Below are 57397 nucleotides of genomic sequence, written 5' to 3' on the forward strand. Positions count from 1 at the left end.
GAACTTCGTATCGAAGATCTGCGACAGCCAGACGCCCAGCGCGTCCGGGATGCCTGCGCGGTTCAGCAGGAAGCTGAAGATGCCTGCGTTGGCGATCACGAACATGATCACTGCCGTTGACACCACCGACTTGTGCAGCGTCACCGACAGTTGCTTGAAGCTCAAGCGGCGGTAGATGAACTTGCCGACGACAACCGCGTACATCACCGCCACCACGGACGCTTCCGTCGGCGTGAACACGCCGCCGTAGATGCCGCCCAGGATGATGACCGGCATCAACAGCGCCAGCCAGGCGTTCTTGAACGCGGGCCACAGCGGCAGGCGGCCTTCGCCGTCGCGCTTGCCCAGGTTGTTGCGCTTGGCGTAGAACCACACGTAGAACATCAGCGCCACGCCGATCAGGATGCCCGGCATCACGCCCGCAATGAACAGCTCGCCGGTCGAGGTGTCGGTGGACACGGCGAACAGAATCATCGGGATCGACGGCGGAATGATCACGCCCAGCTCCGCCGCGCTGGCCTGTAATGACGCCGCGAAGGGGGCCGGGTAGCCGTGCCGGATCATGGCTGGAATCAGGATTGCGCCCACCGCGAACGTCGTGGCCACGCTGGAGCCGGCCACGGCGGCGAAGATCATGCAGGTCAGCACGCAGGTGCAGGCCAGCCCGCCCTGGATGCCGCCCACCACGCTCTTGGCGAATTCCACCATGCGTTCGGAAATGCCGCCGGCTTCCATCAGGTTGCCGGCGAGGATGAAGAAGGGGATGGCGACAAGCGGGTACTTGTCCAGTGCGGCGTACAGCTGCTGGGCGACGACCACCCACGGCAGGCCCGCGGTGCCGACGCCCGCCAGGCTGGCCAAACCGATCGACACGGCGACCGGCACAGACAGCCCGAAGAAAATCAGCATCGAGACAATCATTATTTGAGACATGGCGATATCTGCTGCTCAGGTTCGATAAGGGGCGGCTTAGCCTTGCGCGTCGTTGCGCACAGGCACGTCTTCTTCTTCGCCGGCGCACCAGCGGGCCAGCACGGCGATGGCGGCAAGCGTTGCGCCCACGGGAATGGCCAGGTAGATCCAGGAAATGGAAATGTCCAGGCTAGGCACCGTCTGGAAGCGCACGCGATAGGTCATGTTGCCGCCGATCCAGGCCAGAAAGCCCAGGAAGCTGGCGCAGATCAAGCCGATCACCGCTTCAAGCACGCGGCGCTTCGTGCCGCCCAGCAGGTTGCGCAGCAGTTCGACGCTGATCATGGCGCCGTGGCGGAAGGCCAGGGCCACGCCCAGCAGCACCGTCCAGATCAGGAGGGCGCGGGTCAGCACCTCGCTCCAGTCGGCGGGTGAGTGCAGCACGAAGCGGGCAATGACCTGGTAGAAGGCGGCGGCCGCGGCGGCCACCAGCAAAAGTTGGGCAAGGACCGAGACCAGCTTGAACAGGCCGCGGTCGAAAGCGCAGAGCAAACGCATGATGAATCCCGATAGCGAAGGGCGCAAAGGATGGGGACGGCAAGCGGCGGGACCGGAATCCCGCCGCCAAGGGCTACGCGCCCAATAGATGGACTACGCGCCCAATCAATGGGGCGAGCCCCGATTACTTGGTGTCGCGGATCGAGTCGATCAGCTTCTTGTCGAACTTCTTGTAGTACTCGGGGTACGCGGGTTCGACGGCGGCGGCAAATGCAGCGCGGTCCACCTCGGACACTTGCATGCCTTCTTTCTTCAGCTGTTCGACACCGGTCTTCTCGATGTTGTCGACGTAGGCGCGCATGGCTTGGGCGGAGTCCTTGCCGGCCTTGTCGAAGTTGGCCTTGTCGGCAGCCGACAGGCCGTCATAGACGTTGGCCGACATCAGCACCAGCGCCGGGCCGTACACGTGGCCGGTCAAGGACAGGTACTTCTGCATTTGCGACAGCTTGGCCGACGTGATCACCGACAGCGGGTTTTCCTGGCCGTCGATGGTGCCTTGCTGCAAGGCGGTGGCCACTTCCGGCCAGGCCATGGGCGTGGGCAGAATGCCGATCTGGCGGAAAGCCGTGATGTGGATAGGGTTTTCCGTGGTGCGAATCTTCAGGCCCTTGGCGTCCGCCGGGGTCTTGACCGGGCGCACGTTGTTGGTCAGGTGGCGAAAGCCCTGTTCACCCCAGGCCAGGGCGATGATGCCGCGGCTGGGAAACTTGGCCAGCATGTCCTGGCCGATCTTGCTGTCGAGCACCGTGCGCGCGTGTTGCAGGTCGCGCAGCAGGAAGGGGATATCGAAAACCCCAGTCTCGGGAACAAAATTCAGGGTGGCGCCTGTCGAAACGATGGCCAGGTCGATGGTGCCGATCTGCAGGCCTTCGATCACTTCGCGCTCGCCGCCCAGCGCGCTGTTGGCGAATTGCTGTACCTTGTACTTCCCGTTGGTCGATGCCTCGAGCGACTTGGCCAGGGCTTCGGCGCCAGCGCCGTAGTGCGACGAAGCCGACAGGGCGTAGGCCATCTTCAAGGTGTTCTGAGCTGCCGAGGGCAGGGATGTGGCGGCCGCGCAGGCGGCCAGAATCGTGGCCGCAAGCCAGGATTTACGCATTGTCTTCTCCGGTATTTAGGTATCTTTATGGGCGGCGTTGCCTCCCGCCCCGGGATGATATCGGGATTCGGACGCCGTCTATGCCGGTTTTTAACTATGTTGAATGATGGATTTCCCTGATATGTCACAGGCCAAGCGCCCCGGTTTATGGTCCACCCTGCGCCTGGGCGCCAGGATGATGATGCGAGACGCCCGTGCGGGCGAGCTGCGCTTGCTGGTGCTGGCGCTGGTCGTGGCGGTGGCCGCGGTGACGAGCGTGGGCTTTCTGGCCGACCGCGTCAGCCGCGCGCTGGAACGCGACGCGGGCCAGATGTTGGGCGCCGATCTGGTGCTGGACGCCGACGAGCCGGTGCCGGCTCCCTTCCTGGACCAGGCGCGCGAACGCGGCCTGACCTTATCCAGCACCTGGCAGTTTCCGTCCATGGTGGGCGCAGGCGACGGCGCGCAACTGGCCGCGCTGAAGGCCGTTGAACCCGGCTACCCCTTGCGCGGCGCGCTGCGCGTGGCCGATGCCCCCTTCGCGCCCGACGCCGTCACGCGCGACATCCCGCCCGAAGGCGCGGTCTGGGTCGATGCCCAGCTGCTGTCTCTGTTGAACCTGAAAGTGGGCGACACGCTGAATGTGGGCGACGCGCACCTGCGGGTTGACCGCGTGATTACCTATGAGCCGGATCGCGGCATGCAGTTCGTCAACGTGGCGCCGCGCGTGCTGCTGCGCGCGAGCGACCTGCCTGCCACCGGGCTGATCGCACCGGGCAGCCGCATCGGTTACGCCATGCTGGTGGCCGGCCAGCCGGACGCCGTGGCGGGCTACGCCACCTGGCTCAATCAGAACCTGAAGCGCGGGCAGAAGGTCGCCACGCTGGAGTCGGGCCGGCCGGAAGTGCGCCGCACGCTGGACCGCGCGCAACGCTTCCTGTCGCTGGTGGCCTTGCTGGCGGTGCTGATTTCGGCGGTGGCCGTGGCCTTGGCCGCTGGCCGTTACATGACGCGTCACCGCGATGGCATCGCCGTCATGCGTTGCCTGGGCGCGGTGCAATCCCAGGTGTCGCGGATGCTGACCTTGGAATTCACGCTGGTCGGCCTGCTTTCGTCGGTGGTGGGCTGCCTGCTGGGTTATGCCGTGCACCAGGTGCTGGTGATGCTGCTGGGTTCGCTGATCGACACCAGCCTGCCCGCGCCGTCGGCCATTCCTGCCCTGCAGGGCGTGTTGACCGGGCTGTTGCTGCTGCTGGGCTTCGCTTTGCCCGCGCTGGCGCAACTGCGCCATGTGCCGCCGGCCCGGGTGCTGCGGCGTGATGCCGACACGATCAGCGCCCGCAGCGCGTTCGGCTATGCGCTGGGCGCGGCAGGTTTCGCGTTGCTGATCTGGTGGTTCGCGGGAGACGCCAAGCTGGGCGCGGTGGTGGCGGGGGGCTTTCTGGGCGCCTTCGTCGTCTTCGCGCTGGTGGCGTGGCTGTGCATTCTGGGCCTGGCGCGGCTGCGTGGGCTGGCGGCCGGCTTGCCGGCGCTGCGCTTTGCGCTGGCGGGCGTTGTGCGCCGGCGCGCCGCCACCATCACGCAGGTCTGCGCGCTGGCGGTGGGCCTGATGGCGCTGCTGTTGCTGACCATGACGCGCACCGACCTGATCCAGGGCTGGCAGCGCACCATGCCGCCGGATGCGCCCAACCGTTTCCTGATCAACGTGCAGCCCGACCAGCGCCAGGCCGTGACCGATGCGCTGACCCGCGAAGGGCTGGGTCGCATCACGCTGTCGCCCATGGTGCGGGGCCGTCTGATCGCCATCAATGGCAAGCCCGTGGGGCCGGACGACTACGAAGAACCCCGCGCCAAGCGGCTGGTGGACCGTGAGTTCAATTTGTCCTACTCGGACGAGATGCCGTCGTCCAACAAGATCGAGCAGGGCCGGTGGCTCGCGCCCGGGTCGTCCGAGGTGTCGTTGGAGTCTGGCCTGGCCAAGACGCTGGGGCTGAAGCTGGGCGACAAGATGACGTTTGACGTGGCGGGCCAGCAGGTCGAGGCCGCCGTCTCCAGCACCCGGCGCGTGGATTGGGATACGATGCGCGTCAATTTTTTCGCCATCCTGACCCCCGCCGCGTTGGCCGACATGCCCCAAAGCTGGATCACTTCTTTCTACCTGCCGCCCGAAAAAGCGCCGGTGCTGCCCGCGTTGGTGCGCGAATTCCCGAACCTGACCGTGTTCGACGTGGGCGCCATCCTGCAACAATTGCAGTCCGTGCTGAATGAAGTGGGCAAGGCGGTGCAGCTGCTGTTCCTGTTCACGCTGGCAGCAGGCGTGCTGGTGTTGTCGGCGGCGCTGACGGCAACCCGCGACGAGCGCATGCGCGAAGCGGCGGTGCTGCGGGCGCTGGGCGCCACGCGCACGCAGCTGGCGCGTTCCCAACGCATCGAACTCTGGGCGGTGGGCGGCCTGGCGGGCCTGTTGGCCGCGGCCGGCGCCACCGCCATCGCTTGGGTTTTATCAACCCAGGTGTTCGATTTCACCATTACCCTCAGCCTCTGGCCGTGGCTGGCGGGCATCGGCGCGGGTATGCTGGGCGCCTGGGCGGGCGGCGCACTGGCCCTGCGCGGCGTGTTGCGCACGCCGCCGCTCGTCACCCTTCGAGAAACCTGATGACGACCCGCGTCCATACCATTAGCGAACCCGTGGAAAATTCCAGCAGTATTTTTGACCTTCTTGGCGGCGAACCCGGCGTGCGTGCGCTGGTCGACCGTTTCTATGACCTGATGGACATGGAGCCTGACCTGAAAGAACTGCGCGCCGCGCACGGCCCCAGCCTGGACGACGCGCGCGACAAGCTGTTCTGGTTCCTGTGCGGCTACTTTGGCGGCCCCGACCACTACATCGAACGTTTCGGCCACCCCCGGCTGCGCGCGCGGCACTTGCCCTTTTCGATTGGCGAGATCGAGCGCGACCAGTGGGTGACCTGCATCGGCCGCGCCATGGAAGACCAGGGCATCGCCCCGGCGCTGGTGGAACGGCTGCTGGAATCTTTCTACGGCGTGGCCGACTGGATGCGCAACCGTGAAGGCTGAAGGCAAGGCCCACGACTCCCGATCCGGCGCGCAGCGCCAGTCCTGGCCGGGGCCGCTGGCCGGCGCCATGCTGAGCGACGCGCAGCGTCTGGCGCAAGCCGGACCCGAAATCTTCAACCCCGCCCATTACGGCGACCGCGCCCGCCCCGTGGACGCAGGCGGCCGGCAAGCCGCCTGGTTTGTGCAGGGGCCGGGTTGGCAGGGCGTGCTGCGGCGCTACCGGCGCGGCGGAATGATCGCGCGCATCAGCCGCGACGCCTATCTGTGGAACGGCGAGGACCGCACCCGCAGCTTTCGTGAATACCGCCTGTTGGCCGCCATGCGCGCCCAAGGGCTGGCCGTGCCAGCGCCGCTGGCCGCCGCCTACTGGCGCCAGGGGCCGATCTACCGTGCGGCCATCGTGGTCGAACGCATACCCGGCGTGCGCCCGCTGGCTCACGCGCTGGCGGAACCGATTTGGGGCGCGGTGGCCGACGCCATCGTCCGCATGCACCGGGCGGGCGTATGGCATGCGGATCTGAACGCCTTCAATATCCTGATCGGCAGCGATGACCGCGTCTGGCTGATCGATTTCGACCGCGGCACGCAAGGCGCGTTGTCCGAGCGTCAGCGCCAGGGCAATCTGGACCGCCTGCGCCGCTCGCTCGTCAAGGTGGCGGGCGAAGAGGGCGACCGTTTCTGGATGAAAATGCGCGACAGCTACTGGACGGCCTGGGGCGTGGGCGTGCAGCCCTGACAGGCCAGACACGCCAGGGGCCGACATCGGCCCCTAATTGCGTCAATTACCCGGCAAAGTTGGGCAGGTGATCGCTAAAAGGCTTTATCATTTCGCCTTTTGGTAGTCCTGACATACACGGCATACAGCAAGGGGGCTCGTAATGGAACTAAGGGCGGGAATGCGCTGGGCGCTTGGCGCGGTGCTGGTTGCGGCATCGGCTTCGCCGGCGGTCGCTCAGAACAAGGTCGTCAACGTCTACAACTGGGCCGAATACACGGCGCCGGACACAATTCCGGGTTTCGAAAAGGAAACCGGCATCAAGGTCCGCTATGACGTTTACGACAGCAACGACACGCTGCAAGCCAAACTGCTGGCGGGCAAGTCGGGTTACGACGTCGTTGTCCCGTCCACCCATTACGCCTCGCGCCAGATCGAGGCCGGCCTGTTCCAGAAGCTGGACAAGTCCAAGATCCCGAACTGGAAGTACCTGGACCCCGAAGTGATGGCGCTGGTCGCCACCGTCGACCCGGGTAACGAGTACGCCATTCCGTGGGGCTACGGCACCAACGGCCTGGGCTACAACGTCACCAAGGTCAAGCAGATCATGGGCGACAACGTCGACCTGGCCAACTGGGACATGATCTTCAAGCCCGAGAACGCCGCCAAGCTGAAAGAGTGCGGCATCTCGATGCTGGACGAAGCCGCGCAGGTGTTCCCCGCCGTGCTGAAGTACCTGGGCAAAGACCCCAACAGCACTAACGCCGACGACTACAAGGCCGCGCTGGATGTGCTGAAGCAGATCCGCCCGTACATCCGCCAGTTCAGCTCGTCGGGCTATATCGACGAGCTGGCCGTGGGCGACCTGTGCATGGTCTACGGTTTTTCGGGCGACGTGATGATCGCCCGCAAGCGCGCGCAAGAAGCCAAGAAGGCGTATGAAGTGAACTACTTCATCCCGAAGGGCGGCGCGCCCGCGTGGTTCGACCTGATGGTCATTCCGAAGGATGCCCCGCATCCCGAAGAGGCCCTGGCGTTCATCAACTACATTGAAACGCCGAAGGTGCACGCCGCCATCACCAACACCATGTTCTACCCGAACGCCAACAAAGAGGCGCGGCAGTACGTGGTGAAGGACGTGGCCGACAACCCCATGATCTACCCGCCGGCCGAGGTCTCCAAGACCTTGTATGTGATCAAGGCGCTGCCCTTGAACATTCAACGCCTGCAAAACCGGATGTGGTCCGAGCTGAAGTCTGGAAGATAAGTCATCATGAGCGATAGCCGTTACTCGGCGCCGCATACCGTGGACCCGGACGAGTTCGTCCGGGTCTCCGATGTGGTCAAGATTTTTGGCGATGTGGTCGCCGTGCGTTCCGTCAACCTGTCCGTCAAGCGCAACGAGATCTTCGCGCTGCTGGGAAGCTCCGGCAGCGGCAAGTCGACCTTGCTGCGCATGCTGGCGGGCTTCGAGGACGCCACCTCCGGGCAGATTCTGCTTGATGGCGAAGACATCACCAGCGTGCCGCCTTACCGCCGGCCCGTGAACATGATGTTCCAGTCCTACGCGCTGTTCCCGCACATGACGGTCGAAGCCAACGTGGCGTTCGGCCTGAAGCAGGAAGGCGTGGACCGCGCCGAAATCCACGACCGCGTGTTCGAAGCGCTGGACCTCGTCCAGATGGCCGGCTATTCGCGCCGCAAGCCGCATCAGTTGTCGGGCGGCCAGCAGCAGCGCGTGGCGCTGGCGCGCAGTCTCGTCAAGCGGCCCAAGCTGCTGTTGCTGGATGAACCGATGTCCGCGCTGGACAAGCAGATTCGCCAGAAGACGCAGATCGAGCTCGTGAAGATTCTGGAACAAGTCGGCGTGACCTGCATCATGGTCACGCACGATCAGGAAGAAGCGATGACCATGGCGCACCGCCTGGCCGTCATGACCGAAGGGCAGATCGTCCAATGCGGCACGCCGCAGGACGTCTACGCGTTCCCGAATTCGCGCTTCGTGGCCAGCTTCATCGGGTCGACGAATATGTTCACCGGCACCATCGTGGTGGACGAGCCCGATCACGTCGCCATCGAATGCGGCGAATTGACGCGGCCTTTGTTCGTGAACCACGGCGTGAGCGAGCCGCTGGGCATGGAAGTGCACGTCTCCATCCGGCCCGAGCGCCTGGTGGTGTCGCGCGAGCAGCCGCCGGGTGAATACAACTGGGCGCACGGCATGGTCAGCCACATGGCGTGGATGGGCAGCTACGCGCTTTATCAGATTCGCCTGGACTCCGGCAAAACGGTAGAAGCCAGCGTGCCCAGCCTGCTCTTGGCGCAGATGGACGCCCCGGGTATCGACGAAGAAATCTTCGTCAGCTGGGGCGAAGACAGCGCGACGGTGCTGGCGTCATGATCCGCTTTTCGCCCCGCGACTGGTTGCCATCGGGCCGGGCGCTGGCGGTGGTGCCGCCGTTCGCCTGGCTGGTGCTGTTCCTGCTGCTGCCCTTCCTGCTGGTGCTGAAGATCAGCTTTGCCGAAGTCAAATTCGGCATTCCGCCGTATACCTCGCTGGCCGAATTCCAGGACGAGGCCGTGCAGTTCAGCCTGCACTTGCGCGGCTATATCCTGCTGTTCACCGACAGCCTGTATTTCAAGACCTACCTGAGCTCGGTGAAAATCGCCGGCATCACCACGCTGATCTGCGTGCTGATCGGCTACCCCATTGCGTATTACATCGCGCGTTCCTCGCCGCGCGTGCGCAACTTGCTGCTGCTGGGCGTGATCCTGCCGTTCTGGACGTCGCTGCTGCTGCGCGTGTATGCGTGGGTGGGCATCCTGCGTAACGACGGCCTGTTGAACAACCTGCTGCAAAGCCTGGGCATTATTTCCAGCCCGCTGGAAATCTATCGCACCGATGTGGCGGTGTACATCGGCATGGTCTATGCGTATCTGCCGTTCTTCATCCTGCCGCTGTACGCCACGCTGGTGAAGATGGACTTGCGTTTGCTGGAAGCCGCGTATGACCTGGGCGCCAAGCCCTGGCAGGCGTTCTGGCAGATCACCGTGCCGCTGTCGCGCCAGGGCGTGATCGCCGGCGCCATGCTGGTGTTCATTCCGGCCGTGGGCGAATACGTGATTCCGGAAATGCTGGGCGGGGCCAACACACTGATGATGGGCCGCGTCATGTGGAACGAATTCTTCAATAACGCTGACTGGCCCATGGCGTCGGCCGTGACGTGCGTGATGGTGCTGTTGCTGCTCGTGCCGCTGGTGATCTTCCAGTACAACCAGGTCAAGCAGCAGGAACTGGCGAACGGAGGCCGCAAATGAAAGGTCCCAACAAGACCTTGCGCGCCGTGGTGTTGGGGCTGGGGTATTTCTTCCTGTATGTGCCCATCCTGAGCCTGATGGTGTTCTCGTTCAACGAGTCGCCCACCGTGACGTCGTGGGCGGGTTTTTCGTTCCGGTGGTATCACGCGCTGTTCAATGACGATGCGCTGCTGCGCGCGGCCTGGCTGTCGTTTCGCATCGCGGCGATGACGGCGACGGCCGCGGTCATCATCGGCACGTGGGCGGGCTATGTGCTGGGGCGCATGGGGCGCTTCCGCGGCTTTGCGCTGTACGTCGGCATGCTGAGCGCGCCGCTTGTCATCCCCGAAGTGGTGCTGGGCATTTCGCTGCTGCTGATGTTCGTGGAATTGCGCGGCAGCCTGGGCTGGCCCGCCGAGAACGGCGTGTTCACGATCTGGGTCGGCCACGTGACGCTGTGCATGGCGTTTGTGGCGGTCGTCATCCAGACGCGTATCCGCGACCTCGACCGCTCGCTGGAAGAGGCCGCGCTGGATCTGGGCGCCACCCCCATCACCGTGTTCTTCAAGATCACGCTGCCGCTGATTGCGCCCGCCCTGGCGTCGGCCTGGCTGCTGTCTTTCACGCTGTCGCTGGACGACGTCGTTCTGGCGTCGTTCCTGTCCGGTCCCAGTTCCAGCACGCTGCCGATGGAAGTGTTCTCGCGGGTGCGCCTGGGGCTGAAACCCGAGATCAACGCGCTGGCCACCTTGTTCATCCTGGCGGTGGGCACGTGCGTGATCCTGGCCAACCGCCTGCAATGGCGCAAGGAGTCCGAATCCAAATGAAGCAAACCACTCTGTATGGGCTGACCAAGTGCAGCACCTGCGTCAAGGCGCGTGACTGGTTGTCCGAGCATGGCGTGGACCACGCGTTTGTGGATTACCGCGATCATCCCGTGCCGGCCGCCACGCTGAAATCGTGGTCGGAAAAAGTGGGCGGCTGGGAAAAGCTGGTCAACCGCACGTCGATGACCTGGCGCAACCTGCCCGAAGACCGCAAGTCGGCCCAAACCGACGCCGAATGGAGCCAGCTGATTGCGGAATTCCCGGCGCTGGTGCGCCGCCCGGTTACCGTCACCCCCGATGGCGAGGTCACCGTGGGCTTCAGCGAAAAGCGCTACGGCGAACGCTTCGCCTGACGCTGGCCCCCAACGTGATGGCGTCTTCCATCCAGGCATCGCGCGGCGCCGGCAAGGCGTTGCCCGATGCCTTTTTTGACCGTGATGCGGCCACGCTGGCGCGCGATCTGCTGGGCAAGGTCATCCGCCATCGCGTAGACGGGCTGTGGCTGTCGGCGCGCATCATCGAGACCGAAGCCTATTACCTGGAAGAGAAGGGCAGCCACGCGTCGCTGGGCTACACGCACAAGCGTCGCGCGCTGTTCATGGACGGCGGCGTCATCTATATGTATTACGCGCGCGGCGGCGACTCGCTGAATTTCAGCGCCGCCGGGCCGGGCAACGCCGTGCTGATCAAATCGGCCCATCCGTGGACGGACGCGCTCTCCGGCCCTGACGCGCTGGCCCGCATGCAGCAGTTGAACCCGGATGCCCAAGGCCAGCCGCGTCCGCCGTCGCGGCTATGCGCAGGCCAGACGCTGCTGTGCCGCGCGCTGGGCTTGCGGGTGCCGGAATGGGACGCCCGCCGCTTTGATCCGGATGCGCTGTATGTGGAGGATGTGGGCGATTCACCCGATACGCTGATCTGCACGACTCGCTTGGGCATCCCCATGGGGCGCGACGAGCATCTGCATTACCGCTATGTGGACCCGGCCTACGCGACGGTCTGCACGCGTAATCCGTTGCGGCGCGGGCAACGAGCGGGGCATGACTATGTGTGGGTGGACCGGCAGGGCGTGGTGCTGCCAGACGCGCCGTAAGCAGGGCGGCCGAGCCGGGGCGCGTAGTGGGGGTTGCCTGAGTGGGGGGCCTGAGTGGGGGCTGCCTGAGTAGGGGGCTGCCTGAGTCGGGGCTGCCTGAGTCGGGGCTGCCTGAATTCGGGCTGCCCGAGTGGAACCGCCTAAGTCTGATTCTGACCCTGGCCCATCGTCCGGATTCTTTCTTCCAGCGTTCGGCGCATTTTCCGGTACTTGCGGAACATGCGCCAGCGATTCATCCGCTTGCTCCAGGCGTACAGCGGCACCAGCGGCAGCACGCCAAAGCCGTCAATCAGGTACATGCCGGGCTTGCCGTCGGCGTTCTGGCCGCAGGCAATATTGCTGGCCGATACGTCGTGCAGCACAACATGGGCATCGGCCAGGTCGTCGAAAAACTCGTCCAGCTGTTCGAAAAACTTGGCGTCCACAAGGCCCTGCTTGGCCAGATCGGTGACGGTCGGGGCGATGTTGCCGGCGGCATCCGTAATCTTCTCGACCAGCAGGCCCAGCCCCAGCGAGGTTTGCGCCACCCCGACGATGCGCGCCATGGGCACCTGCCAGACGCCTGACGGCCGGGTGGTGGTGGTGACGTATTCCGACAGCTCGTTCAGATACACGCGGTACGCGCTTTCGCGCTGAAACTGCTTGTACCAGCGCTTGAGCGGCCGCGCCTCAAGGTAGACGGCGCGCGCCCGCATGTCCACGACTTTGACCAGCAGGGAGGCGGCGTGAGGGTGCTGAAAAATGTGGCGGTCGCCGCCGATGGCGAGCGGAGCCTCGGCGTCGAGATCCAGTGGGCCGAAAACGGACTGGAACGACACCGACGGCTGACAGGAAGGAAGGTCAGCAGGATTCAATGGGGTCGAGCGATCAGTTCAAAGTAGGGGCAGTTTAATCCCGTTGAGCGCCGGCAACGGCCAGATCCGTGGCAATTTCATGTCGCTTGGTTACAACGGCGGGGGGATGCGTCCTACAATTCCGCCTTTGGAGAGGCCACTTTTGAACGACATTCTGCTTTGGGTTGCCGCCGTCGGCGCGGTATTGGCGTGTTTGGCGGCGTTGTTGGCGTGCCTGCGGCCGCCCGCCAGGGATGCGCGTCTGGACGCGCTGCTTGAGGGTCTGGAACGCACCGAACGCGCCTTGCGCGCCGATATCGCGGAAAGCCAGCGCGGCCTGCGCAGCGAAATTGCGGAGTCCACCCGGGCGGCGCGGGCGGAATCGGCCGAATCCCTGGCGCGTTTCGCCGCGGGTTTCGGCGAGCAATTGCAGGGGCTGATCCAGATCAACGAGCGCCGCCTGATGGAAGTGCGCGCCACCGTCGACCAGCGCTTGCAGTCGCTGCAAACCGAAAACAGCGCCAAGCTTGATGAAATGCGCCGCACCGTGGACGAAAAGCTCCATGCCACGCTTGAGCAGCGCCTGGGCGAGTCCTTCAAACTGGTGTCCGACCGGCTGGAAGCCGTGCACAAGGGGCTGGGCGAAATGCAGGCGCTGGCGGCCGGCGTGGGCGATCTGAAGCGCGTGCTGACCAACGTGAAGTCGCGCGGCACCTGGGGCGAAGTGCAACTGGCCCGCCTGATTGAAGACAACATGACGCCCGACCAATACGCCAGCAACATCAAGCCGGTGCCGGGCAGCGATGCGGTCGTGGAATTCGCCATCCGCTTGCCGGGGCGTGGCGACGGCGGCGAGCCCGTCTGGCTGCCGATCGACGCGAAATTCCCCAAGGAAGAATACGAACGCCTGATGGACGCGCAAGACGCCGCGGATGCCGAAGGCGTCAAGGCGGCGGGCGCGGCGTTGGGCCGGGCGGTGGAATTGCAGGCGCGGCTGATCGCCAGCAAGTATGTCGCGCCGCCGCACACCACCGATTTCGCCATCATGTTCCTGCCCACCGAAAGCCTGTATGCCGAAGTGCTGCGCCGCCCCGGCCTGCTCGACAAGCTGCATGACCTGCGCATCAACGTGGCCGGCCCCAGCAATCTGGCGGCGCTGCTCAATAGCTTGCAGATGGGGTTCCGCACCCTGGCCATCGAGCAGCGGTCGTCGGAAGTCTGGCAGGTGCTGCGCGCGGTCAAGACCGAATTCGGCAAATTCGGCGACGCCCTGGCCAGCGTGAAAAAGACCTTGGACACGGCCAGCAACAAGATCGGCCTGACCGAAGTGCGCACCCGCGCCATGCTGAAGAACCTGAAAAACGTCGAAGCCTTGCCGGAAGCTGATGCCCTGAGGCTATTGGGTGAGGCCGGCACGGCGGACAACGGCAACGACAACGACAACGACCTGGATGAGGACGCCGAGCCGCGCAGCGCCTCGCCCGCAGGCACGAACTGATCCCGTTGTCTTGACGTTGCGCGGCCGCCCCAGGCCGTGCGTGCTTGTTGCCTGCGCAGACTGTCGATATCCTGGCATGTGCGGCATTTCGCCGTCGAACCCTGGAGCATCGTAAGCATGAGCACCGCTGAACGCCATGATTCCTCTTCCCTCGACGCGACGGCGCTGGGCGCCGACATCGCGCTAGGGGTCATCACCGCCCGTGCTGCCATGCAGCAGGCGGTGGACCGGGTAGCGGCGCGCAATCCGTCGATCAACGCGGCCTGCGGCGTCGAAGCCGAAACAGGCCTGCGGCTGGCCCAGGCCCTGGACGACGAACTGGCGGCGCTGTCGCCCGAGCAGCGGCAGGCGCAATTGCAGCACCGCCCATTCCTGGGCGTGCCGACCTTGCTTAAGGATTTGGGCACCGCCGCGCTCGGCCTGCCCAGCGCGATGGGATCGGTGCTGTACGGCCATGTCGCCTGGAACGTCGACGCCGAGATCGTCAAGCGCTATCGCCACGCGGGCCTGATTCCGTTTGGCCGCAGCACCAGCGCCGAACTGGGCTTGAGCCCCACGACGGAATCCCCGGCCTATGGGCCTCCCACCCAAAACCCCTGGAAAGCCGGCCATAGCGCGGGCGGCTCCAGCGGGGGCGCGGGGGCGGCGCTGGCAAGCGGCATGGTGCGGATCGCGCACGGCAGCGACGGCGGCGGCTCCATTCGCATTCCGGCATCGTGCTGCGGGGTGCTGGGCCTGAAGCCGTCGCGCGGGCTGATGCCGCTGGGTCCGCTGAAGGGCGAAGGCTGGGGCGGCTTGGCTACCGAGCACATGATGACAATTTCGGTGCGCGACTGCGCCGCGTCCCTGGATATCAGCGCGGGCGCCGACGTGGGCGCGCCGTATGCGGCCCCGGCGCAGCCTGCAGAATCCTACCGGGCCGTGGTGGCGCGCGTGTCGGCCGATCCGCAAAGCGCCCCGCGCCGCCGTATCGCTTTTATCAACACCACCTATGAAGGCGGGGTCATCCACCCCGAAGTGGCCGCCACCTTGGATGAGGCCGCGCGCTTTTTCGCCGCGCTGGGCCATGAACTGGTGCCGGCCTTGCCGCCGGTGGGGTCGGAAGAGGTGTTGTCGCCGATGCTGCCGCTGATCGCCAGCGCCGCGGCCAATGCCATCGACAGTTTCGTCGCGGCGCGCGGTCGCCGCTTGGCCGCCGACGAATTGCAGCCCACGACGCTGGGCGCGCGCGAGTACGCCCGCGCGATCTCGGGTTCGCAATATGTGGCGTGCGTGGATACCTGCCACGAAATCACGCGCCGCATCGGCCGCTTCCTGCATCGCGACGGCGCGCATGGCTATGACCTGTTCCTGACGCCGGTGCTGGCGCAGCCGCCCGCGCCCATCGGCCGCTACGCCATGGACAACGCCGATTACCTGGCCTACCGTCTGGGCAAGAAGGGCGTGATCGGCTATTCGCCCTTTGCGCCCCTGGCCAACCTGACCGGCATGCCCGCGATTTCCATTCCCTTTGGCATGTCGTCTGACGGCTTGCCGATCGGCATCCAGGTGATGGGCCCGCTGGGCAGCGAAGCGCTGCTGCTGGAGCTGGCCGCGCAGGTCGAGGCCTTGCGGCCCTGGGCGTTGGTGGCGCCCATGGCCAGATAAATAGCCGAATGCTCCAGGGAGCCGCCATGTCTTCGTTTGCGACGCATACCGTGCAGAACCAGGCGCCCGCCCTGGAAGACTATTCCCTGTACGACACGGACCCGGCCTTGCGCGAGGCGGTGCGCCGCGAAGGGGCCGACGGCTGGTCGGGCGATCTGGCCGCGCATGGCGCGTGGCTGGGCCGCGCGCAAACGCTGGCGGCTGGCGCCGAGGCCAACCGTTGCCCGCCCCGTTTGATGAGCTATGACCGCAACGGTCATCGTATCGACCACGTTGAATTCCACCCGGCCTGGAACGTGCTGATGAGCGGCATCGTCGCGCGCGGCTTGCACAGCCGCGCCTGGGCGCAACCGGTGCCGGGCGCGCAAGTGGCGCGGGCCGCGGCGTATCTGATGCAAGGGCAGGTTGAAGCCGGCACGCTGTGCCCCACCACCATGACGTTTGCCGCCGTGCCGCTGCTGCAACGTGAACCGGCGGGCGCCGTGGATTTTGCCGGGCAGTGGCTGCCTGCGTTGTACTCGCGCGAGTTCGACGCCGCCGACGCGCCGCTTGCGGCCAAGCGCAGCGCCCTGATCGGCATGGGGCTGACCGAAAAGCAGGGCGGTTCTGATTTGCGTGCGGTGACCACCCGCGCCACGCCATTGGGCGCGCCGGGCCGCGGCAACGCGTACCAATTGGTGGGACACAAGTGGTTTTTCTCGGTGCCGCAAGCCGATGCGCATCTGGTGCTGGCGCAGACGGACGAAGGGCTCAGTTGCCTGTTCGTGCCGCGCTGGATTCCGGATGGCCCCCGCAACGCCGTGCGCGTGCGCCGCTTGAAAGACAAATTGGGCAATCGCAGCAACGCCAGCGCCGAAGTCGAATTCGAAGACGCCTGGGGCGTCATGGTGGGCGAACCGGGGCGCGGGCTGGCGGTGCTGCTGGAAATGGCCGCCACAACGCGGCTGGATTGCGTGCTGGGCAGCGCCGCGCTGCTGCGGCAGGCGCTGGTGCAATCCATCCATCATGCCCAGCATCGGCACGCGTTCGGCAAGCCGCTGATCGCCCAGCCGCTGATGCGCAATGTGTTGGCGGACCTGGCGTTGGAAAGCGAGGCGGCGATGGTGTTGGCGCTGCGGCTGGCGCGTGCGGTGGATGGGCGCGGAGGCGGACAACAAAGCGGACAAGAACGCGTGCAGGATGGCGCGCTGAACCGCGCGCTGGTGCGTGTGGGCACGCCGGCGGCCAAGCTCTGGATCTGCAAGCGGGCGATCAGCGCGGTCGCCGAATGCATGGAAGTGTGGGGCGGCAACGGCTATGTGGAAGAGGGGCCCATGCCCCGTATTTATCGTGAAACCCCTGTCAATTCCGTTTGGGAAGGGTCGGGCAACGTGATGGCGCTGGATGTGCTGCGCGCCCTGCAACGCGAGCCCGACGCCTTGCCCGCGCTGGAACAGGAATTCGCAGCCGCTGCCGGCCAGCACCGCGCGTTCGACCAGGCGGTGGCGCAATGGCGCGCGATGTTGGCGGATACCAGCCAGGCGGAATTCCAGGCACGGCGCATCGCTTGCGGGTTGGCGCGCCTGTGGCAGGCGGCCTTGTTGATCCAGCACGCGCCCGACGCGGTCGCGCAGGCGTTCGTCGCCAGCCGCCTGCATGCCGATGGCGGCGTTTTTGGTGAACTGGCGGCGGGGGTGGATACGTCTGTCATCCTGTCGCGGGCCTGGCCCGCCGCCGCATGCTAAATTTCCTGGCTTAACCAACCTTCCCGCATTACTCCGCCATGCTCTCCCAGCAAGAACTCAAGCAGCAAGCCGCCGACGCCGCCCTGGAATTCGTTGAAGCCGTCGCCGGCCCGGACGCCATCATCGGCGTGGGCACGGGCTCCACCGCCGACCTGTTCATTGATGGCCTGGCGCGTTTCAAGGGCCGCATTGCCGGCACCGTCGCCAGTTCCGAGCGCAGCGCCGCCCGCCTGGCCGCTCACGGCTTGAAAGTGCTGGACTTGAACGACGTCTCGACGATGCCGATCTATGTCGACGGTGCCGACGAAATCGACGCGAATCTGTACATGATCAAGGGCGGCGGCGGCGCCCTGACGCGCGAGAAAATCGTGGCCTCGGTCGCCGAGCGCTTCATCTGCATCGCCGACGAATCGAAGCTGGTCGACACCCTGGGCAAGTTCCCGCTGCCGCTGGAAGTGATTCCGATGGCGCGCGAATCCGTGGCCCGCGCATTGACCCTGCTGGGCGGCCAGCCGCGCCTGCGTGAAGGTTTTGTCACCGATAACGGCAACATCATCCTGGACGTATCGGGCCTGCTCATCAAAGACCCGCTGGCGTTCGAAGCCCGCGTGAACAATCTGCCAGGCGTCGTCACCTGCGGCCTGTTCGCGTTGGCAGGCGCTGATGTGGCCTTGCTGGCCACCCAGAACGGCATTCGCCGCCTGGATCGCGTGGCGTAATTCCGGGCCTCGCCGCGCCACTTTCCGCCGTTACGCGCTGCCTGCGCATTGCCACCGCCGCTCCGCCTTGCGGGCGGCGGAGGCCCGATTCATAATCCTGTCACACTTGGGTCATAACCTTGCCGGTTGTGCAGGCCCATCTCGTAACTCTCTTATTTCGGGGCAATGCAATGAGATCAACCACGCAGGGAGCCCGGATGACGGAGCATACAAACAAGCAGTTCGACGCCGATCTGGAAAGCGTCCGTTCGCAGTTCTTGCAAATGGGCGGCTTGGTGGAAGCCATGATCCAGGAAGCGATCGACGCGCTGGCCACGGGCGACCTGTCGCTGGTGGATAAAGTCCGTGAGCGGGAAAAGGAAGTCAACCGCCACGAAGTCGAGATCGACGAAAGCATCAGCCGCATCCTGGCCCGCCACCAGCCCACCGCCATCGACCTGCGCATGCTGATGGCCGTGTCGAAGATGCTGACCGACATGGAGCGTTCCGGTGATGAGGCCGAAAAGGTCGCCACCGTTGCCCGCCGCATCCATGAAGCGGAACTGCGCCATATTCCCGTGATCGAACTGCGCCACATGGCCGCCAATGTGCGCACCATGCTGCATCAGGCGCTGGACGCGTTCGCGCGCCTTGACCCGATCCTGGCCGCCGCCGTCGTGCGCAGCGACAAGGAAGTGGACAAGGAATGGAAGGGCGCGCTGCGCCACCTGATCACCTACATGATCGAAGACCCGCGCACCATCTCGCGCGCCATTGACATGATCTTCATTGCGCGCGCGCTGGAACGTATTGGCGACCACGCCAAGAACATGTCCGAACGCGTCATCTACATGGTCAAGGGCGCCGACGTGCGTCACACCGGCGTGAAGAACACCGAGCGCCTGGCGCGCGGTGAAGAAGAGCCGGACGACGAAGACAAATAAGCCCAGCCCAGCCGCCAGCCGGTTTTACAGCGGCAGGGTAGCGCCCAGACACAGGCGAGGATCAGGCACGCCCGGCTTGCCGGCATCGATGCGCCCGGCCAGGCGGCGTCCGAACGCCGGCATGGCGGGTGTGCTGATTTCCAGGTCGTACCAGCCTTCGCGTCCGGCGTATTTGAGCTCCAGCGCGCCGCCGGCCTCCACGTGCGCCATGGCGCGCCAGCCATCGCCCATGTGGGATTCCACTTTGACGGGCTGCGGCATGTCGCTGTGATTGACCAGGCGCAGGCGCAGGCCCGACGTGACTGGCACCAGTTGCGTTTCGAGCAGGCCGGCATCGCGCGCATCCCCGCGGAATTGCCGGTGAAAGCCATCGGGCCCAAGCAGCCAGAGGTCGTACGCGCCGCCAGCGCCCACGCGCCACCCGTCATCCAGGCGGGCGCCCGCGCCCACGGTGTAGCGGCGGGGCGCGCGCGCCAGATCATTGCGGTCATACACATGTAGCACGGCGGCCACACTGCCCGGGTTGCGCAAGGTCAGCCGGTAGTGCTCGCCATCGGCGGTGATGCGGCCCACGGCATCCAGCGCATACGGCAGCGGACAGGCGTGGCGGTTGCTGTCGTGATGATGCGCGCCCCGGTCGCCCGCGAAGTCGAAGGCGGAGGTCAGGTCGCCTGCCACGGCGCGGCGCCAGGGGCTGATGTTGGGTTCTTCGACGCCGAAGCGGGCTTCCAGAAAGCGGATCACCGACGTGTGATCAAACACTTGTGAATTGACCCAGCCGCCACGGCTCCACGGCGACACCACCAGCATCGGCACACGCGGCCCCAGGCCGAAACTCCGGCCATGCAGGCTGGCGGGGTCTTCAGAGGTGGCGGCGCTGCGGCCGTGTCTGGCGTCGTGGTATTCGCCGTCCAGCTCCACGGTGGACAGGCCGCCGGACTCGCCATCCGCGCAGCGGGCGGGCGGCGCGGGCGGCGGCATGTGGTCGAAGAAGCAGTCGTTCTCGTCATAGGTGACGAGAAACACGCAGCGGCTCCAGGTGTCGAGATTCGCCGTCAGAATGTCCAGCACCCGTTCCGTGTAGGCGCCGCCTTGGCAGGGCGACGAGACCTCGGGGTGCTCGGAGTCTGCGGTGGGCGCAATGATCCAGGACACTTGCGGCAGCGTGCCGGCAGCGACGTCGCGCGCCAGATCATCCAGCGTGCAGGTGGACAGGCCGCGGTCGCGCAACGGGGCGTGCGCCGCGCCGCTCGCGTGTTCGCGGCGGTATTGCTGGAAACCGGCCAGCGGGTTGTCGTGGAAGTTGTCCGCCATGTCTTGATAGATGCGCCAGTCCACGCCGGCTTGCTGCAAGCGTTCGGGGTAGGTGGTCCAGGCGTAGCCTTCGCGGGCGGGACCCAAGCGGTCAAAGTGATTGACCAGCGCGGGGCCGCCCGCCAGGCCGGCAGGGTCATTCGTGCCGGTCCACAAGAACAGGCGATTCGGATTGGTGCCGCCTTGCAGCGAACAGTGATAGGCGTCGCACAGCGTGAAGGCATTGGCCAGCGCCGTCTGGAACGGCACGTCGGCGCTTGTGTAAGCCCCCATGCCCAAACGGCTCTTGGCGGATAGCCATTGGTCCATGCGGCCGTCGTTCCACGCGCGTTGCGCATCGTCCCAGGTGTGCGGCGTGATGTAGCCCACGGGCGTGTGGCTGGCGTACTCCGCTTGCAGCGCATAGGGGCGGCAGCGCGTATCGCCGTCCGTCTGCGTCAGCACATTGCCGGCCAAGGTGGGCAAAGGATGCGGGTCCGCAAAGCCGCGCACGCCGGGCAGGGTGCCGAAGTAATGGTCGAACGACCGGTTTTCCTGCATCAGGATGACGACGTGCTGCACATCTTGCAGCGTGCCCGTCTTGCGATCAGGGGCAATCGCCACGGCGCGCTGGATGGACGACGGCGGGTCGGCGGGACGGGGCGAGCGCGATTCTTCTTTCATGACAGCCTTAATACGGCCTGAAATCCAGCAATCTTAAGGGCGGCGTGCTGGCGTGCCACGATAAAGCTGACACAGGCCGAAAAACACGAAGCCCCTCGTGGGCGGAGGGGCTTCGTGGGGGAGCCGCGCGTTGCCTGTGGGCAGGGCGGCATAGCCAGATCAGGCCGACGGCGGGACGTAGCCGTGGGCTTCGACGGTGCCGTCTTCGAACAGGAAACGTTCCATCTGTTCTTTCAGATACTTGCGTGCGCGGGCGTCCGCCAGGTTCAGGCGGTTTTCATTGACCAGACGCGTCTGGATCGCCTTCCATTCTTCCCAAGCTTCCTTGGAAATGCTCTGCCAGATCTTGGTGCCGAGCTCGCCGGGGTAGGGAGGAAAATCCAGCCCTTCGGCTTCACGCTTCAATTTCACACAGTTGACGATACGGGACATGTTTCGCTGCCGGAAAGATAGATAACGGCGTATTTTAGCGGGCTTGGCGTCCAGAGGGCGCCAAGCCCCTTCCAGCCCTGCGGTCTGGCCGCCCGGGCAGGCCGTGGCCGGCCGGCTACAGCTTCTTGATGAAGACGAGGCTGTTGCGCGAACGGTTGTAGTTGTTCTGCTTTTCGCGGGGCAGGTCGGTGATGCCGCCCTGGACGAAACCGCGCTTCATGAACCAGTGCGACGTACGCGTGGTCAGCACGAACAGGCGCTTGGCGCCGGTGGCGCGCGCGCGCGACTCCATGTGGCGCAAGAGGATTTCGCCTTCGCCGGAGCCTTGCCATTCAGGATGCACGATCAGGCAGGCCATTTCAGCCATCTGCTCGTCGGCAAACGTATGCAGCGCGGCGCAGCCGTAGATCACGCCGTCGTGCTCCAGCACCGTGAAGTTTTCCACGTCGCGTTCGATCACGCTGCGCGGGCGCGGCACCAAGGTGCCGTCGGCTTCCAGCGGTTCGATCAGGCTCAGAATGGCGCCCACGTCGTCGATGGTGGCGGCGCGCAGATCGTCCAGCGTGTCTTCCACCACCATGGTGCCCACGCCGTCGTGGGTGAAGATTTCAAGCAGCACGCTGCCATCCAGCGCAAACGGCAGCAGGTGGGCGCGCGCCACGCCGCGTTTGACCGCGAGCGATGCGTATTGCAGGAACGCGTGCGTTTCTTCGTCGAGCTCGCCGCCCGCCAAGAGCGCGTCGGCGTCCACGCGGGCAAGTTCCGTGTCCAGCGTGCCGTCGTCGTTCAGCACGCCGTGCGAGCTGGACAGGAAAATCAGCTTTTCCGCGCGCAGCGCCACGGCGACGCTGGTGGCCAGGTCTTCCATGGCCAGGTTGAAGGCGTCGCCCGTGGGCGAGAAGCCCAGCGGCGACAGCAGCACCACCGACGAGCCTTTCTCGATGGCGAACTTCAGCGCGTCGACGTCAATCTTGCGCACTTGGCCCGTGTGCTTGTAGTCCACGCCTTCCAGCACGCCGGTCGGGCGCGCGGTGACGAAGTTGCCAGAAATGACGCGGATGTGCGCGTGCGACATCGGCGTGTTGGGCAGCCCCTGGCTGAACGCGGCTTCGATATCCAGGCGGATTTCGCCCGCCGCTTCCTTGGCGCATTCCAGCGCGGCGGCGTCGGTGGGCGACAGGCCGCGGTCAAACTGCTGCGTGTAACCCTTCAGGCGCAACTGCTCGTTGACCTGCGGGCGCGAGCCGTGCACCAGCACCAGGCGGATGCCCAGCGACGACAGCAACGACAAATCCTGCACCAACGCATTCAGCGCGCCAGCCTGCACCAGTTCACCGCCGAACGCCACCACGAAGGTCTTGCCTCGGAATGCATGCACATAGGGCGCCACGTCTCGAAACCATCGGACGAACTGGGCGGGTGCGAATTCTGGGGCTTCAAGGGCGGAGACGGTGTCGGGTTCCAGGTCGGGCATGATGTGCGTTGCAAGGTCCTATGAGATCGCGGGACGGCGTGGCCTTGGGCCTGCCGCTCGCGCCGCCAGGGGGCGGCGCTACGCGGAATTATATGGCCGCAAGGCTCCCCCACCGTTGCAACGCGTGACAGGATTTGTTGCGCGCCGCCCACGGCCAGTCTCAATGCCCCGGCAGATGCCGGTGCTCCAGCCGGCTCAACAGGCGCACCACCGGCCACAGCAGGATCAGGTAGAACAGCGCGGCCAGCACAATGGGCGACGGGTTGTACACCAGCGACTGGGCGTCGCGCGCCACCCGCAGCAGCTCGGGCAGCGCCACGGCGCTGGCCAGCGTGGTCAGCTTGACCACTTCAAGCGTGTTGCTGATCAGGTCGGGCATGACGTTGCGCGTGGCTTGCGGAATCTGCACATGCCACAGCGTTTGCCAACTGGACAGCCCGGTGGAGCGGGCCGCTTCGATCTGGCCGCGCGGCACGCTCTCCAGCCCGGCTCGGAACACCTCGCCATAATAAGAAGAATTATTCAGCATGAAGCCGATGGCCACGGCGAGCAGCTTGGGCAGGTCCAGGCCCAGAAACGGCGCGCCGAAGTAGATGAAGATCAGCAGCACCAGCGGCGGCAGCGCACGGAAAAAGTCGATATAGACCGCCAGCAGCACCCGCGCCCAACGCCGCTTGAGCGTGATCGACAGCACGCCGATCAACAGGCCCGAGGCCAGCCCCACTGGAATCACCATCGCCGACAGCAACAGCGTGCGGCCCAAGCCTTGCAGCAGGTAGGGCGCGACATTCTTGTAGATATTCAGATTGAAAAAGTTTTGCAGGATTTCATCCATGCCATTCCCCTTGGACCCTGTGGCCGCTCAGTGCTTCTCGCTCAGTGCTTCCACTTGAAGCGGGTTTCGGTCCATCGTCCCAGAATCACCACGGGCAGAAAGATCAGCAGGCAGGCGATGGCCGCCAGCGTCAGCGGCGTGGCGTTGCCCGCGTTGCTGCTGGCCGACTGCGCGTTGTTGAGCACCTCGCTCAAGCCCACCACCGACCCCAGCGCGGTGCTCTTGGTGATGGCGATGACACGATTCGTCAGCGGCGCCACCGTCAGCCGCATCGCTTGCGGCATCACCACATACACCATGCTTTGCAGCCAGTTCAGGCCTGTCGAGCGGGCCGCTTCGGCCTGGCCGCGCGGAACCGACAGAATGCCGGCCCAGAAGATTTCTTCGGCAAACGCCGCCAGCACCAGCGACAGCGACAGCCAGCAGGCCATGAAGGCCGACATCGACAGATTGATGTATGGGAACGCAAAGAACAGCAGCATGATGACCACCAGCGGCGGCAAGGCGCGCAGGATGTCGGCAAAGCAGATGATCAGGAAGTTCAGCGGCCGGATGCGCAGCGCGCGCACCACGGCCAGCACCAGGCCCAGCGCAACGCCGGTGGCGGCCACCGCCACCCCCAATTGCAGCGTGATCCACATGCCGGACAGGATGTCCGGCAAATACCGCCAGGCGACTTCCGCGTTGAAAAAAGAAAACAGCAGGGCTTTCAGATCCATGGAATACGTACCAACTGCGCGCTAGGCGGCATGTTCCGCCATGCGGGCAAGGAATGCCTGCGTGCGGGGTTGACGGGGGGCGCCAAAGACGTCCTGCGGCGGGCCTTGTTCGACAATCACGCCGCCGTCCATGAACACGACGCGGTCGGCCGCCGCTTTGGCGAATCCCATTTCGTGGCTGACCACCATCATCGTCATGCCGTCTTTCTTCAATTCACGCATGACGTTCAGCACGCTGCCCACCAGCTCGGGGTCCAGCGCGCTGGTGGGCTCGTCAAACAGCACCACCTTGGGCCGCAGCGCGAGCGACCGCGCAATTCCCACGCGCTGCTGCTGGCCGCCAGACAGCTGATCGGGATACGACGACGCCTTGTCGGCAAGGCCGACGCGGTCCAGCGCTTCCATGCCGCGCCGGTCCGCCTCGGCCCGCGCCAGCTTCTGCACCTTGCGCAGCGCCAGCGTGATGTTGCCCAGCACCGACATGTGGCGGTACAGGTTGAAGTGCTGAAACACCATGCCGATGTTCTGGCGGATGCGGTTCAGCGGGGCGGCGGGCGCGGTGATTTCATCGCCATCAACATGGATGCTGCCGGACGTGGGCTCTTCCAGCCGGTTGCAGCAGCGCAAGAGGCTGCTTTTACCCGAGCCGGACGGGCCGATCATGAAGACCAGCTCGCCCCGTTTGACTTCCAGGTCGATACCCTTGAGCACCGCGTTGTCGCCGTAGGACTTGTGCAGCCCGGCGATTTTCAGGATGGGAGTTTCCATCATGTGGCTCCTGGTTGGCGGGCGCGGGCTCAGCTGCAACGCAGTTCGACGGGCGTGGCGTCGTAGCCGGGCAGGTCCGGCACGCCTTGGCCCGGGGTGACGGTCACCGCGGCCGTGCCGGCTGCGGGCGTGAAGCCAAACCACTTCTGCGCAAGCTTGGATACGGTGCCGTCCTGCTTCAGGCACTTCAGGGCGGACGACACGCGGTTGCGGCCTTCCTTGTCGTCCAGCCGGAACGCCAGCGCCCAGACCAGACCGGTTTTGATGGTGTAGCTGGTGCGCACGGCGGGGTTCTGCTTGGCGGCCCAGGCTGCGACCGTATTGCCGGCCAGGTTGGCGTCGGCGCGGCCGGATTGCACCGCCTGCACCGCGTCGGCGTTGGACGCATAGACGTCGTACTTGAAGCCGTATTTAGCGGCGTTGTCGCGCGCCCAGTTCTCGTAGGCCGAGCCCTTGTTGACCGCCAGCTTGCGGCCCTTCAGGTCGTCCAGCCCCGAGATGTCTTTGCCGGATTTGGCGATCACGAACGTGTAGTCGGTGTTCAGATAACCCTCGGAAAACAGCAGCGCGCGGGCGCGTTCCTCGGTGGCCGTGGTGGGCGCCAGCACGAAGTCGTATTTCTTGGCGTTCAGCCCCGGAATCAGCGCGGCGTACTCGGTGCCTTCGATGGTGATGGTGGTGCCCAGCTGCTTGGCAATCGCTTGCCCCAGTTCAATGTTGAAGCCGTCCAGGCCGCCGCCCAGCTTGGGCATGGCGTGCGGCGCAAAGGTGGCGTCCACGCCTGTCGTCAGCGGCTGGGCAGCGTGCGCCAGCCCGGCGCCGGCCACAAGCAGGGTCAGGCCACAGCGGCTGGCGAACGAGAAAATGCGGGAGTTGCGGTTCATGGCGGTCCTTTAGGGAAGAGGCGTCTTGCCCAACGCCGGCCCGGCTCCCACGCGCTCAAGAATCAAGCCGTAGTGTTCCGGGCGCCGATGGGCGGCGAAGTTGAAGATGTGCTGCTTGAAGGTGTCTCCCAATGCCAGGTCAGCCTGGCAAAAAATCACCTCATCCTCCTCCCCCTGCGCCTGCGCCACGATCTCGCCCGTAGGCGCGACGATGGCTGATCCGGCGATCAGGTGGCTGCCGTCTTCCACGCCGGCCTTGCCTGCCGCCGCCACCCACACCGCGTTTTGATACGCGGCGGCCTGCAAACTGAGCAGGTGGTGGAACATGCGCAAGTGGACCGGTTCATTCCAGTGGATATTCAATGACGGCGTGTTGTATCCCAGCGCCACAACCTCGGCGCCTTGCAGCGCCAGCACGCGCCAGGCTTCCGTCCAGCGGCGGTCGTTGCACAGACACATGCCGATGCGTGTCCCCAGGGTTTCCCAAACGTTGAAGCCTTCGTTGCCGACTTCAAAGAATTTCTTTTCCAGATGCTGGAACGGCGCCTGCGGCTTGTGGTCGCTGTGGCCCGGCAGATGGATCTTGCGATAGCGCCCGACGATGCGCGCGTTCGTGTCGACCAGGATGCTGGTATTGAACCGGCGCCCGTCGGATGCGACTTCGGCATAGCCCAGATAGAAACCAATGCCCAGCTCGCGCGCGGTGTCGAACAGGATGCGGGTATCGGGGCCAGGCATTTCCTTTTCGAAGTAGCGGGCCACGGCCTCTTCTTCCGTCATCCAATAGCGCGGAAAGAACGTGGTCAGCGCCAGCTCCGGAAACACCACCAGCTTCGCGCCGCGCGCGTGGGCCTCGCGCATCATGGCCAGCAGCCGGGCCACGGCCTGGCGCCGGGTTTCGTCAGGCTGCACCGGGCCCATCTGCGCGACCGCCAGGCCAAAGGGACGTTTGCTCATCACGGGTTCCTTATTCGTTTGTGGCGGCGGGCGCGTTATGCGTTGGACGCGGTGGCGCGGGCGTCGGCAGTGCTGAAGTACTTGCGCACCAGCGCGTCCGGGTTGCCGTTCAATCGCTGGCGCAGCACGGGTTCCGGCGTGCCGCGCTTGATGAACTGGCCGCTGCCGCGCGCCACATGCAGTTCGCCGTTTTCCACCGCGATGCGCCCGCGGCTGATCACCACTTCGGGCCAGCCGCGCACCGTCTTGCCTTCGTAGGGCGTGTAGCCCACGTTGTCGTGCAGCATGGCGGTGCCGATCGTGACGAGGCGATCCGGGTTCCAGATGGCGATGTCGGCGTCGGCGCCTACCGCGATCGTGCCTTTCTTCGGGTACAGGCCGTAAGTGCGGGCATGGTTGGTGGAGGTCAGCGCGACGAAGCGTTCGATGCTCAGGCGTCCGCCCAGCACGCCTTCGGAGAACAGCAGCGGCATGCGCACTTCCAGGCCGGGCACGCCATTGGCCACATCTTTGAACGTGGTGTCTTCACCCTTGGGCAACTTGCCGCTGGCGTCGAACCGGTAGGGGGCGTGGTCCGACGAATACAGTTGCAGCGTGCCGTTGATCAGCCCTTGCCATACGGCCTCTTGCGAAGCCGGATCGCGCGGCGGCGGGCTGCAGCAGAACTTGGCGCCTTCCAGCCCGGGCTGGTCGATGTCTTCCGCCGTCAGGAACAGGTATTGCGGGCAGCTTTCCGCATGAATGGGCAGCCCCAGCGCTTGCGACGAGTGCACCACGCGCACCGCTTCCTGGCCCGCCACGTGCACGATAAGGATCGGCACGTCCATCATGCGCGCCAAGGTCACGGCGCGGTTCGTCGCTTCGCTTTCGGCCAGCGGCGTGTGGGCCACGGCGTGGTACTTGGGCGCGGTCATGCCGCGTTCGGCCAGGCGGCGCGCCACCCAGCGGATCATGTCGTTGTTTTCGGCATGCACCATCACCAGCGCGCCTTCGCGATCGGCCACTTCCAGAACGTCTAGCAGCTGGTAGTCGTCGAGCTTCAAGCGGTCATACGTCATGAAGACCTTGAACGAGGTGATGCCGTTGCGGATCAGTTCGGGCAGGTCATGGCGCAGCGCCTGTTCGGTCGGGTCTGACAGGATCAGGTGAAAGCCGTAGTCAATAACGGCCTTCTCGGCGGCGCGGCGGGCGTAGTCGGACACCACATCGGGCAAGGCGTTGCCGCGATGCTGGGCCGCGAACGGAATGATGGTGGTGGTGCCGCCGAACGCGGCCGACACGGTGGCGCTGTAGAAGTCGTCGGCGCACATGATGCCCATGCCGGACAACTGTTCAACGTGGCAATGGCTGTCGATGCCGCCGGGCAGCACCCAGCGGCCGGCCGCGTCGATGTCCCGCTTGCCGGGCGCCAGGCCCTGGCCCAGCGCCGCGATCACGCCATCGCGCACGCCGATGTCAGCGGTAAAGGTGTCGGTGGCCGTGCTGATGCGGCCGTTGCGGATGGTCAGGTCAAAGGGGGCGGTGTTGGTCATGGGGGGGCTGCAAGGATAAGAAGGAGTCAGAGCGTGCCGGGGTAGATGCCGCCATCCAGCACCAGGTTTTGCCCGGTCATGAAGCCGGCGCGGGCGCCGCACAGGAATGCGCAGGCGTCGCCGAATTCGGCCGGGTCGCCGTAGCGGCCGGCAGGCACCGTGGCCAGTCTTGCCGCCAGCACGTCATCCACGGTTTTGCCGCCGTCGCGCGCGGCGCGTTCGGCGGTCTGGCGCAGCCGGTCAGTCAGGAACGGGCCGGGCAGCAGGTTGTTGATGGTGACGTTGTGCCGCACCGTCTGGCGCGCCAGGCCCGCCACAAAACCCGTCAGGCCGGCGCGGGCGCCGTTGGACAGGCCAAGAATGTCGATGGGCATCTTCACGGCGGCCGACGTGATGTTCACGATGCGGCCGAACCGGCGCGCGATCATGCCGTCCACCGTGGCGCGGATCAGCGCAATCGGCGTCAGCATGTTGGCGTCCAGCGCCGCGATCCAGTCTTCGCGTGACCATTCACGAAAATCGCCGGGCTTGGGGCCGCCGGCATTGGTGACAAGAATGTCGGGTTCGGGGCAGGCCGCCAGCAGCGCTTGCCGTCCCGCTTCGGTTGTGACGTCGGCGGCCACGGTGACGATGGTTGCGCCCGTCTCCTTGCGTAGCGCGTCGGCCGCCGCCTCCAGCGTGGAAGCGGTGCGCGCGGCCATCACCACGTCAACGCCTTCGCGCGCCAGCGACCACGCGCAGGCCAGGCCCAACCCTTTGCTGGACGCGCACACGAGCGCACGCTTGCCCTTGATTCCCAAATCCATGTCGAACCCCTTTAGTCTTGAACGGCTTGGCGGCCGGTGGCGGCCAGCGACAGGCCTACGCGCGCAACGGTGGCTTCGAGTTCAGCGGCGGTAACCGGGTCGATGCGCATGCCGGGCGCGCGCAAGGCGTAGCTCTTGATGGCGCCGCGGCGCTGGTACACATATTTGCGCAGCGCCAGGCCGATCTTGGGCTGGAATTCGTAGCGGATCAGCGGGCAATAGCGGTCGAAGATGGCGGCTGCGCCAGCTTTGTCACCGCGTGCGTAACGGTCGTAGATGGCCACGAGGATCTCGGGAAACGCAAACCCCGTCATCGTGCCGACCGCGCCCCGTTGCAGCTCTTCCAGGAAGTACACGCCGCCCAGGCCGCCGAAGATCTTCATGTCTTCGTCGGGCACCAGTTCGCGGATACGGCTGATCTTTTGCGCGACAGGCGGCTCTTCCATCTTGATCATGTGCACGCCGCCTTCGCGGCCCAGCCGCGCCACGACTTCGGGGCGGATCTCGGTGCCGAAGGAGTCCGGAAAGTCATGAATCACAACCGGAATCTTCACGGCGTCGGCCACCGCCTTGTAGTAGTCGAACAGCAGCGCGTCGTTGGCGTTGTCCAGCGGCGCGGCGAAGACGGCGGCGGCGCCCAGGTCCTGGGCTTCCCGCGCCTGCTCGATGGCGCCGGCGATGCCGTGGGCGCGCACGCCCACCCACACCGGCACGCGGCCGTCGGTATGCTTGACGAAGGTCTCCAGCACCTGCCGGCGCTCGACGTTGGACAGCTTGTGCAGCTCGCCCAGAAATCCCAGGATGGCCAGGCCGGTCACGCCCGTTTCCAGCAGGAAATCGACCAGCGTGCGGATGCTGTCGGCATCCACTTTCAGGGCGTCGTCAAAGGGCGTGGGGCAAATGGTGAAGACGCCTTTGGCGTCGATGGAGTCAGCCATCATCTCTCCGTCAGGATGCGTGAAAACCGAAAGCGAAAACAGCGTTTCGGATGTCATCCTAATGCGGATGTTTTAGAACTCCACTTGCTTTTTTATTGCGTGGGTATAACACCCAGTTAAGTCAAGGTTTACCCTTGGCAGGGTTTGCCTGGACGGGATTCGAGAGCTCAAAACCCTGTTCTTGCAGCGTGTGCCGCAAGACATCCACGAAGGCTTGCGCCAGCTGCGACAAGGGTTCGAATCGCGATTGCACCAGGTTCGCCGTCAGGATTTTTGCCTGGTTGATTGGACGCACGACGAAGTCTCCCTGCGTGCGGCTTTTGACCGAAAATTCATCCACGATGGCGATGCCGGCGCCGGCTTGCACGAGCGAACACGCGTTCTGCGGCGAGCTGACTTCCACCGCCAGCCGGCGCGTGTGTCCGGCCTCTTGGTACATCTGTTCAACCAGCATGCCAAAGGGTGTGTCGCCGCCGTACGAAATCAGCGGATACGGCAGCAGATCGGCGATGGACAAGAGCGAGCGGTGCGCCAGCGGATGGTTGTACGGGCAGATGCAGACCAGGCGCGCCTGGCCAATGGCTTGCGTGAGCAGGTTGGGGTGCTGGACAGGCAAAATCACCACGCCCAGCTCTGCGCGGTTATCCAGCAGCATCTGCGTCAGTGGCTGCTGGGTCAGCGGCTGGAACGTGATCTTCACGTCGGGATGCGTTTCGCGAAAACGCGTGATGGACATCGGAATCAGCATGTGGCCGATGCTGGGGCTGGACACCAGATGCAGGATGCCGCTGCGGCGTTCAGCCAGTTCGGATGCCAGCTCGCCCACGCGCCGTACGCCGGCGTACACCGCTTCAACCTCGCGGAACAACTGGCGCGATTCGGGCGTGGGGTAGAGCCTGCCCTTGATGCGTTCGAACAGCGCGAATCCCAATCGCTGTTCGGTGTGCGACAAGAGGCGGCTGACGGCGGGCTGCGAGACGAACAGGAGTTTGGCCGCTCCGCTGATCGTGCCGGTCGTCATGACCGCGCGGAATACCTCGATTTGTCGCAAGTTCAGTTGCATGGCGCGCACGCTGGGGTGGGGTCGCAAAAGCATAACAAAGGGTTAAGGGCAGTGCACAAATTGACATTGGGTGCTTATGCGGCGGCGCAGCTAGACTGACGCCGTATTTTGACCAATCCCTTGCCCCGCGCATTGCTCAGGACGGACGAATGGAACAGACCCTTTTTGTCATCAACCCGAATTCCACCCAGGCCGTGACGGACGCCTTCGATGCGGCGTTGGAACCTTTGCGCATGGCGGGCGGCCCCCGCATTCAATGCCTGACGCTGGCCGAAGGCCCGGCCGGCGTGCAGACGCAGATGGATGTGGAAAGCGTGACCTTGCCGCTGGCCCGGCGCGTACGCGAGCTGGACGCCGAATATGGCGCGGCCGCGGCGGGCTACGTCATCGCCTGCTTCAGCGACCCGGGCCTGCACGCCGTGCGCGAAGTCACGGCCAAACCCGTGTTGGGCATCAGCGAATGCGGCATGCTGACCGCGCTGACGCTGGGCCAGCGCGTGGGCGTGATCGCCATCCTGCGCCAGTCGCTGCCGCGTCACGGCCGGCTGTTTGGCGCCGCCGGGCTGTCGGGGCGCGTGGCCGCCGAGCTGCCGCTGGACCTGGCCGTGGTGGAATTGTCGGACGTGGGCCGCACCCGCGAACGGCTGCTGCAAGTGGGCCGCCGCCTGCGCGACGAGCACCTGGCCGACGTGCTGGTGCTGGGCTGCGCCGGCATGGCCGACTACCGGGGCTGGCTGCAAGCCGAGCTGGGGGTGCCCGTGGTGGAGCCCACGCAGGCGGCCGCCGCCATGGCCATTGGCCGCATCCGGCTCAATTGGCACGGCGCCTGAGGCCCCCATGCGCAACCCGGAATTGATCGAACGCTTATCGCATCTGGTGGGCGATAGCGGGCTGGTGCTGGATGCGGAAGGGCAGGCGCCTTACGTGCGGGATTGGCTGGGTAAATGGCAGGGCGGCACGCCTGTCGTGGTGCGCCCGCGCAACGCCACCGAGGTCTCGGCGGTGATGCGGCTGTGCCATCAAAGCCGTACGCCGGTGGTGCCGCAGGGCGGCAATACGGGCATGAGCGGTGGCGCAACGCCAGACGCCAGCGGCGCGCAGGTGATCCTGAGCCTGAATCGCATGAAGCGCATCCGCGAGGTGGACCCGGTCAACAACACGCTTTGCGCGGATGCGGGGGTGCTGTTGGCCGACGTGCAGCAGGCCGCGCGCGGGGTGGGGCGGCTATTCCCGTTAAGCCTGGGTTCCGAAGGCAGCTGCACCATCGGCGGCAACCTGGCCACGAATGCCGGCGGCACGGCGGTGCTGCGCTATGGCAATACGCGCGACCTGACGCTGGGCCTGGAAGTGGTGCTGCCTGATGGCCGGGTCTGGAATGGATTGCGCGGGCTGCGCAAGGACAACACCGGCTACGACCTGAAAAGCCTGTTCATCGGCTCGGAAGGCACGCTGGGCATCATCACGGGCGCCATGCTGAAGCTGTTTCCCGCGCCAGCCGGCCGCGCCACCGCGTGGATCGGGGCGGATTCGCCCGAGCAGGTGGTCAGCCTGCTGACGCGTTTGCAGACGGCCTGTGGAGACCGGCTGACCGCGTTCGAAATGATGTCGGCGCGTTGTCTGGATCTGGTCGTGGCCCATGTCAGCGGCGCGGTCAATCCGCTTGCCGCGCGTCATCCCTACTATGCGTTGCTGGAACTGTCCGACACCGAGCCGTCCGGCCTGCCGGCCATGTTGGAATCCGCGCTAGGCGCGGCGCTTGAAGCCGGCCTGATTCAGGATTGCGTGATCGCCACGAACGATACGCAGGCGCAATCGATGTGGCGATTGCGCGAAGGCATTTCGCAGGCGCAGGTGCGGGCGGGCAAGGCCGTCAAGCACGACATCGCCGTACCCATTTCACGGCTGGCGGCGTTTGTCGAAGAGGCCGACCTGGCGCTGATGTCGGAATTTCCCCATCTGCCCATCGTGAATTTTGGCCATATTGGCGACGGCAATCTGCATTACAACGTGCTGTTGCCGCTGGACACTACGCCTGCGGAACACGCCCGATTGACGGCCGCGCTGAACCGCCGCGTCCACGACCTGGTGGCGCAGCGCGGGGGCAGCATCAGCGCGGAACACGGGGTGGGGCAATTGCGCCGCGACGAGCTGCGGCGGTACAAGTCGCCCGTGGAGATGGATCTGATGCTGATGATCAAACGGGCGCTGGACCCCAACCAGCTGATGAACCCCGGCAAGCTGCTGTAGCGGCGCGGCGGCCGGACGGCGGCCGGGCATGGATCGGGCAGCGGGCGTCGGGCGTTGGACATCGGGCAGCGGGCGTCGGATATCGGGCAGCGGCCCTCGCCCCTTGATGGCCTTTGCGGCCGTGATCGGGAGCCGTGGGCGCGAATTCGCCAGAAATTTATAATGTCGGGCTAATCGGATAAATCCTACATGCCTGAATCCTCCAGCCCGCGGGCGCCCAAAAAGCCGGTGCCGCCATCCGAGGGCCAGAACGCGCCCCGGAACGCGCCCCGTATCAAGCGGAACGAGCCCCGGAACGAGTCCCCGAGCCAGCCCCGGAAAGACGCCCGGAACTCCACGGAAAACACACCGGAATCCACCGCCCCGGCCAATACGCCGCCGCGCGCGCCCCGGAACGCGCCCCGGCCCGAGCGCCCCATTCCCGTGGTGACGTACCCTGAAGACCTGCCCGTCAGCGCACGGCGGCAGGAGATCGCGCGCGCCATTGCTGGCCATCAAGTCGTGATCGTCAGCGGCGAAACCGGCTCGGGCAAGACCACGCAGCTGCCCAAGATCTGTCTGGAGCTGGGCCGCGGCCGCCAGAAGATGATTGGCCATACCCAGCCGCGCCGCCTGGCCGCGACGTCGGTAGCCAAGCGTATCGCCGAAGAGCTGAACACGCCGATGGGCGAAGTGGTGGGCTACCAGGTGCGGTTCAACGACCGCACCGGCCCGAACGCGTCGATCAAGCTGATGACGGACGGCATCTTGCTGGCCGAGTCGCAGCGCGATCCGCTTTTGCGCCGCTACGACACCATCATCATCGACGAGGCGCACGAACGCAGCCTGAACATCGATTTCCTGCTGGGCTACCTGAAGCAGTTGCTGCCGCGCCGCCCGGACCTGAAGCTGATCATCACGTCGGCCACCATCGACGCCGAGCGCTTCTCCAAGCACTTTGCGGCGTCCGAAGACAAGCCCGCGCCGGTGATCGAAGTGTCGGGCCGGCTATACCCGGTCGAGGTCCGCTACCGCCCCGTGCGCGAGGAAATGGCCGAGGACGACAACGCGCCCGCCGCCAAGCCGGGCCGCGACCGTGACCGCGAGCGCATGTCGGGCGACGAAGAACGCGATTTGATCGACGCCATTGTCGACGCAGTGGACGAGTGCGCGCGCCACGGCCCGGGCGATGTGCTGGTGTTCCTGCCCGGTGAACGCGAAATCCGCGAATCCGCCGAAGCCTTGCGCAAGCGCCATCCCGCCGGCACCGAGGTGCTGCCGCTGTATGCGCGTTTGTCGCAGGCCGAGCAAGAGCAGATTTTCCATCCGCGCACCAACGCGCGTCGCATCGTGCTGGCCACCAACGTGGCGGAAACGTCACTGACCGTGCCGGGCATCCGCTTTGTGGTCGATAGCGGGCTGGCGCGCATCAAGCGGTATTCCTGGCGCAACAAGGTCGAACAGCTGCGGATCGAACCGATCAGCCGCGCGTCGGCCAACCAGCGTGCGGGCCGTTGCGGCCGCGTGGGGCCAGGCGTGTGCATCCGGCTCTATGACGAGCTGGACTTCAATAACCGCGCCGCGTTTACCGACCCCGAAGTGCTGCGTTCGTCGCTCGCGTCCGTCATCCTGCGGATGAAGTCGCTGAAGCTGGACGACATCGAGCAATTCCCGTTTGTGGAAGCGCCGCCTGGGCGCGCCGTGGCCGACGGCTACCACTTGCTGCAAGAGCTGGGCGCCATCGAGCTGGCGTCGGCGGCGGACGACGACGCGGACAGCACGCGCACCGGCGCGTCTTTCGTGCTGACCGAAACCGGCCACGAATTGGCCAAGCTGCCGGTGGACCCGCGCATCGGCCGCATGATTCTGGCCGCGCGCGAACATCAATGCTTGTCCGAAATGCTGATCATTGCGTCGGCGCTGTCGGTGCAGGACGCGCGCGACCGCCCCATGCAGGAGCGCGAAGCGGCCGAGGCCGCACACGCCAAGTTCGCTGATGACAAGTCGGAATTCATTTCCTTCCTGAAACTGTGGCGCTGGTACGGCGAGCAGGTGCAGCACAAAGCGTCGCAGCGCAAGCTTGTGAATCTGCTGCGCCAGAATTTCCTGTCGCCGATCCGTTTGCGTGAATGGCACGACGTGCACACGCAGCTGTCGGCGCTGGTGGGCGAGCAGGGCTGGCGCGTCAATCAGGCGGAAGCCACGTACGAACAATTGCATCTGGCGCTGTTGTCCGGCTTGCTGGGCAACATCGGTTTCAAGAGCGACGAGGGCGGCCATTACCAAGGCGCCCGCGAAATCCGCTTCCATATTCACCCCGGCTCGCGCCTGGTGAAGAAGGCCGGGCGCTGGATTATGGCGGCTGAACTCGTCGAAACGACGCGCTTGTACGCGCGCTGCGTGGCGCGGATCGACCCGGTGTGGCTGGAAAAGGTGGGCGCCCATCTGATCCGCAAGAACTGGTCAGATCCGCGTTGGGAAAAGAAGGCCGGACAGGTGGTGGCCAATGAGCGCGCCACGCTGTATGGGCTGACGATCTACACGGGCCGCCGCATCCATTACGGCCGGGTCAACCCGACGCAGGCGCGTGAACTCTTTATTCGCCAGGCGCTGGTGCCGGGCGAGATTGATACGCGGCTGCCGTTTGTGGCGCATAACCGCAAGCTGATTGCCGGCATCGAAAAGCTGGAGCATCAGACGCGCCGCCCCGACATTCTGGTGGACGACGAACTGATCTTCGCCTTCTACGACCGTCAACTGCCCGCCGATATTTCGCAGACGACGTCGCTGGAAAAGTGGGTGTCCAGCCTGGACAAGGCCGCGGCGGCGAAGCTGATGCTGACCCGCGACGAGCTGATGCGCCACGAAGCCGCCGGCGTCACGACCGATGTGTTCCCCAAGAAGGTGGAATGGCAGGGCGTGTCGATGGCGCTGGACTACCACTTTGAACCGGGCTCGCCGCGTGACGGCGTGACCCTGTCGGTGCCGCTGTTTGCGCTGAACCAGATCGACCCGGCCCGCTGCGAGTGGCTGGTGCCGGGCATGCTGAAGGAAAAGGTTCATCTGCTGCTGAAGTCGCTGCCGCAAAAACTGCGCCGCCATTGCGTGCCGCTGCCCGATTACGCCGCCGGTTTCTATGACCGCTGGTTTGAACGGCAGGCGGACCCGCAGCAAGGTCTGGTCGACGCGATCATTGCGGATATGTGGGACCAGGTGCAGGTGCGCCCGGCCGTGGGCGACTTCAAACTGGAGACCCTGCCGGCTCACCTGTTCATGAACTTCCGAGTGGTCGACGAGCACGGCCGCATGCTGGCGGCGGGGCGCAATCTGGCCCAACTGCGCGCGGAATTCGGCAAGCAGGCGCAAGCGACGTTCCAGCAACTGGCGGCCAGCGATACGCAGGTGGCGCAGGCGCTGGCGCACGAAAACCTGACGACGTGGTCGTTCGGGCCGCTGCCCGAGATCATGGAGATCAAACGCCGCGGCCAGTCCGTCATCGGCTATCCGGCGCTGGTGGACCGTGGCGCGCATTGCGATCTGGATGTGTTCGATGACCCGGACGAGGCGCGCAAGCACCATCGCGCGGGCTTGTTGAAGCTGTTCCGGCTGGGCTTGCGCGAGCAGGTGAAGTTCCTGGAAAAGAACCTGGCGGACCTGACCAAGATCAGCATGCTGTACATGACGCTGGGCACGCAGGAAGATTTGCGCGACCAGATCATCGATTGCGCGCTGGGGCAGGCCTGCCTGGCGGAACCGTGGCCGGTGAACGAGCAACAGTTCGAGGCCCGCCGCACGGAAGGCAAGGGCCGGCTGGGGTTGTTGGCGCAAGAGGTGGCCAGGCTGGCAGGGGCGGTGCTGACTGAATACGCAGCGCTGCAACGCAAGCTGCCACAAGCCAAGCCGCACGCGTCGGCGTACGCGGATTTGCAGCAGCAGATTGGCGCGTTGATGCCAAAGATGTTCATCCGCGATACGCCGTATGCGCAGCTGTCGCACTATCCGCGCTATCTGAAGGCTGCCGTGGCGCGCATCGACAAGCTGCGCGCAGACCCGGCGCGGGATGCCAAGCTGGTGGCAGAAATGGCGCCGCTGGTGACGCAGTATCAACGGGCAAGGGCGGCACTAAAGGGGGCGCCTGATCCCCGATTGGATGAGTTTCGGTGGCTGCTGGAGGAACTGAGAGTGGCGTTGTTTGCGCAGGAGCTGCGGACGCCGATGCCGGTTTCGGTGAAGCGGTTGATGAAGAGTTGGGAGTCGTTGAAGCGGTGAGGTTTTTTGTGGGGTTGGGGGGCTGGTGTCGGACTATCGTAGATTCGTAGGTCTTCGTTGGTTCTTGGATCTTCTTCGGTTCTTGGAGCGTCGTTGCGCATCGTTTAGCTTCGTAGGTCGCCCGTCGGCGCGGTGGCCCTGACGGCGCGCGCCCACGATTGCGGTCCGGAGCCTTCGCTCCGGACTGCCCCGTCGTCATCTTCGTTGCGGCCTACGGCCGCTGCCTTCAGATTCCCTCGGGCGCATCGAGGTTGCGCACCGTCAGGGCCACCGCGCCGACGGGCTGCCGATGTCTTGGATCGGGGCGTCGCTAGGATTTGCCTTAATCACGAGTGCCGCGGGGCCCGCCGAGTGCCGGCCGCGCGGGCGGCCTTACTCGGCATACGCGTTGGTGGTCGATTGGGCGGTGGTCGCTTTCGCGGATTTGTAGAGTTGGGTGCTAAGGGGGCCTCCCGCAGTTTTTGGGGGGGAGAAAGGTGGCGCGCGGCGCGCACTGTCTTGCGCATGCCGACCCATTGCGCGCCACGCACCGGGGTTCAAGTGCCGGCTGTCATTCGTAGGATGGGAAATGCAGTCTGACACCGAAATTACCCATGCCGACCCATTGCGAGCCACGCACCGGGGTTCAAGTGCCGGCCGTCATTCGTGGGATGAGAAATGCAGTCTGAATGCAGATCCATGGAATGCAGATCCACCAGAGGAACGGACTTTCGCCCTAGCTGCTAAAAATGCAGTCTGACACCGAAATCACGCAAAAAAAAAAGCCGAGCAACGCCGCCACACGCGAAGCGAACCCTGCGACGACGCACCACGACGCGTAAGCTCCAAAAGGCCGCCCGCGCGGCCGGCCTGGAGCGGGCCCCGCAAGATCTTCCCCCCCAAAAAACTTCGTGGCGAGAACCCTAAGAAAAAAAACCGCCCCAGCTGACGTCAGATTGCAACTGACGGAGCCCGTGGCGTCGGGGGCCTGCGGTGCGCGGGGCGTCGATAAGCCCGAGGGAATCTGAAGGAACCCGCCGAAGGCGGGTGACGAAGATGACAAGGGGGCAGTCCGGAGCGAAGGCTCCGGACCGCAATCGTTGCCCCGCGCACCGCAGGCCCCCGACGCCACGGGCGTCACAAGAACCCTCCTCGTCCCAACACCCCTCCTCATCCCAACACCCCCCCCCAAAAAAACCCACAAACCCCAATTCAGACCCCCGTCATCTCGTTATGCTCCAATTCGCTGGCCCCTCAAACCGCGCCCTGGAACATCCTCAACATGTTCGAGTTATTCACCCCCCGGACTCGTTCGAAGCCCGGCTCCCGCACCACCCCGAATCGCTGGGACTGGGCGCTGTTACCCCTGGTGTTGGGCGTGCTGGCCGTCATGGCTTATGGCGCGTCGCAGATGAGCCGTCCCTTCGCCCTTGGTGAAGAACTGCCGATCTCGCTGGACCCGGTCTATCTGCCGTATTACCTGCTGCGCACCATCCTGCGGATGTTCACCGCGCTAGGCTTTTCCCTGTTGTTCAGCTTTGTCTTCGCCGCCATCGCCGCCAAGTACCGCACGGCCGAGAAAGCGATGATTCCCATGCTGGACATCTTGCAGTCCGTCCCTATCCTGGGATTCCAGGCCATCGCCATCGCGCCGTTCATCGCCTTGTTCCCCGGCAATCTGCTGGGGGTGGAATGCGCCGCCATCTTTGCCATCTTTACGTCCCAAGCCTGGAACATGGCGTTCAGCCTGTATCAATCCATGCGGACCGTGCCGGCCGAGCTGAATGAAGCCGCCCGGATCTTCCGGCTATCGGGGTGGCAGCGGTTCTGGCGCCTGGAGCTGCCGTACGCCACGCCTGGCTTGCTGTGGAACATGATGATGTCGATGTCGGGGGGCTGGTTTTTCCTGGTCGCGGCCGAAGCCATTTCGGTGGCGGGGCAAGACATCAAGTTGCCCGGCATCGGGTCGTACATCGCTGTGGCCATTCAGGCCGAAGACGGCCGCGCCATTGCCTGGGCCATTGGCGCGATGATGGCGGGCATCCTGCTCTACGACCAGCTCTTCTTCCGCCCGCTGCTGGCCTGGGCCGACAAATTCCGGTTCGAGGAATCGCAGGGCGACGCCGCGCAGCAGTCGTGGCTGCTGGACTGGACGCGGCGCAGCCGCTGGATGCAAGCCGTGTCGAACGCCTTTTGGGCCGCCATGCGGCGTGCGCTGGGCTGGTTCAGCGTGTCTTACGACGGCACCTCCATCCGCGCCCGCGCCAAAGCGCCCGATCCGCGCTGGACCCGCGTGTGGGATGCGTTGCTCGCCGCCGCCGCCTTGCTCGCGACCTACAAGCTTGTGGTGTTCGTGCACGAAGACGTGGGCTGGGGCGAAGTGCTGCATGTGCTGGGGCTGGGCGGCATTACGCTTGTGCGCGTCATGCTGCTGATCGGGCTGGCCTCGCTGGTCTGGGTGCCGGTGGCCGTCTGGATTGGGTTGCGTCCCCGATATTCGCAGCGGGTCCAGGCGGTGGCGCAGTTCCTGGCGGCGTTTCCGGTCAACCTGCTGTTTCCGGCCGTGGTGTACGTCATGGTGGCCTGGCAGTTGAACCCCAACATCTGGCTCAGCCCGCTGATTATCTTTGGCACCCAGTGGTACATCCTTTTTAACGTCGTCGCCGGCGCGTCCACCATCCCCAACGAATTGCGGCTGGCGGCCGACAACCTGGGGCTCAAAGGTTGGCTGCGCTGGCGCCGGGTCTATCTGCCTGCTGTTTTCCCCAGCTTTATCACCGGCGCCATCACCGCCAGCGGCGGGTCCTGGAACGCCAGCATCGTGGCCGAATACGTGTCCTGGGGCAAAACCTCGTTGGTGGCCGACGGTCTGGGCAGCTACATCAAGCAGATGACCGAGCAGGGCGACTTTCACCGTATCGCGCTGGGCATTGGTGTGATGTGCGTGTTCGTGATGCTGTTGAACCGATTTTTCTGGCGCAAGCTGTATCTGCTGGCCGAAGACCGCGGCCGCTAGGAGTTTTCATGAATCCCAACGTCCTGATCGAACTGCACGACGTCGGCAAGTCGTTCCGCGCCGCGGATGGCACCGCGCGCCATGTGCTGGAACACGTGGACTTTACGCTGAAGGAAGGCGAGATCGTGGCCTTGCTGGGCAAGTCCGGCTCGGGCAAGTCCACCTTGCTGCGCATCATGGCCGGGCTGGTCAACGCCGACCAAGGCACCGTCACGTACCGCGGCCAGCCGGTATACGGGCCGGCGGCGGGCATTTCGATGGTGTTCCAGTCTTTCGCGCTGTTCCCGTGGCTGACCGCGCAGCAGAACGTCGAGCTGGGGCTGGAAGCCCAGGGCGTGCCCGCGGCCGAACGCGCGAAGCGGGCCGACGCCGTGCTGGACCTGATTGGCCTGGGCGGTTTCGGCGGCGCCTTGCCGCGCGAACTGTCCGGCGGCATGCGCCAGCGCGTGGGCATCGCGCGTGCGCTGGTCATGAACCCCGACGTGCTGCTGATGGACGAAGCGTTTTCGGCGCTGGACGTGCTGACCGGCGAAACGCTGCGTGACGACATGCTGGAGCTCTGGGACGAAAGCCGTATTTCGACCAAGGGCATTCTGATCGTGTCGCACAACATCGAAGAAGCCGTGATGATGGCCGACCGCATCATTGTGTTCGACAGCGATCCGGGGCGGGTCCGCAGCCAGATCATGATTGGACTGCCGCGTCCGCGTAACGCCGATTCGCCGCAGGTGCGCGCGCTGATCGACGAGGTCTACGCGCTGATGACGATGCGGCCAGCGCATGGCGTGCCCACGCCGCGCCAGCAAGGTCTGGGCTATCGCTTTCCGCAAACGGAAGTCGACCGCATGGAAGGCGTGCTGGATGTGTTGGCCGAGGCGCCGTTCAATGGCCGCGCCGACTTGCCCAAACTGGCCGAAGAGGCCGAGATTGCGGACGATGACTTGTTGCCCGCCTGCGAAGCGCTGGGCCTGTTCGGCCTGGCGCAGATTGATCGGGGCGACATCTTTCTGACGCCGCTGGGCCAACGCTACGTGCAGGCTGATCAAAGCCAGAAGCAGGCCATCTTTGGGCGCCAATTGCTGGCGCACGTGCCGCTGGCCGCGCACATTCGCCACAGTCTTGAGCAAGAGCCCACGGGCGCCTTGCCCGAAAAAGACTTCCTGAATTCGTTGGAAGAATTCTTGAAGCCCGACGAGGCCGAGCGGGTGCTCAAGATTGCGGTGGAGTGGGGCCGTTATGGCGAGATCTACGGGTACGACTACCACACCGGCCTGTTGACGCTGCCGGAGCGCGAACCGGTCTGAGACCAGGTAAAAAAGAAAGCGGCCCCTCGCAGGGGCCGCTTTCTGGGGCTGGCCGAAGCCCGCCGTCCGGGGTTTACAGCGCGATGAAGCCGATGATGACCAGCGCGATCAAGCCAAACTTGGTGGCTTTGTAGACGGTGCGGTTCCAGGCCTTGAAGGCCTTGCGCTTCTGGTCGATGACCCAGTGCGCGTGCGTCAGCTTGTTGATGGCGCCGGTCTGGTCATTGCCGTCATTGGGCGAGCTGGCGGCCGACATCACCACGCGGCCAAACCAGCGGTTGAAGGCTTCGGCCCAGCGCCACTTCAGCGGGCGTTCGACGTCGCAGAACAGGATGATGCGGTTCTGGTCGGTGTGGTTATAGGCCTCGTGCACGTAGGTTTCGTCGAACACCACGCTTTCGCCATCGCGCCAGCTATAGGATTCGCCGTCGACGATGATGTGGCAGCGGTTGTCGTTCGGCGTGATCAAGCCCAGGTGGTAGCGCAGCGACCCCGCGAACGGGTCGCGGTGCGGGTTCAGCTGGCCGCCCGGGGGCAGCTCGGCGAACATCGCGGCCTTGACCTTGGGCAGCGTCTTCAGAATGGCGACCGTCTTGGGGCAAAGTTCTTCGGCCGACGGGTGGCGCGCGTCATACCACTTCAAATAGAAGCGCTTCCAGCCGTACTTGAAGAAGGAGTTGAAGCCGATGTCGTTATGGGTGTCGGCCGCCTTGATGCGGCGCAGCTCGGCCATGTGCACGGCTTCTTCGCGGATCGTCTCCCAGTTGTCGTCCAGCACCTTGAGTTCGGCGATTTCGCTCGTCGTCAGGTAGGGCGTGGAAGGCACACGCGAGGTCAACACCATGAAGGCGTTGATCGGGGCCAGCAGCACCGAGTGGTCCAGCATTTGCCGGCCCAGCGGCAGTTTGACTCGGCCTCGGAAGTGGGCGAACAGGATGGCGGCCAGCCAGATCCCGGGGATTAACCATTTCATACGTATTCGTCGTCCTGGGACAGAAGGGGTCAGGTCTACCTAGTATTGTTACACAAGGTCCGTGGTGCGCCCTTTGCGGAATCTCAGACGCATCGGCTTGGACCGTGATCCCTAGGTACAATTCCCGCTATGTCCGAAGCCGTAACAAACCCGACCCCCTTTGTGCATCTGCGCGTTCACTCCGAGTTTTCGGTCGTGGACGGCATTGTGCGCATTTCCGACCTTATCAAGCGCGTCGCCAAGCTGGGCCAGCCCGCCGTGGCGCTGACCGATCTGTCGAACCTTTTTGGCCTGATCAAGTTCTATAAAGGCGCGCGCGGCGCGGGGGTTAAGCCCATCGCGGGTTGCGACGTCTGGCTGACCAATGACGACGATCCCGCCAAGCCGTTCCGCTTGCTCTTGCTGGTGCGCAACCACCAGGGCTACCTGAACCTGTGCGAGCTGCTGTCCAAGGCCTTCCTGACCAACCAAGGCAAGGGCCGCGCCGAAATCCGCCGCGAATGGCTGCAAGGGCAAGAGGGCCTGATCGCCCTGTCGGGCGGGCGCATGGGCGACGTGGGCCAGGCGCTGGACGCCGGCAACGCCGTCTCCGCGCTGGCGCTGGCGCGCCAATGGGCGCACCTGTTTCCGGGCAGCTACTACATTGAGCTGCAACGCGCCGGCATGGATGGCGACGAAGCCTACACCCAAGCCGCCATGCGGCTGGCGGGCGAAGCCGGCCTGCCGGTGGTGGCCACGCACCCGGTGCAGTTCCTGGACGAATATGAATTCCAGGCGCACGAGGCCCGCGTCTGCATCGCCGAAGGCGAAATACTTGCCAACCCGCGCCGCGTGCGCCGGTTCACCAAAGAGCAATACCTGCTCAGCTCCGAAGAAATGGCCCGGCGCTTTGCCGATGTGCCCTCGGCGCTGGCCAACACGGTTGAAATCGCCAAGCGTTGCAACCTGAGCCTGGTGCTGGGCAAGCCGCGCCTGCCCAACTTCCCCACGCCCGACGGCGTGACGCTGGACGACTATCTGGTCCAGCTGTCGGAAGAGGGCCTGGAAAAGCGCATGGCGTTCCTGTTCCCCGACGAGGCCGAACGCGAATCCAAGCGCGAGCAGTACTACGAACGCCTGCGCTGGGAATGCAAGACCATCATCCAGATGGGCTTTCCCGGCTACTTCCTGATCGTTCAAGACTTCATCAACTGGGGTAAGAACAACGGCGTGCCGGTGGGGCCGGGACGGGGGTCGGGCGCGGGCTCGCTCGTGGCGTACGCGCTGGGCATTACCGACCTGGACCCGATCCGCTATGACTTGCTGTTCGAACGCTTCCTGAACCCCGAACGGGTCTCCATGCCCGACTTCGATATCGACTTCTGCCAGGACAACCGCGAACGCGTCATCGACTACGTCAAGGAAAAATACGGCCGCGCCGCCGTGAGCCAGATCGCCACCTTCGGTACGCTGGGCGCGAAGGCCGTGGTCCGCGACGCCGGCCGCGTGCTGGACATGCCCTACATGTTCTGCGACGGCCTGTCCAAGCTGATTCCGTTCAACCCGATGGACCCCTGGTCGCTGGAACGCACCCTGAAGGACGAACCCGCCTTCAAGGACCGCTACGAGCAGGAAGAAGAAGTGCGCGCGCTGGTCGACCTGGCCAAGCCGCTCGAAGGCCTGACCCGCAACATCGGCATGCACGCAGGCGGCGTGCTGATTGCGCCCGGCAAGCTCACCGACTTCTGCCCGCTGTATTGCCAGCCGGGCCAGGAGAACAGCGCGGTGTCGCAGTTCGACAAGGATGACGTCGAAGCGGCCGGCCTGGTGAAGTTCGACTTCCTGGGCCTGCGCAACTTGACCATCCTGGACTGGGCCGTGCGCTACGTGCGCCAGTTCAACGCGGACAAGCGCGACTTCGACGTCATGGCGCTCGAACTCGACGACCCGGCCGCCTACAAGATTCTGTGCGACGCCAACACCACCGCCGTGTTCCAGCTGGAATCGCGCGGCATGAAGGAACTGCTGAAGAAGCTGCGGCCGAACACGTTTGAAGACATCATCGCCATGCTGGCCCTGTATCGTCCGGGGCCGCTGGAATCGGGCATGGTGGACGACTTCGTCAACCGCAAGCACGGCCGCGCCGCGGTGGACTACTTCCACAGCGACCTGGAAGGCACCCTGAAGAGCACCTACGGGGTCATCGTCTACCAGGAACAGGTGATGCTGATCTCGCAGATCATCGGGGGCTACTCGCTGGGCGGCGCCGACCTGCTGCGCCGCGCCATGGGCAAGAAAAAGCCCGAGGAAATGGCCAAGCACCGCGAGCTCTTCGAGCAAGGCGCCAAGGAAAAGGGCCACGACCCGGACCTGGCCGTCAAGCTGTTCGACTTGATGGAAAAGTTTGCGGGCTACGGCTTCAACAAGTCGCACTCGGCCGCTTACGCGCTGATTTCCTACCAGACCGCCTGGCTCAAGGCTTATCACCCGACCGAATTCCTGGCCGCCACCATGTCGTCCGATATGGACGACACCGACAAGGTCCAGATCTTCTGCCGCGACGCCCAAGACAACGGCGTGGAAGTGCTGCCGCCGGACGTCAACTTTTCGGGTTACCGCTTTGAGCCCGTGGCCGACAAGCACACCGAAAAGGGCAAGCCGCCGCGCACCATGCGTTACGGCTTGGGCGCCGTCAAAGGCACGGGGCAGGGCGCTGTCGAAGACATCCTGCGTGCGCGCAAGGAAGGCGGCCCGTTCCTGAACCTGTTCGACTTCTGCCGCCGCGTCAGCAAGAACGCCGTCAACCGCCGCACGATCGAAGCGCTGATCAAGGCGGGCGCGTTCGACACCATCGAACCGAACCGCGCCGCGATGCTGGCCTCGGTGCCAACCGCCATGGAAGCCGCCGAACAAGCGGCCCGCAGCGCCAACCAGGCGTCCCTGTTCGGCGACGACAGCAGCGATGTCGTGGCGGGCGAATTGGCCAAGGTCGCTCCGTGGGACCTGCACAAAAAGCTGACCGAAGAAAAGTCGGCGCTGGGTTATTACTACAGCGGCCACTTGTTCGATGCGTGGCGCGACGAAGTGCGCCGCATCGTGCCGATGCAGCTGGCGCGCGTGGAACCGCAACGCGACCTGCAATGGATGTGCGGCGTGCTGGCCAGCGTGCGCGTCATGATGACCCGCCGCGGCAAGATGGTTTTCGCGGTGCTGGACGACGGCACGGCGCAGGTGGAAATCTCGGTGTTCAACGAACTCTACGAGAAGCACCGCAACCGCTTGCGCGAAGACCAATTGGTCATCGTGCAGGGCAAGGTCAGCAACGATGACTACTCTGGCGGCATGCGCATCGTGGCCGAACAGCTGTACGACCTGCAATTGGCCCGCGAAGCGCGCGCCAAGTCGCTGCGCGTCACGCTTAACGGCTCGGCCGACGCCGCGCGTTTGCGCCAGATGCTGAACCCGTTCCGGGCGGAACCCGAGAACGGCATCCCGGGCGTGCCAGTCGATATTGTCTATACCAAGAATAATTTTCTGTGCACGGTCCGGCTGGGCGAAGAGTGGCGGGTTCGCATGGCCGACACCCTGCTCGACAATCTGAACGCCTGGACCAAGCCCAATGGGGTTGAGGTGACCTATTGATGCGACAACTGCGTATCGTGCATTCTGAAGCGGCCACCAGCTTTGGCGGTCAGGAAGGGCGGATCTTCAAGGAAATGACGGCCATGCGTGCGCGCGGCCATCATGTCGAGGCCATCTGTCAGCCGCGGGCCATGCTGGTCGAACGCTTGTCGGATGCCGGGTTTACCGTGCACACAGTCGACATGGATGGGCCCGTCAACTACGTGAAGGGCGTGGCCGCCGTGCGCCGCATCCTGAAGGAAGGGCGTTTCGATGTGCTTAATACGCACAGCCGCCGCGACACCGTCATTGCGGCGATGGCCGGCCGGCTGGCGGGTACGCCCCTCATCGTCCGCACGCGCCATCTGTCCAACAAGGTGGGGTCGATGTGGTCCTATACGTGGCTGCCGCATCGGGTCACCACGGTCAGCGACCACGTGCGCCACTACCTGATTGAGCGTGGTGTGCCGGCAAACCGGGCGGCGACCGTGTATTCGCCCATCGTGCTGCCGGCGCCGGTCGAACACTCGACGTTGCGCGATGAACTCGGCCTGGCCGATGACGACATCGTCGTGGGCTGCGTGGCCGTCATGCGCGCCACCAAAGGCCACAAGGATCTGATCGACGCCATGGTTCCGCTGATGGCCAGCCGGCCCAAGCTGCACCTGGTGTTCGTGGGTGGGGGCTCGCCGGTGTTTGAGCAGACGCAGGACTACGTCGCTACCCTTGGCCTGCAAGACCGCATCCACCTGATGGGCATGCGTCGCGATGTGCCGAATCTGCTGGCGGGGTTTGACATATTCGCGCTGGCCACTCAGCAGGAAGCGTCTGGCACGGTGTACGTCGAAGCCCAGGCGAGCGGCCTGCCGGTGATCGGCACCAATGTGGGCGGCGTGTCGGAAATGTTCCGCGATGGCGAGACCGGCATACTGGTGCCGCCGAAAAATCCCCAGGCGTTGACCGACGCTTTGCAACGGCTGATTGACGACCCGGCCCTGCGCCGCCGCATGGGCGAGGCCGGCCGCAAGATGGTCTGGGAAGATGGGGTGTTTTCGCCCGCCCGGCTGGCGGAGTCGACCGAAGCCGTGTATCTGAAGTGGCTGGCGGAGCGCGGCGCATGAATGCGCCCAACGTCCCTGTGCTGATGTACCACCATGTCACCCCCGCGGGCGGCATGATTGCGGCGACGCCAGACGTCTTCGAGGCGCAGATCTCGCGCCTGGCGCGTGCGGGTTATCAATCGTTGTCCGCGGCGCAATTCGCGGCGTATCTGGCAGGCGGGGCCGCGCCCGAGCGTTCCGTGCTGATCACGTTCGATGATGGCTATCTGAACAACTGGGTGCACGCGCATCCCATCCTGGCGCGCCATGGCATGCGCGCGGTGTTGTTCACCATCACCGGCTGGATCGGCGATGGCCCCGTGCGGTCGCATGCCGGGCAGGGTGGCGCCTTGCCCGCCACGCCCGATCACGACGCCTGCAAACAACTGGTGGCCGCGGGCCGCACCGACGAGGCCATGCTGCGCTGGAGCGAGATCGAAGCCATGCAGGCGGCCGGCACGTTCGAATTCCATTCCCATACGCATACCCACACGCGCTGGGACAAAGTCTGCGGCGCCGATGTCGACGCCAAGCGCGCCCATATTGCACAAGAATTGCACGACTCGCGCGACACCCTCGTGCGCCGCCTGGGGTCCGTCAGCGATCACCTGTGCTGGCCCCAAGGCTATTTCGACGCCGACTATGTGGATGCGGCGCGCCAGGCAGGCTTTGCGCACTTGTACACTACCGACCCTTTTGGCCAGAACACCCCCGGCGCCGACCCCGAACACATCTATCGTTTCGCGGTGCGCAATCAAGGCGGAACCTGGTTGAACCGGCGCATCTGGCTGTCGCGCGACCCGTTCTGGGGGCCGCGCTATCACGCCTGGAAAGCCTGGAAAAAGCGTCTTAGGAATCGCGGATGAAGCTATCAGTCATCATCATCACCAAGAACGAAGCGGCCAATATTGCCGCCTGCCTCAAGTCCGTGGCCTTCGCCGACGAATTCATCGTGGTGGATTCGGGCAGCACCGATGGCACGGTCGAACTGGCGCAGGCGCTGGGCGCGCGTGTCGAGATCACGCCTGACTGGCCTGGCTTTGGTCCGCAGAAAAATCGCGCGCTGGACTTGGCCACCGGCGATTGGGTGCTGTCCATTGACGCCGACGAGCGCGTCACGCCCGAGCTGGCCCGCGAGATCCAGGACGTGCTGGCGAACCCGCGCGCCGACGCCTACGAGATCGCGCGCCTGTCCAACTTTTGCGGCAAAGATATCCGCCATAGCGGCTGGTGGCCCGACTACGTCTTGCGCTTGTTCAAGCGCGGCACGGCGCGGTTTACGGACGCCGCCGTGCATGAACGCGTGGTGCCCGCCACGGGCCAGCCCCTGAAGATGCAGGGCTATTTCAATCACTACCCGTACGACAACCTGGACGCGCTGATCAACAAGGTCAACCGCTATTCGTCGGACGCCGCCGCGATGATGTACGCGAAAGGGCGGCGCACCTCGGTCTTTGGCGCGGTGGGCCATGGCTTCTGGACGTTCGTGCGCATCTACCTGATCCGTCGTGGCTTCCTGGATGGCCGGCATGGTCTGGTGCTGGCGGTGACGGCGGCGGCGGGCAGCTTCTTCCGCTATTCCAAGCTGATGTTCCTGGCCGAGAAGCAGAAGTGAAAATCCTGTACACGAACTTCCACGCCAACAACGGCGGGGGGCACGTCACCTACATCATCAACTTGGCGAAGGCGCTGGCGCGCACCCACGAAATCACCGTGGCCGCGCCGCCCACGAGCCGGCTGTACCGCTACGCGCGCGCCATTCCCGGCGTGACGGTCGTAGACATGCTTTACACCACGCGCCCGTCGTCCTGGTTCAAGGACCGCGCAAAGTTGCGGCGCCTGATCAAGACAGGGCGCTTCGACATCATTCACGCCAACGGCTCGGCCGACCACAAGCAGGTCATGCTGGCCACGCTGGGCATGGCGCGCCGCCCGCGCATCGTCTTCACCAAGCACAACGATCATCCGCTTGCCAGCTTCGGCCACAAGATGCGCGTGGCGCTGGCCACCGACCACGGCATTGCGGTTAGCGATTACGTGCACGGGCTGATGCAGCAATCGCCTTACAGCAAGCGTCCCATCACAACCATCCGCCACGGCATCGACACGAATTTCTTCGCGCCGCCGCCGCCCGAAAGCCTGGACAAGTTGCGCGGGCTGATCTTCGGCGCCGACTGGCAGGGCAAGCTGTTGCTGGGCAGCGCGGGCGGTACCGATTACGACAAGGGTTGGCTGGACCTGGTGGCGGCGGTTGCCGCCTTGCCGCCTGCGGACAAGGCGCGCGTGCTGCTGATGGTGGCGGGCGACCCGCCGTCGGAAGCCAAGCTGGCGCGCGTGCGCGAACTGGGCATGATCGACCAAGTGCGTTTTCCGGGCCTGCTGGATGATGTGCGCGCCGCGCTGGCGTCCTGCCACGCCGGCTTCGTGTTGTCGTACCGCGAAGCGCTGTCGTTCGCCTGCCGCGAGATCATGGCGCTGGGCTTGCCCGCGCTGGTGACGAACGCGGGCGGCCTGCCTGAAAACGTCACCGACGGTGTTGACGGCTGGATCGTGCCGGTGCGTGATGTGGCCGCCATGACGGACAAGCTGCGCTTCATGCTGGACCATCCGGACACGGTGCGCGCGATGGGCGCAAAGGCCCGCGAAACGGCCTTGCGCGACTTCAACCTTGATCGTTTCGCCGCCGCCACAGTCGACGTCTACCAGCGTACGCTGGATGGACGCCGGGGCCTATAATCCGGCCTATGTCTATCCCCATTCTCATGTACCACCAGATCGGCGAGCCCAATCCGAAGGGCACGCCGTATCGTGGGCTGACCGTGCACCCCGACAGCTTCGCGCGTCAAATGCGCTGGATGCGCCGCTTGGGGTATCGCGGCTTGTCGATGCGCGACGTCATGCCTTATGTGCGCGGCGAACGTCAGGGCAAGGTGTTCGGCCTTACGTTCGACGATGGCTATCGCAACGTGCACCAAAACGCGATGCCCGTGCTGAGCGAACTTGGTTTTACCGCCACCAACTATTTCGTGGCGCACCAGTTCGACGGCGGCAACGTCTGGGACTTGCAAAAAGGCATTCCTTTTTCGCCGCTGATGACGGTGGGCGAAATGCGCGAATGGGCCCAGGCCGGCAACGAGGTTGGCTCGCATACGCTGGACCACGTGCACTTGCCCGAAATGTCGCCCGACGAGGCGCGGCGCCAGATTGTCGAATCCAAGGACGAGCTGGAACAGGCGCTGGGCGCGCCCGTGACGGCCTTCTGCTATCCCTATGGCGATCACGGCCCCGAACACCGCGCCATGGCGCGCGAGGCCGGCTACGACAACGCCACGCTGACCCAGCGCGGCCTGGCTGCGGCATCCGACGATCCCTTCGGGCTGCCTCGGGTGACGGTGGCGCGTTCCACCAACATCATCCGCTTCCTTCAGAAGTGCCTCACCCGGTATGAAGACACCCGCCGGCGCCGCTGAGCGGCGGCTTCGCATCGCGCTGTTGGTCGACCGCTTCGGCAACCGCTTCGGAGGCGCCGAGGCTTATGGCGTGGAGCTGATGCGGGTATTGGGCCAGCGGCACGATGTGTCCATCGTCGCGCGCGATTTCGACAGCGACCTCCCGTTTCCGTTTCTGCCCGTGCGCTTTCCGGGCTGGCTGCCCAGCTGGATGCGCGTGCTGTATTTCGCCTGGCGCGCCGACCGCCTCACGCGCGGCCGCTTCGACATCGTGCACTCGCATATGAACGGCTGGGCCGGAGAAATCCAGGTCATGCATGTGACGCCGGTTCGCTACAACCGCGTCACCCGCGTCAAGCCGCTCAAGCGCGTCACCGCCTGGCTAAGCCCGCGTCTAGCGACCTATCTGCTGCTTGAAAAACTGCGCGTGCGCCGTGCGTCCAGCCGGCGCGTGGTGGCGGTGTCGGGCTTGATCATGGACCAGTTGCACCGCAGCTACGGCCAGGAATTGCCCGTGGATATCATCGCGCCCGGAGTCAAGCTGCCGTCGGAGGATATGGCGGCGGGGCGCGAGGCAACCCGCGCCCGTCTGGGTTGGGATGCCGGCACGGTCGGCTGCCTGCTGGTGGCGCGCAACCCCTTGCGCAAGGGCTTGCCCGCCTTGCTGGATGCGCTGGCGCAGTTGCCGTCGCATTACAAGCTGCTGGTCGTGGGAGCCGATGCGCCGACCCGGGATCGGGTCCGTGCCGCCAACGGTATCGCGCACCGCGTCACGCTGGTTGATCCCACCCCTGAAGTTGCCCAGTATTTCAGCGCGGCGGACATCTATGCGCACCCCACGCTGAACGACAGCTACGGCATGGCGCCGCTGGAGGCGATGTCGCACGGGCTGCCGGTCGTGGTCAGTTCACCGGCGTACTGCGGCTTTGCGCAGTACCTGTCGGCGGGCAAGGACGCGCTGATCCTGCAAGATCCGCGCGATGGCGCGCAACTGGCGCAGGCGTTGGAACGGCTGGGCTCCGAACCGGCGCTGCGGGCGGCGTTGACCGAGCGCGGCCTGGAGATCGCGCGGGATCAAAGCTGGGAAACGGTGGCTGCGCGGTACGAGGCGCTGTACGAAAAGGTGCTGGACGCGCGCAAGCAGGGGTGACGGTGACGGCAGGAAGTTGGCCCAAGCAAGGGCGACCCAGAAACGCGCGGCTTCAGCGCCCCGGCGCCGTCGCCCGTTCCAGATCCCCTAACCACAAAACGGCGTGTTCGCGGTTCGAGCCGCACATCTCGTGTTGCGGCTGTAGCCCGCCGCAGAAATCCGGCCGGTCAGGCTGGCCGAAGATCGCACAGCGCATGTCCGGCAGCAGCTGGATACAGGGCACGCCTGCGGGCTTGCCTTCCGGCATGCCCGGAATCGGCCGGGTGATCGACGGCGCGATGCAACAGGCGCCGCATCCCGCCCGACATTCCAGCGCGGCCGCCGTCAGGCTCATACCCATCCGCGCAGCCAGTAAACGAACAGGCCGGCGTATTCCTTGATGATGGAGCGGCTGGCGTCAAACGTGCGCTGGTCAGGCATCCACAGCGACAGCGACCCATCCGCGGGCGCGACGATCTGCGGGGGAGCGGGGGCGGCGATGGCCTCCACGCCTTGTTTCGAAAAAGCCGCCATGGCGCGCGGCATGTGCAGCGCGGAGGTCACGAGCAATACCTTGTCGATGCCGCGCGACTTGAGCGCGTCCTCGGTCAAGGCGGCGTTTTCATACGTGGTGCGGCTGGAATTTTCCAGGATCAGGGCCGACTCTGGCACGCCTTGCTGGCGGATGGCATGGGCCATGCCACGCGCTTCGCTGACATCGCCTTCCAGCGCGCCGCCCGACAGCAGCACCTTGGGCGCGCGGCCAGCCAGATACAGCTGGGCGGCGGTATCTACGCGGACCACCGCCGTGTCCTTGTCATAGGGCAGGAACCAGTTGGCGCGTCCGTTGGCGGTGTTGCCGCCCAGCACGACGATGGCGTCGGCGGTAGGAGATTCAGCAGGAGGCAGGTGCGGATAGCGGCTTTCCAGTGCGCCGCCCAGCCACAGCGAGGTGGCCGGCAGCGACCAGGCCAGCGCCCAGAGCAAACCGGCCGCAATGATTGCCCCGCCGGTCTTGCGTAGCCGGAACCAGCCCAGCACCAAACCGACGATGACCAACGTCACGCACAAGTTGTAGGGAATGATCAGATTTGCAAGGTAGCTGGAAAGGGGCATGTGAAAACTATCCTGATTACTTCGTCTCGCCCAGCAGGGTCATCGCCTGCTGTTGAACTGCGTCGACGGACGGCCAAGCTTCTTCCGACCCGACGCAAACCGCACGCGGCGACCACGGGCCGGTTCGTCCCGGGCGGGTCACGCCAAACAGCGCGAGCTCCCGGGCGGAGGCCGCCGCGGCGACGTGCGAGACGCCGGAATCGTTACAAATCACCAGCGATGCCCGGGCCGTCAATGCGGCAAAGGCGCCCAGCGACAAGGGAGGCAGCAATTGCGCCGTGGGGGCATTGCGCCGCGCCTCGTCGGTTTCGGCCGGAGGGGGGCACATTACCACGGTATGGCCGTGCGCTTGTAAGGCGCGCGTCAGTGTATCGAATCCGGGCCAGACCTTGATCTTGCCCTTGTGCAGTCCGGTGGCGGTGGGAGCAATCAGCACGAAGCGATGCGCTTCCAGGCCGGCTGCCGCCAGCGCCTGGTCGGCCGCCTGCTGGTGCGCCGGCGTCAACGGCAGGTCCAGCGTCGGGTCCGGCTGGGCGGGGCCGGCGGGCAGCCCCCAGCGGGTGAGCGCGGCGCGGGTCAGGTAATACCAGGACTTCACGGCATGCAGAGAATCATCGGGTTTGGCCACGGGCCAGCGCAGCAGAAAGCTGCGGCCATCGTCCCGATACCCCGCGGACGGCAGGCCCGCCAGCCGGAACACCAGCGCGCTGGATAGCGAGTCGGGCAGCAGCAGGCCCCGGGCGCGGCGGCCCTGGGCGCCCAGGCTGCGCCGATGGGCGCTGACGGCAGCGCGGTCGGGGCCGACCTTGCCGCGCATGGCAATGAAGTCCTGCTTGGCCACGCCATCGAGCAGGTCGCGAGCCCAGGGGCGCGCACAGATCACGAGCGGCAGGCCGCTGGCGTGCAGCGCATGCAGGCTGGGCAGGCTCATGCAGACGTCGCCCACCCAATTGGGCAACCGGACGTATAAACAACTGATATCGGACATGGGTGGGCGTGGGGCTATTTAGGCTGAAATGGGGTGGGGCGGCAGAGCGCGTTGGCGCGTAGCCAGTACAATCCTGGGCACAATTGTATAAAAGCGAGTGCTCCCTTTGAATTCTGCCGCACGCAACACCCCCGCGGATTCCAACCCCGTCAAAGCTGAACTCTGGAGCCGGATCTACAGCCGCGTGGGTTCCTACTGGAAGGGCTTGTTGCTGGCCGTCCTGTTGATGGCGGGCGCAGCGGCCACGCAGCCGGTGCTGGCCGTCATTATGAAGCCCTTGCTGGACGGCGGCTTCTCCGGGGCCAAACCTTATTACGTCTGGGCCTTGCCGCTGGCCGTCGTCGGCCTGATCCTCTTGCGCGGCATCTGCAACTTCTTCAGCGATTATTTGCTGGCCTGGGTGGCCAACAATGTGCTGCTGGGCATGCGCCGCGACATGTTCGAGCGCCTGCTGGGCCTGCCGGATGCCGACTTCAAGCGCGGCGACACCGGCCGCCTGCTCAACCGCTTCACCATCGACGCCGGCAACGTCACGGGCTACGCCACCGACGTCATTACGGTGCTGGTGCGTGAAACGCTGGTCGTGATCGCGCTGATCTGCGTGCTGCTTTACATGTCGTGGGTGCTGACGCTGATCATCCTGGTCATGCTGCCCGTGTCGGTCCTAATCTCGCGCTTCTTCATCAAGCGCCTGCGCCGCATCAACCGCGACACCGTCAACATGAACGCCGAGCTGACCCGCGTGGTCGGCGAGGGCATCGACGGCCAGCGCGTCATCAAGCTGTTTGATGGTTATGAAGTCGAGCGCGGCCGTTTCGATTTCGTCAGCCGCCGCCTGCGCCGCTTCGCCATGCGCACCGCCACGGCGGATGCCGCCCTGACGCCGCTGACGCAGGTCTGCATTTCAATTTCCGTTGGCGCCGTCATCGCGGTGGCGCTCAGCCAGGCCAACAGCGGTTCGCTGACGGTGGGCAGCTTTGCCTCGTTCATGGCCGCGCTGGCGCAGATTTTTGACCCCATCAAGCGCCTGACGAACGTTGCCGCCCGCATGCAAAAGATGCTGGTGTCGGCCGAAAGCGTGTTCACGTTGATCGACCAGACGCCGGAAAACGACACCGGCACCAAGGAACTGGCCGAACCCGTGCGCGGCAAGGTTGAGTTCCGCCACGTCAAGCATCGCTTCCCCGATGCCGAGCGCGACACCGTCAACGACATCTCCTTCATCGTTGAGCCCGGCCAGACCGTGGCCCTGGTGGGCCGGTCAGGCAGCGGCAAGACCACGCTGGTCAATATGCTGCCGCGCTTCGTGCTGCCTGACAGCGGTTCGATTCTGGTGGACGACACCCCCGTTGACGAACTGACGCTGCGCAGCCTGCGTTCGCATCTGTCTCTGGTCAGCCAGGACGTCGTGCTGTTCGATGACACCATCGCCGCCAACGTCGGCTACGGCGCGTTGGGCAAGTCCAGCGAGCAAAAGGTGCGCGACGCCCTGGCGGCGGCCAACCTGCTGGAATTCGTGGAAGGCCTGCCGCAGGGCATCAACACGCCAGTCGGCGAAAATGCGGCCCGCCTGTCGGGCGGCCAGCGCCAGCGCCTGGCGATTGCCCGCGCGCTGATCAAGAACGCGCCCATCCTGATCCTCGACGAAGCCACCTCGGCGCTGGATAACGAGTCCGAACGCCAGGTCCAGGCCTCGCTGGAACGGCTGATGAAGGGGCGAACCACGCTCGTCATCGCCCACCGTCTGTCCACCGTGCAGAACGCCGACCGCATCATCGTGCTGGACGCCGGCAAGATCGTCGAACAAGGCCCGCACGCCGAGCTCCTGGCCGCCAACGGCCTGTATGCCTCGCTCTACAAGATGCAATTCCGCGACGACTGATCGCGAAACCCGCCACTGCCCAACCGCCGCGTCCTGATCGCGGCGGTTTTTTTTATCATCCCATCCGGCCCGCCGCTGCTGGGGATTGCCAATTTCCTGATTGCCAATCCCCCGGTTTGCCGGAAAATGGGGCAAGCCCGCCTGCGGCGCTTTCAGCGTCCTGGGCCTGCGTGCAAACCAGGAGCGCCTTATGGCTCTGCCTACCGAAGGCAATCAACTCGTCAACGTCGTCGTCCTGCTGGGCGCGGCGGTCATCGCCGTCCCGCTATTCAAGCGTCTTGGGCTGGGCTCCGTGCTGGGTTATCTGGCGGCGGGTCTTGCCATTGGCCCGTTCGGCATCGGTTTCTTTTCCGATCCCAAGTCCATCTTGCACGTCGCCGAGTTGGGCGTCGTGATGTTCCTGTTCATCATCGGGCTGGAAATGCAGCCGTCGCGGCTCTGGAAACTCAGGGGCGAAATCTTCGGCCTGGGCGTGGCCCAGGTGCTGGTGTGTGGCGGCCTGCTGACGGTAGTGGGCTTGTTGGCCGGCCTGTCCGGCCCGGCGGCGTTCATGGCGGCGATGGGCTTTGTGCTGTCGTCCACAGCCATCGTCATGCAGATTCTGGGCGAGCGCGACGAAAGCACCAGCGCCCAGGGCCAGCGCATTGTCTCCATTTTGTTGCTGGAAGATCTGGCCATCGTGCCCTTGCTGGCGTTGGTGGCCTTGCTGGCGCCAGCCGGCGCCACCGAGCACGGCGACCCCTGGACACAATCCGCCATTGCCGTCGGCTGCATTCTGGCGCTGCTGGCTGCGGGCCGCTGGCTGCTGAATCCGCTATTCCGTTTATTGGCCGCGGCGCATGCGCGCGAGGTCATGACCGCCGCCGCGCTGCTCGTCGTGCTGGGGGCGGCACTGCTGATGGAGCTGGGTGGCTTGTCCATGGCCATGGGCGCGTTCCTGGCGGGGGTGCTGCTGTCCGAATCCACCTTCCGTCACCAATTGGAAGCCGAAGTCGAGCCCTTCCGGGGGATTTTGCTGGGCCTATTCTTCCTGGGCGTCGGCATGTCGCTGGACTTGTCCGCCGTGGCGCGCGAATGGC

48 protein-coding genes (2 of these 48 cut by a window edge) are annotated in these 57397 nt (G+C 65.1%); 28 read left to right on the plus strand and 20 right to left on the minus strand.

The window, feature by feature from the left end; genetic code table 11:
• The 3 genes from ACFZAI_RS11970 to ACFZAI_RS11980 form a co-directional block, all read right to left on the minus strand.
• On the minus strand, positions 1–933 hold the 5' portion of the coding sequence (locus tag ACFZAI_RS11970; RefSeq protein WP_391567047.1) for a TRAP transporter large permease. The gene continues 345 nt to the left of window position 1, outside the view; only the first 933 of its 1278 coding nucleotides appear in the window; it begins with the start codon at positions 931–933; the stop codon falls past the left edge of the window.
• Positions 934–969: 36 nt separating this feature from the next.
• On the minus strand, positions 970–1470 hold the full coding sequence (locus ACFZAI_RS11975) for a TRAP transporter small permease (protein ID WP_175172002.1): 501 nt from the start codon (positions 1468–1470) through the stop codon (positions 970–972).
• Positions 1471–1594: 124 nt separating this feature from the next.
• Positions 1595–2569: a TRAP transporter substrate-binding protein gene (locus ACFZAI_RS11980; RefSeq protein ID WP_391567048.1), complete on the minus strand. Its 975-nt coding sequence runs from the start codon at positions 2567–2569 to the stop codon at positions 1595–1597.
• A 103-nt stretch (positions 2570–2672) separates the two neighbouring features.
• Here ACFZAI_RS11980 and ACFZAI_RS11985 point away from each other — a divergent pair, with 103 nt between their 5' ends.
• From ACFZAI_RS11985 to ACFZAI_RS12025, 9 genes are all read left to right on the plus strand, one after another.
• Positions 2673–5204: an ABC transporter permease gene (locus ACFZAI_RS11985; protein ID WP_391567049.1), complete on the plus strand. Its 2532-nt coding sequence runs from the start codon at positions 2673–2675 to the stop codon at positions 5202–5204.
• Positions 5204–5626: a group II truncated hemoglobin gene (locus ACFZAI_RS11990; protein ID WP_175172000.1), complete on the plus strand. Its 423-nt coding sequence runs from the start codon at positions 5204–5206 to the stop codon at positions 5624–5626. The genes ACFZAI_RS11985 and ACFZAI_RS11990 overlap by 1 nt, the downstream gene beginning before the upstream one ends.
• 67 nt (positions 5627–5693) lie before the next feature.
• The gene (locus ACFZAI_RS11995; protein WP_391567115.1) at positions 5694–6362 is read left to right on the plus strand and encodes a 3-deoxy-D-manno-octulosonic acid kinase; all 669 of its coding nucleotides are present in this window, start codon (positions 5694–5696) and stop codon (positions 6360–6362) included.
• Between the two features lie 142 nt (positions 6363–6504).
• On the plus strand, positions 6505–7608 hold the full coding sequence (locus ACFZAI_RS12000; RefSeq protein WP_391567050.1) for a polyamine ABC transporter substrate-binding protein: 1104 nt from the start codon (positions 6505–6507) through the stop codon (positions 7606–7608).
• Positions 7609–7614: 6 nt separating this feature from the next.
• On the plus strand, positions 7615–8742 hold the full coding sequence (locus ACFZAI_RS12005; RefSeq protein ID WP_391567051.1) for an ABC transporter ATP-binding protein: 1128 nt from the start codon (positions 7615–7617) through the stop codon (positions 8740–8742).
• Entirely contained in the window at positions 8739–9659 is a 921-nt protein-coding gene (locus ACFZAI_RS12010; protein WP_391567052.1) for an ABC transporter permease subunit, read from the plus strand. Before ACFZAI_RS12005 ends, ACFZAI_RS12010 begins: the two co-directional genes overlap by 4 nt.
• Positions 9656–10465, plus strand: coding sequence for an ABC transporter permease subunit (locus tag ACFZAI_RS12015; protein WP_054428120.1), 810 nt, complete (start codon positions 9656–9658; stop codon positions 10463–10465). The genes ACFZAI_RS12010 and ACFZAI_RS12015 overlap by 4 nt, the downstream gene beginning before the upstream one ends.
• Complete coding sequence (locus tag ACFZAI_RS12020; RefSeq protein WP_391567053.1) at positions 10462–10818, plus strand: Spx/MgsR family RNA polymerase-binding regulatory protein; 357 nt, start codon at positions 10462–10464, stop codon at positions 10816–10818. The genes ACFZAI_RS12015 and ACFZAI_RS12020 overlap by 4 nt, the downstream gene beginning before the upstream one ends.
• A 17-nt stretch (positions 10819–10835) precedes the next feature.
• On the plus strand, positions 10836–11558 hold the full coding sequence (locus tag ACFZAI_RS12025; RefSeq protein ID WP_391567054.1) for a DNA-3-methyladenine glycosylase: 723 nt from the start codon (positions 10836–10838) through the stop codon (positions 11556–11558).
• 140 nt (positions 11559–11698) lie between these two features.
• Here the strand turns inward: ACFZAI_RS12025 and ACFZAI_RS12030 are convergent, their stop codons facing one another.
• The gene (locus tag ACFZAI_RS12030; protein ID WP_391567055.1) at positions 11699–12412 is read right to left on the minus strand and encodes a PhoP regulatory network YrbL family protein; all 714 of its coding nucleotides are present in this window, start codon (positions 12410–12412) and stop codon (positions 11699–11701) included.
• 106 nt (positions 12413–12518) lie between these two features.
• Between ACFZAI_RS12030 and rmuC the strand changes: the two genes are divergently transcribed.
• From rmuC to phoU, 5 genes are all read left to right on the plus strand, one after another.
• Positions 12519–13889: a DNA recombination protein RmuC gene (gene rmuC, locus ACFZAI_RS12035; protein WP_391567056.1), complete on the plus strand. Its 1371-nt coding sequence runs from the start codon at positions 12519–12521 to the stop codon at positions 13887–13889.
• Positions 13890–14006: 117 nt separating this feature from the next.
• Complete coding sequence (locus ACFZAI_RS12040) at positions 14007–15536, plus strand: amidase (protein WP_391567057.1); 1530 nt, start codon at positions 14007–14009, stop codon at positions 15534–15536.
• 26 nt (positions 15537–15562) lie between these two features.
• Positions 15563–17260 carry an isovaleryl-CoA dehydrogenase gene (locus ACFZAI_RS12045; protein WP_391567058.1) on the plus strand — a complete coding sequence of 566 codons (1698 nt, stop codon included), beginning with the start codon at positions 15563–15565 and terminating at the stop codon, positions 17258–17260.
• Positions 17261–17298: 38 nt separating this feature from the next.
• On the plus strand, positions 17299–17979 hold the full coding sequence (gene rpiA, locus ACFZAI_RS12050) for a ribose-5-phosphate isomerase RpiA (RefSeq protein WP_391567059.1): 681 nt from the start codon (positions 17299–17301) through the stop codon (positions 17977–17979).
• A 197-nt stretch (positions 17980–18176) separates the two neighbouring features.
• The gene (gene phoU, locus ACFZAI_RS12055) at positions 18177–18902 is read left to right on the plus strand and encodes a phosphate signaling complex protein PhoU (RefSeq protein WP_391567060.1); all 726 of its coding nucleotides are present in this window, start codon (positions 18177–18179) and stop codon (positions 18900–18902) included.
• Between the two features lie 24 nt (positions 18903–18926).
• Here the strand turns inward: phoU and ACFZAI_RS12060 are convergent, their stop codons facing one another.
• The 12 genes from ACFZAI_RS12060 to ACFZAI_RS12115 form a co-directional block, all read right to left on the minus strand.
• On the minus strand, positions 18927–20879 hold the full coding sequence (locus tag ACFZAI_RS12060; protein WP_391567061.1) for a phosphocholine-specific phospholipase C: 1953 nt from the start codon (positions 20877–20879) through the stop codon (positions 18927–18929).
• Between the two features lie 159 nt (positions 20880–21038).
• On the minus strand, positions 21039–21311 hold the full coding sequence (locus tag ACFZAI_RS12065; protein ID WP_006218476.1) for an oxidative damage protection protein: 273 nt from the start codon (positions 21309–21311) through the stop codon (positions 21039–21041).
• Positions 21312–21426: 115 nt separating this feature from the next.
• Positions 21427–22785: an amino-acid N-acetyltransferase gene (gene argA / locus ACFZAI_RS12070; RefSeq protein ID WP_391567062.1), complete on the minus strand. Its 1359-nt coding sequence runs from the start codon at positions 22783–22785 to the stop codon at positions 21427–21429.
• Positions 22786–22945: 160 nt separating this feature from the next.
• The gene (locus ACFZAI_RS12075; protein ID WP_054428110.1) at positions 22946–23620 is read right to left on the minus strand and encodes an amino acid ABC transporter permease; all 675 of its coding nucleotides are present in this window, start codon (positions 23618–23620) and stop codon (positions 22946–22948) included.
• Between the two features lie 41 nt (positions 23621–23661).
• Positions 23662–24339 (minus strand): amino acid ABC transporter permease, encoded by a 678-nt coding sequence (locus ACFZAI_RS12080; RefSeq protein ID WP_233214170.1) that lies wholly within the window; start codon positions 24337–24339, stop codon positions 23662–23664.
• 21 nt (positions 24340–24360) lie between these two features.
• Positions 24361–25107, minus strand: coding sequence for an amino acid ABC transporter ATP-binding protein (locus tag ACFZAI_RS12085; RefSeq protein ID WP_391567116.1), 747 nt, complete (start codon positions 25105–25107; stop codon positions 24361–24363).
• Positions 25108–25136: 29 nt separating this feature from the next.
• Entirely contained in the window at positions 25137–25991 is an 855-nt protein-coding gene (locus ACFZAI_RS12090) for a transporter substrate-binding domain-containing protein (RefSeq protein ID WP_391567063.1), read from the minus strand.
• 9 nt (positions 25992–26000) lie between these two features.
• Positions 26001–26948, minus strand: coding sequence for an N-carbamoyl-D-amino-acid hydrolase (locus ACFZAI_RS12095; RefSeq protein ID WP_054428107.1), 948 nt, complete (start codon positions 26946–26948; stop codon positions 26001–26003).
• A gap of 35 nt (positions 26949–26983) precedes the next feature.
• Positions 26984–28480 (minus strand): dihydropyrimidinase, encoded by a 1497-nt coding sequence (gene hydA, locus ACFZAI_RS12100; RefSeq protein WP_391567064.1) that lies wholly within the window; start codon positions 28478–28480, stop codon positions 26984–26986.
• Between the two features lie 26 nt (positions 28481–28506).
• Positions 28507–29286, minus strand: a complete 780-nt coding sequence (locus ACFZAI_RS12105; RefSeq protein WP_391567065.1) for an SDR family oxidoreductase — start codon at positions 29284–29286, stop codon at positions 28507–28509.
• Between the two features lie 11 nt (positions 29287–29297).
• A complete protein-coding gene (locus tag ACFZAI_RS12110; RefSeq protein ID WP_391567066.1) occupies positions 29298–30224 on the minus strand; it encodes a dihydrodipicolinate synthase family protein in 927 nt (308 codons plus the stop codon).
• Between the two features lie 121 nt (positions 30225–30345).
• Complete coding sequence (locus ACFZAI_RS12115; protein WP_391567067.1) at positions 30346–31287, minus strand: LysR family transcriptional regulator; 942 nt, start codon at positions 31285–31287, stop codon at positions 30346–30348.
• A gap of 149 nt (positions 31288–31436) precedes the next feature.
• Between ACFZAI_RS12115 and ACFZAI_RS12120 the strand changes: the two genes are divergently transcribed.
• From ACFZAI_RS12120 to ACFZAI_RS12140, 5 genes are all read left to right on the plus strand, one after another.
• A complete protein-coding gene (locus ACFZAI_RS12120; protein ID WP_391567068.1) occupies positions 31437–32117 on the plus strand; it encodes an aspartate/glutamate racemase family protein in 681 nt (226 codons plus the stop codon).
• 7 nt (positions 32118–32124) lie between these two features.
• Positions 32125–33534, plus strand: a complete 1410-nt coding sequence (locus ACFZAI_RS12125) for an FAD-binding oxidoreductase (RefSeq protein ID WP_391567069.1) — start codon at positions 32125–32127, stop codon at positions 33532–33534.
• 189 nt (positions 33535–33723) lie between these two features.
• Positions 33724–37782 carry an ATP-dependent RNA helicase HrpA gene (gene hrpA, locus ACFZAI_RS12130; protein ID WP_391567070.1) on the plus strand — a complete coding sequence of 1353 codons (4059 nt, stop codon included), beginning with the start codon at positions 33724–33726 and terminating at the stop codon, positions 37780–37782.
• 1261 nt (positions 37783–39043) lie between these two features.
• A complete protein-coding gene (locus ACFZAI_RS12135) occupies positions 39044–40777 on the plus strand; it encodes an ABC transporter permease (RefSeq protein ID WP_391567071.1) in 1734 nt (577 codons plus the stop codon).
• An 8-nt stretch (positions 40778–40785) separates the two neighbouring features.
• Positions 40786–42081 carry an AAA-associated domain-containing protein gene (locus ACFZAI_RS12140; protein ID WP_391567072.1) on the plus strand — a complete coding sequence of 432 codons (1296 nt, stop codon included), beginning with the start codon at positions 40786–40788 and terminating at the stop codon, positions 42079–42081.
• A 73-nt stretch (positions 42082–42154) separates the two neighbouring features.
• Here ACFZAI_RS12140 and lpxO read toward each other — a convergent pair whose 3' ends face one another.
• Positions 42155–43054 (minus strand): lipid A hydroxylase LpxO, encoded by a 900-nt coding sequence (gene lpxO, locus ACFZAI_RS12145; RefSeq protein ID WP_391567073.1) that lies wholly within the window; start codon positions 43052–43054, stop codon positions 42155–42157.
• A 129-nt stretch (positions 43055–43183) separates the two neighbouring features.
• On the opposite strand from lpxO, the gene dnaE reads away from it, so the two are divergent.
• The 7 genes from dnaE to ACFZAI_RS12180 are packed head-to-tail and all read left to right on the plus strand — an operon-like array spanning position 43184 to position 52353.
• Entirely contained in the window at positions 43184–46675 is a 3492-nt protein-coding gene (dnaE, locus tag ACFZAI_RS12150) for a DNA polymerase III subunit alpha (RefSeq protein ID WP_391567074.1), read from the plus strand.
• Entirely contained in the window at positions 46675–47775 is a 1101-nt protein-coding gene (locus ACFZAI_RS12155; protein WP_391567075.1) for a glycosyltransferase family 4 protein, read from the plus strand. Before dnaE ends, ACFZAI_RS12155 begins: the two co-directional genes overlap by 1 nt.
• Entirely contained in the window at positions 47772–48620 is an 849-nt protein-coding gene (locus ACFZAI_RS12160; RefSeq protein WP_391567076.1) for a polysaccharide deacetylase family protein, read from the plus strand. Before ACFZAI_RS12155 ends, ACFZAI_RS12160 begins: the two co-directional genes overlap by 4 nt.
• Positions 48617–49369 (plus strand): glycosyltransferase family 2 protein, encoded by a 753-nt coding sequence (locus ACFZAI_RS12165; RefSeq protein WP_391567077.1) that lies wholly within the window; start codon positions 48617–48619, stop codon positions 49367–49369. Before ACFZAI_RS12160 ends, ACFZAI_RS12165 begins: the two co-directional genes overlap by 4 nt.
• Positions 49366–50490, plus strand: a complete 1125-nt coding sequence (locus tag ACFZAI_RS12170; protein ID WP_391567078.1) for a glycosyltransferase — start codon at positions 49366–49368, stop codon at positions 50488–50490. Before ACFZAI_RS12165 ends, ACFZAI_RS12170 begins: the two co-directional genes overlap by 4 nt.
• Before the next feature lie 8 nt (positions 50491–50498).
• A complete protein-coding gene (locus ACFZAI_RS12175; RefSeq protein ID WP_391567079.1) occupies positions 50499–51224 on the plus strand; it encodes a polysaccharide deacetylase family protein in 726 nt (241 codons plus the stop codon).
• Positions 51199–52353 (plus strand): glycosyltransferase family 4 protein, encoded by a 1155-nt coding sequence (locus ACFZAI_RS12180; protein WP_391567080.1) that lies wholly within the window; start codon positions 51199–51201, stop codon positions 52351–52353. The genes ACFZAI_RS12175 and ACFZAI_RS12180 overlap by 26 nt, the downstream gene beginning before the upstream one ends.
• Before the next feature lie 52 nt (positions 52354–52405).
• Here the strand turns inward: ACFZAI_RS12180 and ACFZAI_RS12185 are convergent, their stop codons facing one another.
• The 3 genes from ACFZAI_RS12185 to ACFZAI_RS12195 are packed head-to-tail and all read right to left on the minus strand — an operon-like array spanning position 52406 to position 54436.
• Complete coding sequence (locus ACFZAI_RS12185) at positions 52406–52687, minus strand: YkgJ family cysteine cluster protein (RefSeq protein ID WP_391567081.1); 282 nt, start codon at positions 52685–52687, stop codon at positions 52406–52408.
• Entirely contained in the window at positions 52684–53448 is a 765-nt protein-coding gene (locus tag ACFZAI_RS12190) for a YdcF family protein (protein ID WP_391567082.1), read from the minus strand. The genes ACFZAI_RS12185 and ACFZAI_RS12190 overlap by 4 nt, the downstream gene beginning before the upstream one ends.
• A 16-nt stretch (positions 53449–53464) precedes the next feature.
• Complete coding sequence (locus ACFZAI_RS12195; RefSeq protein ID WP_391567083.1) at positions 53465–54436, minus strand: glycosyltransferase family 9 protein; 972 nt, start codon at positions 54434–54436, stop codon at positions 53465–53467.
• A 106-nt stretch (positions 54437–54542) separates the two neighbouring features.
• On the opposite strand from ACFZAI_RS12195, the gene msbA reads away from it, so the two are divergent.
• Both msbA and ACFZAI_RS12205 read left to right on the plus strand, forming a co-directional pair.
• On the plus strand, positions 54543–56318 hold the full coding sequence (msbA, locus tag ACFZAI_RS12200) for a lipid A export permease/ATP-binding protein MsbA (protein WP_391567084.1): 1776 nt from the start codon (positions 54543–54545) through the stop codon (positions 56316–56318).
• A gap of 190 nt (positions 56319–56508) precedes the next feature.
• On the plus strand, positions 56509–57397 hold the 5' end (the start) of the coding sequence (locus ACFZAI_RS12205) for a monovalent cation:proton antiporter-2 (CPA2) family protein (RefSeq protein WP_391567085.1). Its footprint extends 920 nt past the window's final position; only the first 889 of its 1809 coding nucleotides appear in the window; the start codon lies at positions 56509–56511; its stop codon lies beyond the right edge, outside the window.

Origin of the sequence: Achromobacter sp. NPDC008082 (assembly GCF_042957345.1) — a bacterium.
Lineage (GTDB): Bacteria > Pseudomonadota > Gammaproteobacteria > Burkholderiales > Burkholderiaceae_B > Achromobacter > Achromobacter kerstersii_A.

What these genes read in the sequence shown, in the direction of transcription:
- ACFZAI_RS12015 (WP_054428120.1), top strand. Translation starts at nt 9,656, where the DNA reads ATGAAAGGTCCCAACAAGACCTTGCGCGCCGTGGTGTTGGGGCTGGGG.
- ACFZAI_RS12080 (WP_233214170.1), bottom strand. Translation starts at nt 24,339, where the DNA reads ATGGATCTGAAAGCCCTGCTGTTTTCTTTTTTCAACGCGGAAGTCGCC.
- ACFZAI_RS11995 (WP_391567115.1), top strand. Translation starts at nt 5,694, where the DNA reads ATGCTGAGCGACGCGCAGCGTCTGGCGCAAGCCGGACCCGAAATCTTC.
- ACFZAI_RS12000 (WP_391567050.1), top strand. Translation starts at nt 6,505, where the DNA reads ATGGAACTAAGGGCGGGAATGCGCTGGGCGCTTGGCGCGGTGCTGGTT.
- ACFZAI_RS12195 (WP_391567083.1), bottom strand. Translation starts at nt 54,436, where the DNA reads ATGTCCGATATCAGTTGTTTATACGTCCGGTTGCCCAATTGGGTGGGC.
- ACFZAI_RS12115 (WP_391567067.1), bottom strand. Translation starts at nt 31,287, where the DNA reads ATGCAACTGAACTTGCGACAAATCGAGGTATTCCGCGCGGTCATGACG.
- ACFZAI_RS12060 (WP_391567061.1), bottom strand. Translation starts at nt 20,879, where the DNA reads ATGAAAGAAGAATCGCGCTCGCCCCGTCCCGCCGACCCGCCGTCGTCC.
- ACFZAI_RS12155 (WP_391567075.1), top strand. Translation starts at nt 46,675, where the DNA reads ATGCGACAACTGCGTATCGTGCATTCTGAAGCGGCCACCAGCTTTGGC.
- ACFZAI_RS12065 (WP_006218476.1), bottom strand. Translation starts at nt 21,311, where the DNA reads ATGTCCCGTATCGTCAACTGTGTGAAATTGAAGCGTGAAGCCGAAGGG.
- hrpA (WP_391567070.1), top strand. Translation starts at nt 33,724, where the DNA reads ATGCCTGAATCCTCCAGCCCGCGGGCGCCCAAAAAGCCGGTGCCGCCA.
- ACFZAI_RS12180 (WP_391567080.1), top strand. Translation starts at nt 51,199, where the DNA reads ATGAAGACACCCGCCGGCGCCGCTGAGCGGCGGCTTCGCATCGCGCTG.
- ACFZAI_RS11990 (WP_175172000.1), top strand. Translation starts at nt 5,204, where the DNA reads ATGACGACCCGCGTCCATACCATTAGCGAACCCGTGGAAAATTCCAGC.
- hydA (WP_391567064.1), bottom strand. Translation starts at nt 28,480, where the DNA reads ATGACCAACACCGCCCCCTTTGACCTGACCATCCGCAACGGCCGCATC.
- ACFZAI_RS12125 (WP_391567069.1), top strand. Translation starts at nt 32,125, where the DNA reads ATGCGCAACCCGGAATTGATCGAACGCTTATCGCATCTGGTGGGCGAT.
- ACFZAI_RS12110 (WP_391567066.1), bottom strand. Translation starts at nt 30,224, where the DNA reads ATGGCTGACTCCATCGACGCCAAAGGCGTCTTCACCATTTGCCCCACG.
- ACFZAI_RS12160 (WP_391567076.1), top strand. Translation starts at nt 47,772, where the DNA reads ATGAATGCGCCCAACGTCCCTGTGCTGATGTACCACCATGTCACCCCC.
- ACFZAI_RS12040 (WP_391567057.1), top strand. Translation starts at nt 14,007, where the DNA reads ATGAGCACCGCTGAACGCCATGATTCCTCTTCCCTCGACGCGACGGCG.
- ACFZAI_RS12045 (WP_391567058.1), top strand. Translation starts at nt 15,563, where the DNA reads ATGTCTTCGTTTGCGACGCATACCGTGCAGAACCAGGCGCCCGCCCTG.
- dnaE (WP_391567074.1), top strand. Translation starts at nt 43,184, where the DNA reads ATGTCCGAAGCCGTAACAAACCCGACCCCCTTTGTGCATCTGCGCGTT.
- ACFZAI_RS12165 (WP_391567077.1), top strand. Translation starts at nt 48,617, where the DNA reads ATGAAGCTATCAGTCATCATCATCACCAAGAACGAAGCGGCCAATATT.
- ACFZAI_RS12005 (WP_391567051.1), top strand. Translation starts at nt 7,615, where the DNA reads ATGAGCGATAGCCGTTACTCGGCGCCGCATACCGTGGACCCGGACGAG.
- ACFZAI_RS12085 (WP_391567116.1), bottom strand. Translation starts at nt 25,107, where the DNA reads ATGGAAACTCCCATCCTGAAAATCGCCGGGCTGCACAAGTCCTACGGC.
- ACFZAI_RS11975 (WP_175172002.1), bottom strand. Translation starts at nt 1,470, where the DNA reads ATGCGTTTGCTCTGCGCTTTCGACCGCGGCCTGTTCAAGCTGGTCTCG.
- rmuC (WP_391567056.1), top strand. Translation starts at nt 12,519, where the DNA reads ATGCGTCCTACAATTCCGCCTTTGGAGAGGCCACTTTTGAACGACATT.
- rpiA (WP_391567059.1), top strand. Translation starts at nt 17,299, where the DNA reads ATGCTCTCCCAGCAAGAACTCAAGCAGCAAGCCGCCGACGCCGCCCTG.
- phoU (WP_391567060.1), top strand. Translation starts at nt 18,177, where the DNA reads ATGACGGAGCATACAAACAAGCAGTTCGACGCCGATCTGGAAAGCGTC.
- ACFZAI_RS12010 (WP_391567052.1), top strand. Translation starts at nt 8,739, where the DNA reads ATGATCCGCTTTTCGCCCCGCGACTGGTTGCCATCGGGCCGGGCGCTG.
- ACFZAI_RS12185 (WP_391567081.1), bottom strand. Translation starts at nt 52,687, where the DNA reads ATGAGCCTGACGGCGGCCGCGCTGGAATGTCGGGCGGGATGCGGCGCC.
- ACFZAI_RS12135 (WP_391567071.1), top strand. Translation starts at nt 39,044, where the DNA reads ATGTTCGAGTTATTCACCCCCCGGACTCGTTCGAAGCCCGGCTCCCGC.
- argA (WP_391567062.1), bottom strand. Translation starts at nt 22,785, where the DNA reads ATGCCCGACCTGGAACCCGACACCGTCTCCGCCCTTGAAGCCCCAGAA.
- ACFZAI_RS11985 (WP_391567049.1), top strand. Translation starts at nt 2,673, where the DNA reads ATGATGGATTTCCCTGATATGTCACAGGCCAAGCGCCCCGGTTTATGG.
- ACFZAI_RS12190 (WP_391567082.1), bottom strand. Translation starts at nt 53,448, where the DNA reads ATGCCCCTTTCCAGCTACCTTGCAAATCTGATCATTCCCTACAACTTG.
- ACFZAI_RS12020 (WP_391567053.1), top strand. Translation starts at nt 10,462, where the DNA reads ATGAAGCAAACCACTCTGTATGGGCTGACCAAGTGCAGCACCTGCGTC.
- ACFZAI_RS12025 (WP_391567054.1), top strand. Translation starts at nt 10,836, where the DNA reads ATGGCGTCTTCCATCCAGGCATCGCGCGGCGCCGGCAAGGCGTTGCCC.
- ACFZAI_RS11980 (WP_391567048.1), bottom strand. Translation starts at nt 2,569, where the DNA reads ATGCGTAAATCCTGGCTTGCGGCCACGATTCTGGCCGCCTGCGCGGCC.
- ACFZAI_RS12095 (WP_054428107.1), bottom strand. Translation starts at nt 26,948, where the DNA reads ATGAGCAAACGTCCCTTTGGCCTGGCGGTCGCGCAGATGGGCCCGGTG.
- ACFZAI_RS12120 (WP_391567068.1), top strand. Translation starts at nt 31,437, where the DNA reads ATGGAACAGACCCTTTTTGTCATCAACCCGAATTCCACCCAGGCCGTG.
- ACFZAI_RS12075 (WP_054428110.1), bottom strand. Translation starts at nt 23,620, where the DNA reads ATGGATGAAATCCTGCAAAACTTTTTCAATCTGAATATCTACAAGAAT.
- ACFZAI_RS12105 (WP_391567065.1), bottom strand. Translation starts at nt 29,286, where the DNA reads ATGGATTTGGGAATCAAGGGCAAGCGTGCGCTCGTGTGCGCGTCCAGC.
- lpxO (WP_391567073.1), bottom strand. Translation starts at nt 43,054, where the DNA reads ATGAAATGGTTAATCCCCGGGATCTGGCTGGCCGCCATCCTGTTCGCC.
- ACFZAI_RS12140 (WP_391567072.1), top strand. Translation starts at nt 40,786, where the DNA reads ATGAATCCCAACGTCCTGATCGAACTGCACGACGTCGGCAAGTCGTTC.
- ACFZAI_RS12175 (WP_391567079.1), top strand. Translation starts at nt 50,499, where the DNA reads ATGTCTATCCCCATTCTCATGTACCACCAGATCGGCGAGCCCAATCCG.
- ACFZAI_RS12090 (WP_391567063.1), bottom strand. Translation starts at nt 25,991, where the DNA reads ATGAACCGCAACTCCCGCATTTTCTCGTTCGCCAGCCGCTGTGGCCTG.